55 protein-coding genes (1 of these 55 cut by a window edge) are annotated in these 55666 nt (G+C 72.3%); 21 read left to right on the top strand and 34 right to left on the bottom strand.

Annotation, left to right across the window (positions count from 1 at the left end; all coding sequences use genetic code 11):
* The 4 genes from Psi01_RS38355 to Psi01_RS38340 form a co-directional block, all read right to left on the bottom strand.
* Positions 1 to 811: the 5' portion of an alpha/beta fold hydrolase gene (locus tag Psi01_RS38355; RefSeq protein WP_239128345.1), read on the bottom strand. It extends 200 nt beyond the left edge of the window; 811 of the gene's 1011 nt are visible here — the first part of the coding sequence; it begins with the start codon at positions 809 to 811; its stop codon lies beyond the left edge, outside the window.
* Positions 808 to 1251: a helix-turn-helix domain-containing protein gene (locus Psi01_RS38350; protein WP_204069094.1), complete on the bottom strand. Its 444-nt coding sequence runs from the start codon at positions 1249 to 1251 to the stop codon at positions 808 to 810. The genes Psi01_RS38355 and Psi01_RS38350 overlap by 4 nt, the downstream gene beginning before the upstream one ends.
* Before the next feature lie 72 nt (positions 1252 to 1323).
* Complete coding sequence (locus Psi01_RS38345) at positions 1324 to 1647, bottom strand: DUF952 domain-containing protein (protein ID WP_204069093.1); 324 nt, start codon at positions 1645 to 1647, stop codon at positions 1324 to 1326.
* A 4-nt stretch (positions 1648 to 1651) separates the two neighbouring features.
* Positions 1652 to 2038, bottom strand: coding sequence for a winged helix-turn-helix transcriptional regulator (locus Psi01_RS38340; protein WP_204069092.1), 387 nt, complete (start codon positions 2036 to 2038; stop codon positions 1652 to 1654).
* A gap of 151 nt (positions 2039 to 2189) precedes the next feature.
* Here Psi01_RS38340 and Psi01_RS38335 point away from each other — a divergent pair, with 151 nt between their 5' ends.
* Positions 2190 to 2837 carry an NADPH-dependent F420 reductase gene (locus Psi01_RS38335; RefSeq protein ID WP_204069091.1) on the top strand — a complete coding sequence of 216 codons (648 nt, stop codon included), beginning with the start codon at positions 2190 to 2192 and terminating at the stop codon, positions 2835 to 2837.
* 36 nt (positions 2838 to 2873) lie between these two features.
* On the opposite strand, the gene Psi01_RS38330 is transcribed toward Psi01_RS38335, so the two are convergent.
* The 3 genes from Psi01_RS38330 to Psi01_RS38320 form a co-directional block, all read right to left on the bottom strand.
* The gene (locus Psi01_RS38330) at positions 2874 to 3434 is read right to left on the bottom strand and encodes a GNAT family N-acetyltransferase (RefSeq protein WP_204069090.1); all 561 of its coding nucleotides are present in this window, start codon (positions 3432 to 3434) and stop codon (positions 2874 to 2876) included.
* 177 nt (positions 3435 to 3611) lie between these two features.
* Positions 3612 to 3938, bottom strand: a complete 327-nt coding sequence (locus tag Psi01_RS38325; RefSeq protein ID WP_204069089.1) for a DMT family transporter — start codon at positions 3936 to 3938, stop codon at positions 3612 to 3614.
* Between the two features lie 43 nt (positions 3939 to 3981).
* Positions 3982 to 4677 carry a DJ-1/PfpI family protein gene (locus tag Psi01_RS38320; protein ID WP_204069088.1) on the bottom strand — a complete coding sequence of 232 codons (696 nt, stop codon included), beginning with the start codon at positions 4675 to 4677 and terminating at the stop codon, positions 3982 to 3984.
* Positions 4678 to 4870: 193 nt separating this feature from the next.
* On the opposite strand from Psi01_RS38320, the gene Psi01_RS38315 reads away from it, so the two are divergent.
* Together Psi01_RS38315 and Psi01_RS38310 are read left to right on the top strand one after the other, a co-directional pair.
* Entirely contained in the window at positions 4871 to 5827 is a 957-nt protein-coding gene (locus tag Psi01_RS38315) for a radical SAM protein (RefSeq protein ID WP_204069087.1), read from the top strand.
* Between the two features lie 154 nt (positions 5828 to 5981).
* Positions 5982 to 6743 (top strand): phytanoyl-CoA dioxygenase family protein, encoded by a 762-nt coding sequence (locus tag Psi01_RS38310; RefSeq protein WP_204069086.1) that lies wholly within the window; start codon positions 5982 to 5984, stop codon positions 6741 to 6743.
* A gap of 69 nt (positions 6744 to 6812) precedes the next feature.
* On the opposite strand, the gene Psi01_RS38305 is transcribed toward Psi01_RS38310, so the two are convergent.
* On the bottom strand, positions 6813 to 7691 hold the full coding sequence (locus Psi01_RS38305) for an alpha/beta fold hydrolase (protein ID WP_204069085.1): 879 nt from the start codon (positions 7689 to 7691) through the stop codon (positions 6813 to 6815).
* Between the two features lie 200 nt (positions 7692 to 7891).
* Between Psi01_RS38305 and Psi01_RS38300 the strand changes: the two genes are divergently transcribed.
* Positions 7892 to 10096, top strand: a complete 2205-nt coding sequence (locus tag Psi01_RS38300; RefSeq protein ID WP_239128344.1) for an AfsR/SARP family transcriptional regulator — start codon at positions 7892 to 7894, stop codon at positions 10094 to 10096.
* A 54-nt stretch (positions 10097 to 10150) separates the two neighbouring features.
* On the opposite strand, the gene Psi01_RS38295 is transcribed toward Psi01_RS38300, so the two are convergent.
* On the bottom strand, positions 10151 to 11149 hold the full coding sequence (locus Psi01_RS38295; RefSeq protein WP_204069083.1) for a hypothetical protein: 999 nt from the start codon (positions 11147 to 11149) through the stop codon (positions 10151 to 10153).
* A 371-nt stretch (positions 11150 to 11520) separates the two neighbouring features.
* Here Psi01_RS38295 and Psi01_RS38290 point away from each other — a divergent pair, with 371 nt between their 5' ends.
* Together Psi01_RS38290 and Psi01_RS38285 are read left to right on the top strand one after the other, a co-directional pair.
* On the top strand, positions 11521 to 11775 hold the full coding sequence (locus Psi01_RS38290) for a hypothetical protein (RefSeq protein ID WP_204069082.1): 255 nt from the start codon (positions 11521 to 11523) through the stop codon (positions 11773 to 11775).
* Between the two features lie 185 nt (positions 11776 to 11960).
* On the top strand, positions 11961 to 12842 hold the full coding sequence (locus Psi01_RS38285) for a WD40 repeat domain-containing protein (RefSeq protein ID WP_204069081.1): 882 nt from the start codon (positions 11961 to 11963) through the stop codon (positions 12840 to 12842).
* Positions 12843 to 12880: 38 nt separating this feature from the next.
* Here Psi01_RS38285 and Psi01_RS38280 read toward each other — a convergent pair whose 3' ends face one another.
* Positions 12881 to 13894, bottom strand: a complete 1014-nt coding sequence (locus Psi01_RS38280; protein WP_204069080.1) for a LacI family DNA-binding transcriptional regulator — start codon at positions 13892 to 13894, stop codon at positions 12881 to 12883.
* A 67-nt stretch (positions 13895 to 13961) separates the two neighbouring features.
* On the opposite strand from Psi01_RS38280, the gene Psi01_RS38275 reads away from it, so the two are divergent.
* Positions 13962 to 15203 carry an MFS transporter gene (locus tag Psi01_RS38275; RefSeq protein ID WP_204069079.1) on the top strand — a complete coding sequence of 414 codons (1242 nt, stop codon included), beginning with the start codon at positions 13962 to 13964 and terminating at the stop codon, positions 15201 to 15203.
* A 168-nt stretch (positions 15204 to 15371) separates the two neighbouring features.
* The gene (locus tag Psi01_RS38270; protein WP_204069078.1) at positions 15372 to 18188 is read left to right on the top strand and encodes an AbfB domain-containing protein; all 2817 of its coding nucleotides are present in this window, start codon (positions 15372 to 15374) and stop codon (positions 18186 to 18188) included.
* 41 nt (positions 18189 to 18229) lie between these two features.
* Here the strand turns inward: Psi01_RS38270 and Psi01_RS38265 are convergent, their stop codons facing one another.
* A complete protein-coding gene (locus Psi01_RS38265) occupies positions 18230 to 19216 on the bottom strand; it encodes a helix-turn-helix domain-containing protein (protein ID WP_204069077.1) in 987 nt (328 codons plus the stop codon).
* A 124-nt stretch (positions 19217 to 19340) separates the two neighbouring features.
* Here Psi01_RS38265 and Psi01_RS38260 point away from each other — a divergent pair, with 124 nt between their 5' ends.
* Positions 19341 to 19964: a VOC family protein gene (locus Psi01_RS38260; protein WP_204069076.1), complete on the top strand. Its 624-nt coding sequence runs from the start codon at positions 19341 to 19343 to the stop codon at positions 19962 to 19964.
* A 178-nt stretch (positions 19965 to 20142) separates the two neighbouring features.
* Here Psi01_RS38260 and Psi01_RS38255 read toward each other — a convergent pair whose 3' ends face one another.
* The 5 genes from Psi01_RS38255 to Psi01_RS38240 form a co-directional block, all read right to left on the bottom strand.
* Positions 20143 to 20454 (bottom strand): VOC family protein, encoded by a 312-nt coding sequence (locus tag Psi01_RS38255; protein WP_239128343.1) that lies wholly within the window; start codon positions 20452 to 20454, stop codon positions 20143 to 20145.
* Positions 20455 to 20478: 24 nt separating this feature from the next.
* A complete protein-coding gene (locus Psi01_RS44450) occupies positions 20479 to 20592 on the bottom strand; it encodes a VOC family protein (RefSeq protein WP_307819305.1) in 114 nt (37 codons plus the stop codon).
* Positions 20593 to 20720: 128 nt separating this feature from the next.
* Positions 20721 to 21122, bottom strand: a complete 402-nt coding sequence (gene tsaA / locus Psi01_RS38250; RefSeq protein ID WP_204069075.1) for a tRNA (N6-threonylcarbamoyladenosine(37)-N6)-methyltransferase TrmO — start codon at positions 21120 to 21122, stop codon at positions 20721 to 20723.
* A gap of 47 nt (positions 21123 to 21169) precedes the next feature.
* Positions 21170 to 21619: a DNA-binding protein gene (locus Psi01_RS38245; protein WP_204069074.1), complete on the bottom strand. Its 450-nt coding sequence runs from the start codon at positions 21617 to 21619 to the stop codon at positions 21170 to 21172.
* A gap of 58 nt (positions 21620 to 21677) precedes the next feature.
* Positions 21678 to 22094: a glycoside hydrolase family 2 TIM barrel-domain containing protein gene (locus tag Psi01_RS38240; RefSeq protein ID WP_204069073.1), complete on the bottom strand. Its 417-nt coding sequence runs from the start codon at positions 22092 to 22094 to the stop codon at positions 21678 to 21680.
* A gap of 127 nt (positions 22095 to 22221) precedes the next feature.
* Between Psi01_RS38240 and Psi01_RS38235 the strand changes: the two genes are divergently transcribed.
* The gene (locus Psi01_RS38235; protein WP_204069072.1) at positions 22222 to 23055 is read left to right on the top strand and encodes an SAM-dependent methyltransferase; all 834 of its coding nucleotides are present in this window, start codon (positions 22222 to 22224) and stop codon (positions 23053 to 23055) included.
* 1073 nt (positions 23056 to 24128) lie between these two features.
* On the opposite strand, the gene tyrS is transcribed toward Psi01_RS38235, so the two are convergent.
* Positions 24129 to 25394: a tyrosine--tRNA ligase gene (gene tyrS / locus Psi01_RS38230; RefSeq protein ID WP_204069071.1), complete on the bottom strand. Its 1266-nt coding sequence runs from the start codon at positions 25392 to 25394 to the stop codon at positions 24129 to 24131.
* Between the two features lie 176 nt (positions 25395 to 25570).
* Between tyrS and Psi01_RS38225 the strand changes: the two genes are divergently transcribed.
* The 3 genes from Psi01_RS38225 (at position 25571) to Psi01_RS38215 (ending at position 28156) form a co-directional block, all read left to right on the top strand.
* Positions 25571 to 26158, top strand: coding sequence for a MarR family winged helix-turn-helix transcriptional regulator (locus tag Psi01_RS38225; RefSeq protein ID WP_204069070.1), 588 nt, complete (start codon positions 25571 to 25573; stop codon positions 26156 to 26158).
* A gap of 328 nt (positions 26159 to 26486) precedes the next feature.
* A complete protein-coding gene (locus tag Psi01_RS38220) occupies positions 26487 to 27332 on the top strand; it encodes a phosphotransferase family protein (RefSeq protein ID WP_204069069.1) in 846 nt (281 codons plus the stop codon).
* Positions 27329 to 28156, top strand: a complete 828-nt coding sequence (locus Psi01_RS38215; RefSeq protein WP_239128342.1) for a sulfite exporter TauE/SafE family protein — start codon at positions 27329 to 27331, stop codon at positions 28154 to 28156. The genes Psi01_RS38220 and Psi01_RS38215 overlap by 4 nt, the downstream gene beginning before the upstream one ends.
* Positions 28157 to 28188: 32 nt before the next feature.
* On the opposite strand, the gene Psi01_RS38210 is transcribed toward Psi01_RS38215, so the two are convergent.
* Positions 28189 to 28383, bottom strand: a complete 195-nt coding sequence (locus tag Psi01_RS38210; protein WP_204069068.1) for a hypothetical protein — start codon at positions 28381 to 28383, stop codon at positions 28189 to 28191.
* A gap of 147 nt (positions 28384 to 28530) precedes the next feature.
* On the opposite strand from Psi01_RS38210, the gene Psi01_RS38205 reads away from it, so the two are divergent.
* Positions 28531 to 29601, top strand: coding sequence for an alpha/beta hydrolase family protein (locus Psi01_RS38205; RefSeq protein WP_239128341.1), 1071 nt, complete (start codon positions 28531 to 28533; stop codon positions 29599 to 29601).
* 118 nt (positions 29602 to 29719) lie between these two features.
* Here the strand turns inward: Psi01_RS38205 and Psi01_RS38200 are convergent, their stop codons facing one another.
* Genes Psi01_RS38200 through Psi01_RS38190 form a run of 3 tightly spaced genes read right to left on the bottom strand, consistent with a single transcriptional unit; the run spans position 29720 to position 31437 of the window.
* Positions 29720 to 30520 (bottom strand): VOC family protein, encoded by an 801-nt coding sequence (locus Psi01_RS38200; RefSeq protein WP_204069066.1) that lies wholly within the window; start codon positions 30518 to 30520, stop codon positions 29720 to 29722.
* A gap of 60 nt (positions 30521 to 30580) precedes the next feature.
* The gene (locus tag Psi01_RS38195) at positions 30581 to 30991 is read right to left on the bottom strand and encodes a VOC family protein (protein WP_204069065.1); all 411 of its coding nucleotides are present in this window, start codon (positions 30989 to 30991) and stop codon (positions 30581 to 30583) included.
* A gap of 20 nt (positions 30992 to 31011) precedes the next feature.
* A complete protein-coding gene (locus Psi01_RS38190; protein ID WP_373872541.1) occupies positions 31012 to 31437 on the bottom strand; it encodes a helix-turn-helix transcriptional regulator in 426 nt (141 codons plus the stop codon).
* A 133-nt stretch (positions 31438 to 31570) separates the two neighbouring features.
* Here Psi01_RS38190 and Psi01_RS38185 point away from each other — a divergent pair, with 133 nt between their 5' ends.
* The 4 genes from Psi01_RS38185 to Psi01_RS38170 all read left to right on the top strand — a co-directional run bounded on the left by Psi01_RS38185 (position 31571) and on the right by Psi01_RS38170 (position 35714).
* Complete coding sequence (locus Psi01_RS38185; protein ID WP_204069064.1) at positions 31571 to 31897, top strand: hypothetical protein; 327 nt, start codon at positions 31571 to 31573, stop codon at positions 31895 to 31897.
* A 430-nt stretch (positions 31898 to 32327) separates the two neighbouring features.
* The gene (locus Psi01_RS38180; RefSeq protein WP_204069063.1) at positions 32328 to 32669 is read left to right on the top strand and encodes a TraR/DksA family transcriptional regulator; all 342 of its coding nucleotides are present in this window, start codon (positions 32328 to 32330) and stop codon (positions 32667 to 32669) included.
* A 59-nt stretch (positions 32670 to 32728) separates the two neighbouring features.
* A complete protein-coding gene (locus Psi01_RS38175; RefSeq protein WP_204069062.1) occupies positions 32729 to 34318 on the top strand; it encodes a helix-turn-helix domain-containing protein in 1590 nt (529 codons plus the stop codon).
* 151 nt (positions 34319 to 34469) lie between these two features.
* A complete protein-coding gene (locus tag Psi01_RS38170) occupies positions 34470 to 35714 on the top strand; it encodes an NAD(P)/FAD-dependent oxidoreductase (protein WP_204069061.1) in 1245 nt (414 codons plus the stop codon).
* A gap of 31 nt (positions 35715 to 35745) precedes the next feature.
* On the opposite strand, the gene Psi01_RS38165 is transcribed toward Psi01_RS38170, so the two are convergent.
* From Psi01_RS38165 to Psi01_RS38145, 5 genes are all read right to left on the bottom strand, one after another.
* On the bottom strand, positions 35746 to 36366 hold the full coding sequence (locus Psi01_RS38165; protein ID WP_204069060.1) for a response regulator: 621 nt from the start codon (positions 36364 to 36366) through the stop codon (positions 35746 to 35748).
* Positions 36363 to 37568 carry a sensor histidine kinase gene (locus Psi01_RS38160; RefSeq protein WP_204069059.1) on the bottom strand — a complete coding sequence of 402 codons (1206 nt, stop codon included), beginning with the start codon at positions 37566 to 37568 and terminating at the stop codon, positions 36363 to 36365. Before Psi01_RS38160 ends, Psi01_RS38165 begins: the two co-directional genes overlap by 4 nt.
* A gap of 10 nt (positions 37569 to 37578) precedes the next feature.
* The gene (locus Psi01_RS38155; protein ID WP_204069058.1) at positions 37579 to 39369 is read right to left on the bottom strand and encodes a hypothetical protein; all 1791 of its coding nucleotides are present in this window, start codon (positions 39367 to 39369) and stop codon (positions 37579 to 37581) included.
* Positions 39354 to 40121, bottom strand: a complete 768-nt coding sequence (locus Psi01_RS38150; RefSeq protein WP_204069057.1) for an ABC transporter ATP-binding protein — start codon at positions 40119 to 40121, stop codon at positions 39354 to 39356. The genes Psi01_RS38155 and Psi01_RS38150 overlap by 16 nt, the downstream gene beginning before the upstream one ends.
* Positions 40122 to 40248: 127 nt before the next feature.
* Positions 40249 to 40899: a TetR/AcrR family transcriptional regulator gene (locus tag Psi01_RS38145; RefSeq protein WP_204069056.1), complete on the bottom strand. Its 651-nt coding sequence runs from the start codon at positions 40897 to 40899 to the stop codon at positions 40249 to 40251.
* Between the two features lie 143 nt (positions 40900 to 41042).
* On the opposite strand from Psi01_RS38145, the gene Psi01_RS38140 reads away from it, so the two are divergent.
* Together Psi01_RS38140 and Psi01_RS38135 are read left to right on the top strand one after the other, a co-directional pair.
* On the top strand, positions 41043 to 41417 hold the full coding sequence (locus Psi01_RS38140) for a nitroreductase family deazaflavin-dependent oxidoreductase (RefSeq protein ID WP_204069055.1): 375 nt from the start codon (positions 41043 to 41045) through the stop codon (positions 41415 to 41417).
* Positions 41418 to 41560: 143 nt separating this feature from the next.
* The gene (locus Psi01_RS38135) at positions 41561 to 42127 is read left to right on the top strand and encodes a hypothetical protein (RefSeq protein ID WP_204069054.1); all 567 of its coding nucleotides are present in this window, start codon (positions 41561 to 41563) and stop codon (positions 42125 to 42127) included.
* Between the two features lie 61 nt (positions 42128 to 42188).
* Here the strand turns inward: Psi01_RS38135 and Psi01_RS44300 are convergent, their stop codons facing one another.
* The 4 genes from Psi01_RS44300 to Psi01_RS38120 form a co-directional block, all read right to left on the bottom strand.
* On the bottom strand, positions 42189 to 42320 hold the full coding sequence (locus Psi01_RS44300; protein WP_275424648.1) for a hypothetical protein: 132 nt from the start codon (positions 42318 to 42320) through the stop codon (positions 42189 to 42191).
* Positions 42317 to 43309, bottom strand: a complete 993-nt coding sequence (gene corA / locus Psi01_RS38130) for a magnesium/cobalt transporter CorA (protein ID WP_204069053.1) — start codon at positions 43307 to 43309, stop codon at positions 42317 to 42319. Before corA ends, Psi01_RS44300 begins: the two co-directional genes overlap by 4 nt.
* Positions 43306 to 43656 carry a helix-turn-helix transcriptional regulator gene (locus tag Psi01_RS38125; protein ID WP_204069052.1) on the bottom strand — a complete coding sequence of 117 codons (351 nt, stop codon included), beginning with the start codon at positions 43654 to 43656 and terminating at the stop codon, positions 43306 to 43308. The genes corA and Psi01_RS38125 overlap by 4 nt, the downstream gene beginning before the upstream one ends.
* A gap of 213 nt (positions 43657 to 43869) precedes the next feature.
* The gene (locus tag Psi01_RS38120) at positions 43870 to 44241 is read right to left on the bottom strand and encodes a hypothetical protein (protein WP_204069051.1); all 372 of its coding nucleotides are present in this window, start codon (positions 44239 to 44241) and stop codon (positions 43870 to 43872) included.
* Between the two features lie 353 nt (positions 44242 to 44594).
* On the opposite strand from Psi01_RS38120, the gene Psi01_RS38115 reads away from it, so the two are divergent.
* Positions 44595 to 45404 carry an aminoglycoside 3'-phosphotransferase gene (locus tag Psi01_RS38115; protein ID WP_204069050.1) on the top strand — a complete coding sequence of 270 codons (810 nt, stop codon included), beginning with the start codon at positions 44595 to 44597 and terminating at the stop codon, positions 45402 to 45404.
* Between the two features lie 48 nt (positions 45405 to 45452).
* Here the strand turns inward: Psi01_RS38115 and Psi01_RS38110 are convergent, their stop codons facing one another.
* From Psi01_RS38110 to Psi01_RS38095, 4 genes are all read right to left on the bottom strand, one after another.
* On the bottom strand, positions 45453 to 46385 hold the full coding sequence (locus Psi01_RS38110; RefSeq protein WP_204069049.1) for a squalene cyclase: 933 nt from the start codon (positions 46383 to 46385) through the stop codon (positions 45453 to 45455).
* Between the two features lie 67 nt (positions 46386 to 46452).
* Positions 46453 to 47286, bottom strand: a complete 834-nt coding sequence (locus Psi01_RS44295) for a 4'-phosphopantetheinyl transferase family protein (RefSeq protein WP_204069048.1) — start codon at positions 47284 to 47286, stop codon at positions 46453 to 46455.
* Positions 47287 to 47319: 33 nt separating this feature from the next.
* Entirely contained in the window at positions 47320 to 52812 is a 5493-nt protein-coding gene (locus Psi01_RS38100; protein WP_204069047.1) for an ATP-binding protein, read from the bottom strand.
* 40 nt (positions 52813 to 52852) lie between these two features.
* Positions 52853 to 55666 (bottom strand): SDR family NAD(P)-dependent oxidoreductase (locus tag Psi01_RS38095; RefSeq protein ID WP_204069046.1); only part of this gene is annotated, 2814 nt, incomplete at its 5' end.

The following is a 55666-nucleotide window of genomic DNA, read 5'->3' as shown; positions in this document are numbered from 1 at the left end:
CGTCGCGCCCGCCGACGATCACCAGCATCGGGGCGGTGATGCCCCGCAGGGCCGCGTCTCCGAAGACGGGCAGCTTCTCCCGGCGGGGCCGGAAACTGCGGTGGATCAGCATCACGTACTCGCCGAAGGCCCGCTCCCGGGCGCTTTGCGCGGCATCGGAGCCGGAGACGCCCAGGGCCTTCCTCATCACCAGGCGCCGCCCCCGGCGGCCGAACGGCATCAGCAGCAGCGCCAGCAGTACCACCCCCCATTTCTGGCGGCCGATCCCGGCCGGGCACAGCAGCGCCAGGCGCTCGACGCGGCCGGGACGCCGGACGGCGTAGTCGAGGGCGATCCATCCGCCGAGAGAGACCCCGACGATCGAGGTCTTCTCCAGGCCGAGCCCGGCCAGCACGTCGTCCAGCCACAGGGCGTAGGCCTCTGAGCCGGTCGCCGGGCGGGAGGGCGCGCTCAGTCCCGGCTCCCCGATGATGTCGACGGCGTACAGGCGCAGATGCGGCGACCAGGCCTGCGCCTGCGCCGCCCACATGGCGGTGTTGGCCCCCGAGCCGTGCAGCAGCACCACCGGCGGCGCCTGCTGCGGCCCGCAGGCCAGCACGAACGTCTCGCCTTCGCGGGTGGGCACGAGCAGCTGCTCGCCGGGCACCGGCCACTCCTTCAGCAGCCGGCGGTAGACCTGCTCGACGGCGCGCGCCCCCTGGGGGGAGGTGTAGATGGAGGCGGCACCGGGCCGGGCGCTCCCGGATGAGGTGCCACCGGACGGGGGTCCGTCGGGTGGAATGGCGTCCGGTGGAATGGCGTCGTCTTTCACGGTCCGTCTCCCAGCAGGGCGCTGATGATTTTGAACAGCTCCGCGCCGCCGTCGAGGTCGCCCAGGATGATGATCTTCATGCTGGCCCGTTCCTCGTCGTAGACCGTCTCCACGCGCAGGGGCGGCCTGCCGCTGTCGTGGCGGCCGCCCACGGCGGCGATGAGCGTGTTGCTCAGGCGGGTCATCTCCTGGGTGCTGATCGCGTCGATCTGCACGATGCTGGAGGCCTCGACGTGGCGCCTCCGGCGGGTCGTCTCGCGGGCGGGCGCCGCCACCGGCCGCCCGGCGAAGGCGTCCAGATCCTCGGCGGCGATGCGGTACTGCTTGCCGATGCGCACGGCCTTCAGCCGCCCGTCACGCACGTAGTTGCGCACCGTTTTGACGTGCAGGCCCAGCAGGTTCGCCACCTGCTCGACCGAGTACGGCTGCCGCTCGCTCACGTGAGCCCTTCCGATGACCTCATATTCCCAAACGTACCCTATGAAAGGAAGAATAGGGATTTATAGGGAATCTTAGGGAGCAGGGAGGGCGAAGGGGGTGGCGGAGACGACCGCGGAGACGGGGATGGGCCCGTAGATGTGCGGGAAGGCCTCATCGGCGCCCAGGGGCACCTCCAGGCGCACGTCCAGCCCTTCGGGGTCGACGGTCAGCAGGGTGAGGGGCTCGGTGACGCCGCGGTAGTACCGCCTCACCACACCGGCCAGCTGGACGTGGTCGGCGCAGGCGTGGATGAAACCCTCCTGCTCCAGGGTGCGGCCCAGCGTGGAGACGCGATACTCCCCCGCGGCACGGGCCCGGTCCCAGTCGGCGCTCAGCGCCAGGTGCAAAATCGTCACCGGATCAGTGTGCCCGGCTCCGCTCGGCGAAGCGGTCCTGCGCCTGCAGCACGGCGTCGCCGTAACAGGCGGCCCACTGCCCCATCGCCCGCATCGGGCCCAGCAGCGCGGCCCCGGCCTGGGTCAGCGCGTAGTCCACCCGGGGCGGCGCCTCGGCGTAGGCCCGGCGTTCCACCAGACCGTTGTACTCCAGTCGGCGCAGCGCCTCGTTGAGGACCTTGGGGCCGATCCCGCCGATCCGGGCCAGCAGCTCACGCGGCCGCATCGCGCCGCTCTCGCCGAGGGTGTACACCACCACGCCGTCCCAGCGGTTGGCCAGCACCTCGAAGGCCAGCCGCGCCCGGCAGTCGGAGGTGTAACCGGACTCCGGCGATCCGGGCAACTCGCTCATGCCCCCATCCTGCCCGCTCCGACGCACACCACATGGTGCGCATCGAAACGCCTAACGTCATCGCCCGGCACCACCCGCCGGGTCCTCGCACCCGGCGGGCCACCTCGGAGCACACCGGATCGGCGACGATCCCCAAGACGGGAGAGACCTCATGCGTATCGGCATCCTGGGTACGGGCGCGATGGCCACGGCACTGGGCGGGGCGTGGGCCCGCGCCGGACACCGGGTCCTCGTCGGCGGGCGCGACCGGGACGCGGCCGCCGCGGCGGCGGAGCGCGTCGGCGCCGCCGGGCACGGAAGTCTCGCCGAGGCCGCCGCCCACGGCGAGCTCGTCCTGGCGGCGCTGCCCGCCGCGGCGGCGCCCCGGGTGGCCGGCGGGATCGGCGGCGTCCTGGCCGGGCGCACGCTCATCGACTGCACCAATCCCATCGCGCCGGCCGGCGACGGCCTGATGCTGACCACCGGCGGCACGACCTCGATCGCCCTGCGGATGGCGCAGGCCGCACCGCGGGCCCATGTGGTCAAGGCGTTCAACCTGTGCCACGAGAGCATCTGGACGCTGCCGCGCCCGGTCTTCGAGGACGCCCCGCTGGCGGTGCCGTTCTGCGGCGACGACCCGGCGAGCCTGGAGCGGGTGAGCGAGCTGATCGCCTCGATGGGCTGCACGCCCATGCCGTGCGGGGGACTGTCGCGTGCGGTCTACCTCGAGGCCACGGCGGCGTTCGCGATCGGGGTGTGGTGGTCGGGAGGGCAGCCGCGCTTCGCCTTCCCCGCATCCGAACGGCTCGCGCAGCCGTGAGATCCGGCGGCGTCCCCCGGGGACCTCACGAGCCCGCTACTGGCGGGCCTGCCACTCGCGCCGCAGGATCGCATAGACCAGCTCGTCGGTCCACTCGTCCTTGACCCACTCGTTCTCCACCAGATGGGCCTCGCGGCGCATGCCCAGGCGCTCCAGGACCCGGGCCGAGGCGGTGTTGCGGGCGTCCAGACGGCCGGTGATCCGGTGCAGGTCCAGCCCTTCGAAGCCGAGCCGCAGCAGGGCCCGGCCCATCTCGGTGGCGTACCCCTTGCCGTGGTGGTCGGGGTGGAAGACGTAGCCGATCTCACCGGAGCGGTGCACGCGGCTGTGCCAGAACAGCAGCCCGTCGCCGACGACCTGACCGGTCTCGGCGACCTCCGCGGCCAGCGCCAGGGCCTGGCCCTCCTCCAGCAGCTGCGTCTGCGACAGCTTGGTCTCCAGGGCCTGACGGACCTGACCGCGGTCACGGGGTCCCCAGTACAGATAGCGGGTGACCTCGGGCAGCGACTGGAAGGCGTACATGGCCTCCAGGTCGTCGGGGGTGTAGGGGCGCAGCAGGAGGCGTTCGGTGCGGATCGGGTACTCAGGCTTCAGCACCGGACCAGCCTAGGGCAGGGCGAAGGCGGCGGGCGATGCAATATCTCCGCCCTGATGTCCCCGCATATCCGGCCCGGTACCTCCAGCCCGATGCCCCCGCCCCGATGCCCCCGCCCCGGTCCCCCGGCCGCGGCCGTACGGCGCCGCCGGGATCACCCCCGGCGGCGCCGCATGCGGTCAGTGGGCGCCCCCGGCCAGGTTGAGTACGAGCACCCCGCCGATGATCAGGGCGATGCCCGCGATCTTGGCGAGTGAGATGGCCTCGCCGAGGAACAGCACGCCGATCGCGGCGATGGCGGCGGTTCCGGCCCCGGCCCACACCGCGTAGGCGACGCCGACCTCCATCTGCAGCTTCAGCGCCTGCGACAGCAGGTAGAAGGCGGTGCCGTAGCCGGCCAGCACCACCAGCGACCAGCCCTTGTGGGTGAAGCCCTCGCTGAACTTGAGCGCGGAGGTGGCCAGCACCTCCGCGACGATCGCGCCCGCCAGCATGAACCAGGCCATATATGGACTTCTCTCCCAAACGAACCCGTACGGGCATCCAAGTCTAGGAGGTGAGACGTTCCAGCAGCCGGGGGTGGCCCGCCAGGGCCGTCGTCAGCGTGCTCATCACCAGCGGCGCCAGGGCGGGCCGGTCGACCGACGGCCAGTCGATGGGCCCGTGCGGCGGCTGCGGATCGTACTCGATCATGAGCTGGACACCGCGCGCCATCTCCTCACCCGCCAGCCGCGCCACCAGCGCCAGCGCCATGTCGATGCCGGCCGAGACCCCGGCCGCGGTGACGATCGGGCCGTCCTGCACGACACGCTCACCGACCGGCACCGCCTCCAGCCTCGCCAGCAACTCCAGCGCCGCCCAGTGCGTGGTGGCGCGGCGCCCCCGCAACAGCCCCGCCGCCCCCAGCAGCAGCGAGCCGGTGCACACCGAGCCGATCACCTCCGCCCGCCGCGCGGCGAACCGGATGCGCTCCAGCAGCCGCTCGTCGGCCATCGCCGCGAAGGTCGGCTCCGTCCCGCCGGGCACGATGACCGCGTACGGCGCCTCCATCCCCTCCAGCTCCTCGAAGGTGTGACTGGGCGCCAGACCCAGCGGGGTGTCGGTGGGCACCGCCTCACGGGTCTCGGCGGCCACCACCATCCGCCACGAGGGATCGAAGGCAGCGAAAACCGACATCACCTGCAGCGGGCCGACCAGGTCCAGGGCGGTGATCCCGGGATAGAGCACGAACGCGACGGTTCTCACGGAAATCTCCTCTCGTCGCCCCCACCGTGACCGGGCCCGCCGCAAGGCCGCGAGCCCGCGCCGCGCGCCGGTCCGGATTCTTGGGCCTCCTGTCCCTCCTGCCTGCCCCGGCACCCTCCCACCCGCGACGCGATCACCCCCTTAATCCCGAAACCCTTGCGAGCGGAGTCGAAAGCGTGTTCCACTGATCCGCATGGGATGGGACTCCCCCGCGTTGCTGGCCGCGGCGCCCGACACCCGGCCCCGCATCGAGCGCACCGCGGTGACCCGGGTCCACGGCGCGCTGACCTGCTACGAAGTCAAGGCGCGCACCGCCCTTGAGGCGGTCGCCGACGGCTGGGCGGTCAGCCCCTACCGCGGATGCGCCCACGCCTGCCGCTACTGCTCGGCCCGGCGCGGCCACCGCTACCTGGGCCTGAACACCGGCACCGACTTCGACTCACGGATCGTCGTGCGCACCGACATCGTCCGGCGGCTGCGCACCGAACTGACCCGCAAATGGGACGGCGGCCACATCTCGGTGGGCCTCTCAGGCGACTGCTACCAGCACGCCGAAGAGATCTACAAGCTCATGCCCTCCCTCACCGGCGCGCTGGCCGAGGCCGGGGCCGAGTTCACCGTGCACACCAAGAGCCCGCTCATCCTGCGCGACGCCGACCTGCTGGCCGGCCTGCCCGGAGCGGGCGTGATGGTCTCGGTGGCCTTCGTCGACGACCAGATCCGGCGCGCCGTCGAGCCGGGCGCGCCCAGCGCGCAAAAGCGCCTGGAGTTGGTGGCGGAGCTGAGCGAGCGCGGCGTGCCGTGCGGGGTGGCGATGGCCCCGATCCTGCCGCTGCTGACCGATTCACCCGACCAGCTGACCGCCACCGTGCGCCGCATCGCCGCCGCCGGAGCCCTGAGCCTGTCCCCCCGGGTGCTGCGCCTGCCGCCCGGCGCCCGCGAGTGGTACCTGTCCTGGCTCACCGAACGCCACCCCGGCCTCGTGGCGCGCTACCAGGAGCTGTACGGCAAGGGCCCCGACGCCGACCCCGGCTACGTCACCCGCCTCACCGCCCAGGTGCAGGCCCTGGCCGCCCGCTACGGGCTGCAGACCGGCCGCCCGCCGGCCCAGCCCGCCGAGGCCGCCGCCCGCCAGCTGTTCCTCATCTGAGACCCGGCCCTCCCTTCCTGTTGCCGGTTGTCCTGTTACCTCGCATGGTGTGTACTCGTCGGATCGCCTTTACACTGTAGATTTAAAACGGCCGCCCGCCCGGCGCGAAAAAACGGTTCGACAGGGGCCTGGCCGCCTGCCTAGCGTGCGGGGCATGCAGATGATCGAACGGTTCCTCACCGACGGCTTCGTCAAGATTGAGAACGCCTTCCCCGCGGAGCTGGCCGAGCAGGGCCGTCAGATCCTGTGGCGGCAGATCGGGCTGAGCCCCGACGACCCGGCGGGCTGGACCAAGCCGGTCGTGTGGGCCATGGACCTCAGCGGCAGCCCGGTCTTCGATCAGGCGATCAACTCCCCCGCCCTGCACGAGGCCTTCGACACCCTGGTCGGGCCCGGCCGCTGGGTACCGCGCCACGAGGTCGGCATGTTCCCCATCCGCTTCCCCGTCAACCCGCCCGACGACGACCGCGGCTGGCACATCGACGGCAGCTTCGACCGCGGCGACGGCAGCTACGGCATCAACCTGCGCTCTCAGGGCCGGGCACTGCTGCTGCTGTTGCTGTTCTCCGACGTCGGGCCGGACGACGCCCCCACCCGCATCCGCGTCGGCTCCCACCTGGACGTGCCCGGGGTGCTGCAGCCGTACGGCGAGCAGGGCGCGGAGTTCTTCGAGCTGAGCCCGCTGGTGGAGGCCGCCAGCGCGCACCGCCCCGAGGTGCGCGCCACCGGCCGGGCCGGGGACGTGTTCGTGTGCCACCCGTTCCTGGTGCACGCCGCCCAGGAGCACACCGGCACCCGGCCCCGGTTCATGTCCCAGCCGCCCCTGCTGCCGGCCGGGGCGCTGGAGCTCCAGCGCCCCGACGGCGCCTACTCCCCCGTCGAACGGGCCATCCGGCTCGGCCTGGGCACGGCCTGACCCCGTACAGCACCCGGACCGTTCACCACCCGGGGCCGTTCGGCGCCAGGCCCGCAGCACCGGACCCGCTCAGCGGGCCAGCAGCTCGCGCAGTGCCGCGGCGGTGTCGGCCGGGGCCTCCTCGGCCATGAAGTGGCCGCAGGTGACACCGGTGTGCCGCAGGTCGGGCGCCCAGGCGCGCCACAGCTCCGCGGCGTCGAAACCCAGCACCGCACCCCAGTCCTGCTGCAGGACGGTCACCGGCATCCCCAGCCGGTGACCGGCCTCGCGGTCGGCCCGGTCGTGCTCGACGTCGATGCCCGCCGACGCGCGACAGTCGGCCACGATCGAGGACACCGCCTCCCGGCAGGCCCGCAGATACTCGGCGCGCACGTCGGCCGGGATCGCCTGCGGATCCCGGGTCCAGATGTCCAGGAAGTGGCCGAAGAAGACGTCCGCGCCCAGGCCGATCAGCTGCTCGGGCAGGCCGGGCGGCTGGGCCATCAGATACAGGTGGAAGCCGACCGCGGCCGACAGGCCGTGCATCACCTCCCACATGTCCAGCGTGGGCAGCACGTCCAGGCAGGCCAGGTGGGTGATCGCACCGGGGTGGTCGAGACCGGCGCGGAAGGCGACCAGGGCGCCGCGGTCGTGCCCGGCCAGCGCGAAGCGCTCGTGCCCCAGCGCGCGGGCCAGCGCCACGACGTCGGCGGCCATGGTGCGCTTGGCGTAGGCGGCCGGATCGGCGCCGGAGGGTTTGTCGCTGGCGCCGTAGCCGCGCAGGTCCGGGCAGATCACCGTGTGGTCGGCCGCCAGGTCGGCGGCGACGTGCCGCCACATCAGGTGCGTCTGCGGGAAACCGTGCAGCAGCACGATCGCCGGGCCCGAACCCCCGACGGCCACGTTCAGGGACACGCCGTCGGCGACGGGTACGCGCCGGTAGTCGAAACCGGTGATGACAGGCGCCATGATTCTCGCTCTTCTTCTCGTGAATGATCGCAGGCGATCGTGGATCGGTGGTCGTCGGTGGACGAGCGGGCGGTGCAAGCCTGCCCGGCGCCGATGAGCATCCGATCAGCACGCCGAATCTGCCGTGGTCGAAGATGGTGGCTGCAGGGGTTGTCCGTGACCGCCGCCTTTACGATGTAGATTCACAGGAGGGGTCGAGGGTGCAGGTCCTGTTCGGGGTGCTGGGGCCGGTGACGGCCTGGGACGCCGACGGTGAACCGGTCGCGTTGAAGGGGCCGCGCCACCGCGCGGTGCTGGCCCGGCTGATCGTGGCCCGCGGCCGCGTCGTACCGGTCACCCGCCTGGTCGACGACCTGTGGACCGACCCGCCCCCCGGGGCGCTCGGCGCGGTGCGCACCTTCGTGGCCGCGCTGCGCCGCGCCCTGGAACCACGGCGCCCGCCCCGCACCCCGGCCCGGCTGCTCATCACCGAGGGTCCCGGATACGCACTGCGCGCCGAGCCCGCCGCGGTGGACGCCTGGCGCTTCGAACGGGCGGTGACCACCTGCCCGCAGCCACCCGCCCAGGCGCTGGCGCGGCTGGAGGAGGCGCTGGGATGGTGGCGCGGGCCCGCCTACGCCGAGTTCACCGAGGAGGACTGGGCCCGCGCCGAACGCTCACGCCTGGCCGAGCTGCGGCTGCACGCCGTCGAACTGCGCGCTCAGGCGCACCTGGCGCTGGGCCGTGCCGCCGAGGCGGTCGCCGACCTGGACGCGCACGTGACCGGGCACCCCTGGCGCGAGGAGGCCTGGCGCCTGCTGGCGCTGGCGCTGTACCGCACCGGCCGCCAGGCAGACGCGCTGGCGGTGCTGCGCCGGGCACGCACGCTCCTGGTCGAGCACCTGGGAGTGGACCCGGGACCGGAACTGCGCCGCCTGGAGAGCGACATCCTCCAGCACGCTGAGCACCTGCGCCCCACTGAGCGTCCTCACCCGGCCGGGCACCTCCATCCCGCTGACCGCCCTCACCCGGGTGAACATCCCCATCCGGCCGGGCATCCCGGTTCCGCCGAACGCTCCGGCGGCCGGGCCGGTGAGACGGCGGCTGAGACGGCGGCGGAGCGGGTGTGGGCGCAGGCGGCCGCCGCCTACGACCGCACCGTGGCCTCCGGCGCCCGGGCCCGGCTGGAGTCGACGGTGGGCCTGCTGCGCAACCTGGCGGTGACCGGGGGCGGCGGCCTCGAGGCCGCCCGGCTGCACCGCGTGGCCGCCATCGCCGCGGCCGAGGAGCTGGGCGACGCGGAGCTGACCGCCCGGGTGATCGGCGCCTACGACGTCCCGGCGATCTGGACCCGCTCCGATGACCCGAAGCAGGCGGCGCACGTCGTGGCGGCGGCCGAGCGGGCCCTGGCGGCCCTGCCGCCCGGCGGGAACCTGGCGGCGCGGGCCCGGCTGCTGGCCACGATCGCCCTGGAGTCGCGCGGCACCGGCCATGCGCGCGCCCGCCGGGCCGCCCGGCAGGCAGAGGAGATCGCCCGCGGCCTGGACGACCCCACCCTGCTGGCCTTCGCCCTCAACGGCGCCTACATGCAGGCCTTCGGCCGTACGGGCCTGGCCCCGCACCGCGACGAGATCGGCGCCGAGCTCGTCGAGCTGTCGGCCCGCCACGGCCTGGTCACCTTCGAGGTCCTGGGGCACCTGATCCGGATGCAGGCACGCAGCGCACTTGCCGACTTCGCCGGAGCCGACCGGCACGCCGCCGCCGCCGACCGTCTCGCCGAGCGTCACGAGCTGCCGCTGGCGGGGGTGTTCACCCTCTGGTACCGGGCGCTGCGGCTGGATGCGACCGGCGACGCCCCGCTCATCGAGGTCGAGGCCGCCTACCGGCGGGCCGCGGCCCTGCTGGAGGGCGCCGGCATGCCCGGCCTGGAGCAGGGCCTGCTGCCGCTGACGCTGCTGTGCCTGCGGCAGCGGCGCATCCCGCCCGCGTCACCGCCCTCCATCGGCAAGCCCGCCGATGAGACCACCGACGGGCTCACCGACGGGCTCACCGATGGGCCCGCTGATGAGCTTCGCGGCGAGAACGACGAGATCGGCGAGAGCGGTGACCGGTCATCCGGCGGCTGGGGACCCTACGAGCCCTGGGCCCGTCCCCTGGTGCTGCTGACCGGCGGCCGCCGCGACAGGGCCGCCGCGGCGCTGCGCCGTACTCCCGAACCGCCCGCCGGGCTGCTGATGGAGGCCCTGTGGTGCCTGACCGCGCGGGCGGCCCTCGCCCTCGGGGACCGGCCGGCGATGCGGCGTGCCCGTACCGCGCTCGCCCCCGCCGCCGCGGAACTGGCCGGGGCGGGCAGCGGGCTGCTCACCGTGGGCCCGGTCTGCGACCATCTGGACGCCCTGGACGCCGCCCTCGGCCGATCCCGGTGAAGCGGCGTACGGCCGGCGCTCCCCGCGCCGGCCGTACTCATCACATGGGCCGCGTCACGACCACGGCGCCGTCGGATACCACGGGATGATCTCCCGCCGGGCGAGCATCCGGACGTCCCAGTACAGGAAGGTGAACACCCCGGCCACGATCAGGGACACGGCGGTCAGCGCGGCGATGCGGGAGGGCTTGGCCGTCAGCCACCGCTGCAGCCGGCTGCCTGCGGCGTAGGACAGGATGACGAACAGCACCGCCATGATGACGATGTTGCCCAGCGACTGCAGCACGAAGGCCGCCGCGCCGTACAGCGGGTTGCCGCTCTCGGCGGCGTCCCGGAACATCTGGCGGAACAGCGGGAACGGCCGCCCGATGAGGAAGGCGCCGATCAGCGCGCCCATGAACACCATCGGGGCGTTGGGGAAGCGGCGCGACAGGCGGGCGAACGGGTCGGGCACGAGGCCGAGCGCGGCCAGCCCCATGTAGATCATGATCAGGCCGATCACCCCGTAGACCACCATCGACTGGATGCTGCGCGGCGACAGGGACCCGGGCACGTTCTGCGCGGTGGAGAACTGCGGCATGGCGGTGCCGACGAATCCGACGACCGCACCGTAGATCGCCGAGACCGCCGTCATGCCGACCGCCAGCCAGCCCAGCGGCTTCAGCGTGTGCGCCAGGCGGCCCCACCGGCCGCCGACGCCGCCCAGCATCGGCGCCACCGCGCCGAACGCGGCGACGTTGCAGGCCGTGAACGACCCGGCCAGCCCGCTGACGAACGCGAAAACGATGCCCGCGGCGATGCCGGCGATCGGCGTCTGCTTGGCGTCGTGCCCCAGCAGCGTGTTGGCGACGTTGTCGCCGATGGTCTGGTCGACGAACTCCGCCGACCAGACCACGGTCAGCAGGAAGCCCACCAGGCTGCCGACCAGGATGATCAGCCCGCGCCTGCGTGGGAAGCTGCCGTTGACGAAGACGGAGGTGGCCGCCGCGGCGGGCGGCGCCGCCGGTCGGCCGAGCGTCTCCGGTGGGGCCGCGACGATGTGGTCTTGCGCCATGGGCGTCTCCTCGTGAGAGCACAACGGTTGTCAGAGCACGGCAGGACAGCACGACAGGACGGCACGACAGGACCTCGCGCGATGCGGCGCCGGCACCCGGATCGCAGCGACCCGTCCCGCCTGCGGGGGCTCGCCGGCCCGCGGTCGCCGCGCCTCCCACAGGATCCGGTGGTACGGCGGGCGGTTCTTCTCCCGGATTGCGCGATCTCCGCGCGAGTGCGGTACCGGACGGGCACGAATCCGGGTCCGCGGCCGGGCCGGAAAGGTCCGGGAAAAGTGCCGGAAAAATCGTGGAGCCCGCTGTAACAAACCCCGCCCGCAGCCCCTCTTATCTGACGAACGCACCCGAACAGAACAGAACGGAAACGACAATGAGCGAGTTCGCCTTCACCACCACCGACTACGTCGACTACGACGGTGACGGCGGCACCGACGCCCAGCTGATCGACACCGACGGCGACTACGTGGCCGACGAGGAGCGCTACGACACCGACGGCGACGGCGTCACCGACGTGGTCTACCTCGACCACAACGGCGACGGCCTGGCCGACGAGATCCGCGTCGACCTCAACGGCGACGGCGTCTCCGACTACACCGAGTACCAGGGCCCCTTCCCCACCGCCTGACCCCGCCTCCGGGTGCCGCCCGGCGGCGGGGAGGCCGCCGGGCCGGGCGTCCGCGATCCGGCCAGTCGCGGCCCGGACGGTGGCGGCTCGGGCCGCGCACCGTGGATAATCGTGCCACCTCCGACGATCAAGGGGCGGCGATGCGGCGTGCACGGCGACGGCGGTGGGGGGCTCTCGTTCTCGCGGTGACGCTGTGGGCCGGCCCGGGATCCTCGGTGCACGCCACGGCGGCGAAGGACTTCGTCCGTTACGCCGATGACAGCTGTCCGGGCAAGAACGGCGAGTACTACGTCTGCGCGCCGTGGCGGCTGTCGCTGAGAGGCGGCAAAGTCATCCGCCTGAAGGAGGCCCGGGTGTTCATCGGGCCGGGGAAGAAGATCCGGGCGCCCTTCGCCCTGTCGCCGCACGGCAGCAAGGCCGCCTACTTCCGTCTGAAGGACGGCGCCCTGGTCGTGCGCGACATCACCACCGGCAGGGTCCGCGTCGTACCGGGCATCAGATGGCCCGTCGATCTCCCCTTGCAGATCAGCCTGTCACCGGGCGGCCGCTTCGTCGTCCTGCGGGGCGACTATCTCCAGCCGCGCCGGGTGCTGGACACCGTCACCGGCCGGACGCACCCGCTGCCCGCCGGGCGGACCCCGTGGAGCTTCAGCCCGGACAACGCCCATCTGCTCGCCTCCGACGGCGACGGCAGGAGCGTGGTGTATTCGACCGCCGACTGGAGCGTGGTGCGCAGGGCCCGCACGCCCGCGGGATCGCTCCACACGGACGGTACGACGATCGCCTACATCGACCGCCGGGGCGGTCACCGCATCCGGTTCCTGAACCTGGTCACCGGCCGCCCGGCCGGGGCTCCGCTGAAGATCCCCGCCGACGAGAGCGGGCACTGGCTGCTGTGGGACCGGGCCGGCAACCTCGACCTGCTGACCATGGTGAAATCCCGCTCCGCCGGGGACCACACCACCTTCCGCTGGCGCAGGGCCAGCGACGGTATGCGCGTGCTCGACACCTTCACCAACCGCTCAAGCGACGAGATCGACGTCATCACCGGGCTGCCCGACCTCTGATCACAGCGGTCGGGCCCTTCTCCGGCCACTGATGGTGATCATTCCTGCGCCTGATCACCTCCGGAACCCGGGCCGGACGCGATGGTCCACGGGACCTCCCCCTCATCGGTCCGTCCCGGGTCGAGCGCCAGACGCGCGCAGCGGCAGCCTTGGTCGCGCAGCGGGTTGGTGACGGAGGTGATGCCGAGGCGCCGGCCGGCCGGTGAGGCGTCCCAGCCGAGGTAGGCGGCCCCGGGGTGGCTTTCCCGCAGGGCCTGGTGGGCTCCCAGGGCGAGTTCGTCGCTCATGGCGATGATGAGCGCGTCGGGGGTGAGCCGGGGGGCGAGTTCCCGTGCCGCCGCGGCGCCGTCCGCCCGGGTGTTGCGGGCCACGACGGCGACCGGGGTGTTCTCCCAGCTGAGCCCGGCCTGTTCGACGGCGGCGCGGTAGCCGCGCAGGCGGGCCTCGGTGACGGGGAACGGCGCGCGGGGCGGCAGATTCGCGCCGGTCGTCACCCGGTGCTCGCGGTCGCGGTCCAGGGGGAAGGAGATCACCGCGGGCGTGCGGCCTTCACGCAGCCCGCGGGCGGCGATCGCGCGGGCGGCCCCGTAGTCGTCCTGGGTGACGCACGCGATGCCCTCGCGGGGCGGGCCGCCCTGGATGACGGCGGGGCGGGGGTCGGCGGCCACCGCCGACAGCACCGGGTCGTCGTCGGCGGTGGTCCACAGTACGAAGCCGTCGACCGCCGCCGACAGCACGCGATCGACGTCGGCCCCGTCGCCCCGCGTGGGGATGAAGGTCAGGCACAGGCCCTCCTCGACGCAGACCTCCGCGACCCCGGCCAGGAACTGCGCCGCCTGGGGATCGTCGAAGGCGTAGGCCAGGTGCTCGCTGAAGACCACCCCGAGCTGTTGCGTCCTGCCGGATCTCAGCGCGCGGCCCACGGCGTCGGGACGGTAGCCCAGTTCGCCGGCGGCGCGGTACACGCGGTCGCGGGTGGCGGGCGCGACCCGGCCGGGCCGGTTGAAGGCGTAGGAGGCGGTCATGAGCGACACCTCCGCCCGCGCTGCCACGTCCTTCAGCGTCACACGTCTGCGATTGGTCGGCACGGGACCATCCTAGTTGTGTAACGTTACACATATGTCGACCGTCATCACTCCCCCCGCCGGCATGTTCCGCGCGGCGCCGTTCATCGGCTTCGCAGGCTTCGGTGCCTTCTGGGGCATCTGGGGTGCCAGTCTGCCGTTGCTGCGTGCCCGGGCCGGGGTGAGCGACGCGGAGTTCGGCGTCGCACTGCTCTTCGTCGGCGTCGGAGCCCTGCCCGCCATGCTGCTGACCGGGCGGCTCGTCGACGCGCTCGGGCTGCGCGTCGCCGGAGTGCTGCTCGCGCTGCTGGGCGTCGCGGGCGTCGCGCTCTCGGTCGTGTCGGTGGACTACGCCGCGTTGTGCGCCGGCATCCTGGTGACGGGAGCCGCTTCGGGAGCGGCCGATGTGGCGATCATCACGCTGGCGGCGACCGCCGAGAAACAGACCCGGCGTCCCGTCCTGGCCCGCTCGCAGGCGACGTTCTCCGCCACGGTCGCGGTCTCGAGCCTGGGCGCCGGTGCGCTCACCGCGACGGCGGGCAGCCTGCTGGTGAACTTCGCCGCGGGCGCCGTCATCTCCGCAGCCCTCGGCCTGGTCGTCGTCACCGCGACGCGCTCGGTCCCCGCGCCCGACGACGTCGCACCCGACAGCCCGAAGGCGCCGGGGCGCGCCGGTCGCGTGTCGTGGTGGATCCCCCTGCTCGTGGTCGGCGCGATCGGCATGCTTGCCGCCGCGTCGGAGAACGCCTACCAGTCCTGGAGCGCGGTCCTGCTGACCGAGGAGTTCACCGCCTCACCGGCCCTGGCCGCCCTCGCACCGGCGGCCTTCGCCACGACGGCCGCCCTGACCCGCCTGGCCACCGGCGCGGCCGCGCTGCGCCGCCCGCTCGTCACGCTGGCCGCGGGAAGCGCGCTCGCCACGGCCGCAGGCGTCCTGACGGCGCTCGCGCCCACGCCCCCGCTCGCCCTGGCGGGCGTCATCGCCGCCGCCGCGGGCACCTCGGTCCTCCTGCCCACCCTGCTGTCCCACGGGCTGCGGCCGATTCCGGACGAGTCGCGGGGCCGGGCCACCTCCGTCATCTCCACGGTCGCCTATCTCGGCTTCCTGGCCGGCCCGGCCTACTTCGGTCTGCTCGCCGACGTCTCCGGAGTGCAGGAGGCGTTCCTGGGCATCGCCGCCCTGACCGTCGTACTGCTGACCGCCATCCCGGCCCTGCCCGCGCTCAACCGGCGCGGCCCCGCAGGCGCGAGCAGGACTCCTTCGATCACGGACGATCAGCAATCTGACTCTTTCTGATCGATTTATAACGAATGTGATCGGGACGTGACAGTTCATTTGCGATCTCGTTACAGAATCTGATCAATCTTTGATCACTCCGGTTCTCGGCCGGCCTGCCGGAGGACGGTTCACCGACCCGCCGTCGCCGCCCCGTACGCGTGCTTCCACCCCCCGATGGAGACATCCATGCAGACACGCAACCCGATACGAGCAGGAGTGATCGCCCTCGTATCCCTCCTCGTCTCAGCGTTGTTCGTCGCCCAGCCCGCACACGCGGTCCCGGCGAAGACACCGCCCCTGTCGACGCCCTGGACCGGTCAGGCCCTGAGCGGAACGCCCCTTGCGGAGTATCCCCGGCCGCAGATGACCCGCCCCGACTGGATGAACCTCAACGGCGAATGGCAGCTTCGGCAGTCGGCGACCGACGACGCGCCGCAGTTCGGCGTCACCCTGCCCGAGCGCGTCAACGTCCCCTTCCCCGTCGAGTCGGCGCTGTCGGGCGTCATGCGACCCATCGCCGACAACCGCTACTACCTGTACTACCGCCGGACGTTCACGGTGCCCGCCGGGTGGGCCGGGCGCCGTACGCAGCTGCACTTCGGCGCCGTCGACTGGGAGGCGACGGTGTGGGTCAACGGCCGGTTGATGGGCACGCACCGCGGCGGCTACGACCGCTTCGAGTTCGACATCACCGACGCCCTCAACGGCGGCGCCAACGAGCTGGTCGTCAAGGTCTACGACCCCACCGACTCCGGCCACGCCGGCAGCCATCCGCTCATCGGCAAGCAGACCCGCAATCCGTCGGCCATCTTCTACACCCCCGTGTCCGGCATCTGGCAGACGGTGTGGCTGGAGCCGACCCCCGCCTCATCGATCTACAGCGTGGACACGTATCCCGACCTGGGCGACAACACCCTGCGGGTGCGCGTCTTCACCCGCGGCAACGTCAGCGGCCACTCCGTCCTGGCGGAGGCCGTGAACGGCACGACGGTCGTCGGCAGCGCCACCGGCGGATTCACCGACTTCAGCGTGCCCGTCCCGAACGCCCGGCGCTGGACCCCGGACGACCCGTTCCTGTACAACCTGCGGATCTCGCTGCGCAACGGCTCCGGTCAGACGGTCGACCGGACCACACACTACTTCGGCATGCGCGAGGTCGGCACGCGCATGGTCAACGGGGTGCTGCGCCCGACGCTCAACGGCGAGTTCGTCTACCACCTGGGCACGCTCGACCAGGGTTACTGGCCCGACGGCCTCTACACGGCGCCGACCGACGCGGCGCTCGCCTTCGACCTGCAAAAGCACAAGGAACTCGGCTTCAACATGGTGCGCAAGCACATCAAGGTCGAACCCCAGCGGTGGTACTACCACGCCGACCGGCTCGGCCTGCTCGTGTGGCAGGACGTCCCGTCGATGCAGGCCTTCAGCCGCGACGTCACCTCGGCCCACACCCAGCAGTTCGAGACCGAGGCGAGGGAGATCGTCGACGAGCACCGCAGCTCGCCCGCGGTGGTGGCGTACGTGCCGTTCAACGAGGGCTGGGGCGAGTGGAACCTCGCCGACACCCGCCGCATCATCCAGAACGTCAAGAACCAGGACCCGACCCGGCTGGTCAACGGGCACAGCGGGTTCAACTGCTGCGCGTCGCTGGGCGACCCCGGCAACGGCGACATGATCGACTGGCACGTGTACACGGGTCCGGACGCGCCCGCTCCCTCCTCCACGCGTATCTCGATCCTGGGTGAGTTCGGCGGCCTCGGCCTGCGCACGCCGGGTCACGAGTACAGCCCGCACGGCGGCTTCTTCGCCTACGAGCAGCAGACGAGCGCCGCGCAGCTCAACGACCGCTACACCGGCATGGTCCGCGACCTGCAGGAACTGGTCGTGAAGAAGGGCCTGAGCGGGTCGGTCTACACCGAGATCACCGACCTCGAGGGCGAGTACAACGGCCTGATGACCTACGACCGGCGGGTGCAGAAGGTCGACACGAACCAGGTGCGCGCCGCGCATCGGAACCTCCTGGCCGTCGCCCGCAACCAGAACGCGACACCGCGGCTGCCGGTCGGCCACGTGCGCTCGCTCCGCGTGACGACCCCCGGCTTCACCGACCGGTACCTGCGGCACGCCGGCTCCCTGGCGCGCACGGACGTGATCACCACGGCGAGCCCGGACCTCGCCCGCCAGGACGCCTCGTTCCGTACGGTGCCCGGCCTGGCGGACGCGAGGTGCTATTCGTTCGAGTCGGTCAACTTCCCGGGCCGTTATCTGCGGCACGCGAACTCGGTGGTGCGCACCGACGCCTCCACCGGGGGCTCGTTCGCGGCGGACGCCACCTGGTGCGCGCGCCCGGGCCGCTCCGGCACGGGCGTGTCGCTTGAGTCGCTGAACTTCCCCGGCGCCTTCCTGCGGCACCACGCCGAGAACGTCTACCTGGCCCGGCCGAGCGGCCCCAACCCCTTCGACGGCGGCGCCTCCTTCGACGCCGACGCCACCTGGGAGGCCGGCGGCCCGGCGTTGTGGCGCAGCGGGGTCGTCCTCCCCGTGGACGTGCGCCGGTCGCTGCAGGTGCAGACCTGGGGCTTCACCAGCCGGTACCTGCGCCACGCCGACAGCCTGGCCTCCACCGAGGTCGTCGACGCCGGCAGCGGCGCACTGCTGAAGAACGACGCCACCTGGACCATCCGCCGCGGCCTGGCCGACTCCGGCTGCTACTCCTTCGAGTCGGTCAACTATCCGGGACGGTACCTGCGCCACGCCGACTCACGCGTGCGCATGGACCCCTACGACGCCGGCACGCTGTTCGCCCAGGACGCGACGTGGTGCGCGCGGCCCGGACTGCAGGGGACCGGGGTGACGTTCGAGTCGATCAACTATCCGGGTTCGTACATGCGGCACTACGACGCCGCGGTGTGGTCGGCGAACGGCACCGGCGCCACCTGGAACCGCCCCCAGACGCTGACGGCCGACAGCACCTGGAACCTCGCTCCACCGTGGGCGCCGTGAGCCCGTGACGCCGTGAGGTCGTGAGGAGGCGGGCGGCGCCGTCACCCCGCAGGGTGGTGACGGCGCCGCCCGCCGTCCGGTCCGGGGCGGCTCCGCGAGCGGAAGGTACGGCGGTAGGTGTCCGGGGGCACGCCGACCGTGCGGTTGAAGTGCCGGCGCAGCGTCGTGGCGGTGCCCATGCCGGTGGCCTCCGCGATGGCCTCGACGCTGTCGTCGGTGGTCTCCAGCAGCTCCTGGGCACGGCGGATCCGCTGGGTCAGCAGCCACTGCAGCGGGGTGGTGCCGGTCACCGACCTGAAGTGGCGGCCCAGGTTGCGCGAGCTCATCCGCGCCCGGCGGGCCAGGTCCTCCACGCTCAGCGGACGGTCCAGCCGTTCCATCGCCCAGGGGAACAGCTCGGCGAGCGGGTGGTTGTCCGGGGCGGGCACCGGGGTGGTGACGAACTGGGACTGGCCGCCGTCCCGGTGCGGCGGTACGACCAGGCGGCGGGCGACCGCGTTGGCCACCGAGGAGCCGCGGTCGAGGCGGACCAGGTGCAGGCACAGGTCCATGGCGGCGGCTTTGCCCGCGGAGGTGAGCACGCGGCCGTTGTCGACGTACAGGACGTCCGGGTCCACCTCCACCCGGGGATAGCGGGCGGCCATGTCCCGGGTGTGCGCCCAGTGCGTGGTGGCGCGCCCACCGTCCAGCAGACCGGCGGCGGCCAGCACGAACGCGCCCGTGCACAGGGAGGCCACCCGCGCACCGGCCTCATGGGCCGCGCGCACCGCCTCGACCAGGTCCGCGGGCGGATCCACCTCGACGTCGGCCCAGCCCGGGACGATCACCGTGTGGGCGCGCGCGAGGTGGTCCAGGCCGTGGTCGGGCTCCAGCGTGAAGCGACCCGCCCGCACGGCGCCCGGCCCGCAGACCAGGAGGTCGTACCAGGGATCGGCCACGCCGGCCGGGTGGACCCCGAAGACCTCGTAGGCCAGGGACAGCTCGAAGTGGAGCATCCCGTCGGTGACGGCCAGCGCGACAGCGTGCATGTCCGGAATTTTATGGGTAACGCCGTTCCGGACACTCCGCGCTGCGCCCGCGCGTACCGCACCGGAGGAGATCGGTCAGAAATCGATAAGCGCGGGGCGCCTGGCCGCATCTAGCGTGAGAGTTATGGCTTCCATCGAATTCGTCACTCTTGAGGTCGCCGACCTCGCGGCGGCCGACGGCTTCTACGCCGCCGTCTTCGATTCGGCCAAGTGGTTACGCCTGCAGGCCTCGGCGGCGCCGACGACCGGCTTCCGCGGGTTCACGCTGTCGCTCATCGTCTCCCAGCCCGCCACCGTCAACGGTCTCATCGGTGCCGCGCTCGACGCCGGCGCCACGGCGCTGAAGCCGGCCGCGAAGTCGCTGTGGGGCTACGGCGGTGTCGTACAGGCCCCGGACGGGACGATCTGGACGGTCGCCTCCTCGGCGAAGAAGGACACCGGCCCGGCCACCCGGGAGATCGACGAGGTCGTGCTCCAACTGGGGGCCGAAGACGTGGCCGCGAGCAGACAGTTCTACGTCGAGCGCGGCCTCGCCGTGGCGAAGAGCTACGGCCGCAGGTACGTCGAGTTCGCCACCGCGTCGAGCCCCGTCAAACTGTCGCTCTACAAGCGCCGCTCCCTGGCCAAGGTCGCCGGCATCGCCCCGGACGGCACCGGATCGCACCGGCTCGTCATCGGCGGCGACGGCGGGGCCTTCACCGACCCGGACGGCTTCGTCTGGGAGTCGGCCACGCGACACCCCCGCTGAATGAGTGAATCCTGAAGCGGGGAGCGGTACGGCGGCGCATGCCGGGCGGGTGCCGCCCACCCGGGCTGCGCCGCCCGGCAGACGGGCCCGACCGCTGCGCCGGAGCAGAAGGCGGCCCGGGCAGGCCGACGCCCGGCCCGCCGTCGAACGGCCGCTCCAGCCACCCGGCGAAGCACTGCTAGACCACGTCGAACTCGTTCCCCTCGGGATCCGCCATCGCCACCGCGTAGTGATCGACCCCGGGCTGCGACAACACCCGCACGACCGACGCCCCCGCCCGGACAAGCCGCTCGACCTCGGCGTCCACCCGCGCTTTGCGGGTCTCCAGCGGCACTTCCTCCCGCCTGCCGCCCACCTTCACATCCAGGTGGAACCGGTTCTTGACCACCTTGCCCTCGGGCACCTGCTGAAACCAGATCCTCGGCCCGTGCCCCTCGGGATCGATGATGCTGTCGCTGCAGTCCCCCTCGCCCAGCTCGTCCTCCGGCACTCCGAGACTGCGCCAGTAATCCCGTCAGGTGTCGAATCCACCCGGCGGCGGCTCCACCGTGTAGCGCAGCGCGCCCGCCCAGAACCGGGCCATCCGCTCGGGTGCCGCACAGTCGATGACCGACTGATAAGAGACCATGGCGGTCATCCTGCCGGGCCCGGCCGACAAATAACGGGCCGGCTCGGCTGCCGGGCGGCGCAGCCCGGGTGGGCGGCACCCGCCCGGCATGCGCCGCCGTACCGCTCCCCGCTTCAGGACCCGCTCGTTCAGCGCGTGGCGTCCAGGACCGGTTTCACATCGACGATCGGCGTGCCGTCGACGGCCTCGAGATCGGCCACCCGCACCCGGAGCTTGTCGACCGCGAGCACCCGCACGCGGTGCAGTCCGACGGGGTTGGGCCGGTCGGAGGATCGGGTGCTGAACACCCCGGTCAGCGGGTTCCGCAGATCGTCACGCGGATGTACGGCCAGCACGGACCGGTCGGCCAGGTGCAGCCACGTGAGGACGAACACCTCATCGCCGGGCGTGAGATCACGGATGCCGTCGGCCATCGCGGGATCGAACACCAGCCAGGCCTCGGGGCTCCCCTCCACGCCCTGCTTCGGAGCGCTCGCGGGGTCCGTCAGGGGTGACTCGACGACCCCGATCGGATGGATCTCGTATGTCATGACTCCTCCACGCCGATCGTACGGAACCGCCGATCGTACGGAACCGCCTATGGTCCGGTCACGCGCTCGGCGCCGGTGCGGCCGGTGAGCCGTTCGTAGCGCTGGCGGGCGGCCTGCGGGCTGCCCAGGCCGAGACCGAAGGCGATCTCCTGCCAGGTCATGCCGCGCCCCCGGGCCATTTCCAGCAGGCCGGCCTCCAGTCCGTCGAATTCGGCGCGGACGCGTGGGAACAGGGTGAGCGCGGCCACCAGGTCGGCCCGGTCCACCTGCGGTTCGCCCTCCTGGACGGTGGCCGCGCCCGAGAGCAGGAAGGAGACGAGCCGCACCGCCTCGTGCGGGCCGAGGACGTCCGGATGCGCCTGGCGGTGGCGCTGCTGCGCGGTGGCCGCGTGCCGATCGGCGATCCGGAACAGGGCCTCGACCTCACGCCGAACCCGGCTCTGACCGGGGTCGGGCACGGTGAAGGGATCGTCGGAAGACTGCGGAGTGGAAGCCATGACCCCACAGTGACGCTTCAACCGTTACGTTGTCAACATAATATTTTGAACATCTTGTTTAAAACGGCTTGAACGGCTTGCGGGCGTCGAGTCCCCTCCACCTCGCGCGCAGGGCGTGGGCGGCCGCCTCGGGGCCCCGGTCGCGGGTGAAGACGCGGTGCTTGGCCTCCGGGTAGGCCAGCTGGCACTCCTCCGTCCAGGGGATGTCCCACACCGAGTGCCGCCCGGGCATCGAGTCGGCGCCGTACTCGCTCATGATGATCGGCTTGCCGTGCTTGCCGGCCCAGCGGCGCAGGACACCGGGCGGGTGGGGCCGAGTTCGCGGGTGAGCTCGACGAGAGGCTCGAAGTACTCGCGCGCCGTCCTCGTTGGAGGCGGGCTCGTTGGCGATGCACCACATGAGGACGCTGGGGTGGTTCTTGTCGCCGGCGTCCCGCTCGGCTGACCATGGCCTCTGCGCCTGCCGGAAATGCATTCATACAGTTCAAACGGCATTTCGGTTGGCGGCACCGCAGGAAACCGTGAATATATCGATCTTACGTGACATTCCAGATTATGCTCCAGCTCATCGATGCCGATCTACGGCCCCCCGGGAAGGTGGCATGAGCGACGACGCGCAAGAACTGAGGTGGACGCACCAGGATCCGGACTACCTGCCTCCGGAGATCGACACCAGCAAACCCAGCATCGCCCGGGTGTACGACGCCTTCCTGGGCGGCAAGGACAACTTCGCGGTGGACCGGGCCGTCGCGATCGAGGGCATGAAACATTTCCCCGACGGCGGCGAGGGCGCACGGCAGAATCGCGCGATGCTGTTCCGCGGTGTGAAGTTCCTGGCCGAGCAGGGAATCGACCAGTTCCTCGACATCGGCTCGGGTCTTCCCACGATGGACAACACGCATTCGGTCGCTCAACGGATCAATCCGGATGCGAAGGTCGTCTACGTCGACAACGATCCCATCGTGCTGGCCCATGCCCGGGCGATCCTGAAGACCAACGAGAACACCCGGGTCATCACCGCCGACATGCGCAACCCCGAGTCGATCTTCGGCCACCCGGACGTCAAGGGTTTCCTGGACTTCTCCCGGCCCGTCGGCCTGCTGATGGTGGCCGTGGTCCACCACCTGGGCGACGAGGAGGACCCGGAGGGGCTGGTGAACACCTACAAGGCCAGGCTGGCCCCGGGCAGCTATCTCCAGCTGACCCACTTCTGCTCCTGTGCCCCGGAGGTACGGGACCTGGAGGGAGTCCTGCTGGCGATGCTGGGCACCGGCCGCGCCCGGGACCTTCCCGAGATCGTGGGGTTCTTCGACGGCCTGGAACTGGTCGAGCCGGGAGTGGTGCACCTGCCCGAGTGGAAGCCCGACCAGGAGGTCACCTATCCGCTGACCCTGGGCGGCATCTGCATCGCGGGCGGGATGGGGCGCAAGTCCTGAGTGAGCGTTTCGTCCTGCTTGATCCCGGATTCAAGTGCCGTGCTCTGTGGGAGTGGATTCGCCGGTGAGGCGGCGGCTCATGAGGTCGATCATGGTGATGTGGATCGCGGCTTCGGAGTGGTCGGAGGCGTGCTTCGTGGTCGCGGACCAGGCGGTGGTGGCGGTTTTGATGCTTTGGCTGTCGATGATGCAGGCGCTGGGGGGTCGCGTCCGCGCCGATGGCGCAGGAGGCGGTGGAGCGGACCGGCGAGCTGGATGAAGACGCCGTCGTGTTGCCGGGGGGCGGCCGATGCCCAGGCCGTGGCGGCGGCGCTCGGCGCGCCAGGCGGCCAGGGTGGGTTCGATGAGGGCCCAGCCGGCGCCGGACAGGTCGCTGGGGTGGGTGGGGCGGGCCGGTCGTGGAGGTGGCGTATCGCGATATCGCGATACGGCGGGGGTGCCTAGCGGCGTCGGAGTCAGGCCGGCAGAAGGCAGCGGCTGCGCACCAGCAAAGGGGGGCATAGCGGGGCGTTTGCGAATGAGACAAGACGTATGCCGCGATCCGGCGCCTCAGCTGCCTCGTTCCTCACTCAGGGGCGAGAGATCTCTGCCGTACTGTCTTCGGTGGTCGCCGCCTACCAGGGGAATCACCGCAGACTATGACCTATCGGGATGAAACGCCCTGCGAGGTTGGCAAGGGCCAAATCTTGACCCGCATGTCGGGCCTACGGTGGACATTACTTCGGGTGGAGTTCTGCCTGCCGTCTTCGCGACTATGAGCAATCCCTTGCCGTCGGCATGAGTCGGAAGGCGGCGTTCGGGCCGCCGGGATGGTGGCCGATCCCGAGTTGCTGGAGGAGCCGGCCAGGGCCATCGAGGAGGGAAAAGGGCTCCGCGAAAAGGGCAAACCGCTCAGAGCGGCGGGCAGGATGATGACGCGGCCGGAGCAGGGCGTCGCCGGGTGCGGCGCTACCTGGCCGGACTCCATCTGCGTGGTGCTGTTTTGTGGGCGCGCAGCCTGCGGCCCGTCTGAAGGTCTGAATCCGAACAGGCTGTAGCGGCCCTCCCACCCCAGGAAGGGCCGCTACAGCAGGTCAGCCGACCTCGACCCCGCCGACCGACTTCCTGCCGCGCCGCAGCACCATGAAGCGCCCATGCAGCAGGTCGCCGGCGGCCGGCACGAACGACTCGTCGGAGATCTTGACGTTGTTGAGGTACGCGCCGCCTTCTTTCACCGCTCTGCGGGCGGCGGACTTCGACTCCACCAGGCCGCTGTCGGCCAGCAGGTCCACGAACGACGCGCCGAGCGCGGGAACGACCGCCTTGGGTACCTCGGCGAGCGCCGCCTCCAGCGTGGCAGCCGGCAGTTCCTGCAGGGCGCCCTGGCCGAACAGCGCCTGGGAGGCCGCCACCACCGCGTCGAGCTCCTGCCTGCCGTGCAGCAGTTCGGTGATGTCTTCGGCCAGAGCGCGCTGGGCCTCGCGGGCGAACGGGCGCTCGGCGACGGCCCTTTCCAGTTCCTCGATCTCCTCGCGGCCGCGGAAGGTGAACACCTTCAGGTAGTGGATCACGTCGCGGTCGTCGGCGTTGAGGAAGTACTGGTAGAACGCGTACGGCGAGGTCATCGCGGGGTCGAGCCAGAGTGCGCCGCCCGCCGTCTTGCCGAACTTGGTGCCGTCGGCCTTGGTGATCAACGGCAGGGTGAGCGCGTGGACGTTGCTGCCCTCGGTCCGGCGGACCAGGTCGGCGCCCGCGGTGATGTTGCCCCACTGGTCGCTGCCGCCGATCTGCAACGCGCAGCCGTAGCGGCGGTGCAGTTCCAGGTAGTCGTGGGCCTGCAGGATCTGGTAGCTGAACTCGGTGTAGCTCAGCCCTTCCCCGGCCAGGCGCGTGGAGACGGACTCCCGGGCCAGCATGCGGTTGACCGGGAAATGCTTGCCGATGTCGCGCAGGAAGTCGATGGCCCTCAGCTCGCCGGTCCAGTCGAGGTTGCTGACCAGGCGTGCCGGGTTCGGCCGGGCGTCGAAGTCGAGGAAGCGGCCGACCTGCCCCCGCAGGCGCTCCACCCACTGCGCGACGACGTCGGCGGCATTGAGGGAGCGCTCGGTGCTGCGCCCGCTCGGGTCGCCGATCAGGCCGGTGGCGCCGCCGACCAGGCCGATCGGGAGGTGCCCCGCGAGCTGGAAGCGGCGCAGCGTCAGCAGCGGCACGAAGTGACCGATGTGCAGGGACGGCCCGGTCGGGTCGAAGCCGGAGTACACCGTGATCGGTCCCTCGGCCATGGTCGCGCGCAGGGCGCCGAGGTCGGTGGACTGTGCGATCAGGCCCCGCCAGGCGAGGTCGTCGAGGATATCGGTCACGGTGATCAGGCTTTCCCGGGTCGGATGAGCGTGCTCAGCCGGCTCCGCCGGTTCAGAAGGTGCGTCGCGTGGACACGTGCGTGGCGGGGTCGGGCCGGGCTCGGTGGTCGGACGTCGACTCGAAGTATAGTTTGGGTTCAAACGATTTTTGGTTTCCATGGCGGGAAGAGGACCACGTGTCCGGGCAGAGGTCCATCATCGAGGCGGAGAAGCTGGTCGAGGCGAAGCTCGGCGGCGTGCCGATCCATCACGAGCGCATGGCGGTGGTGGCCAACATCTACCGTGCGGCTACGGCGGTCCGTCAGCATCTGGAGAATGCGGTCCTGCGCGGCGGCGGCCTCACCTGGACCGGGTTCGTAGTGCTCTGGGTGATGTGGATCTGGGGGGAATCGGAGAGCCGTCACGTGGCGGAGGAGGCCGGTATCTCCAAGGGCACGCTGACCGGTGTCATCCGCACGCTGGAATCGCGCGGGCTGGTCAAGCGCACCCGGCATCCCGCTGATGGCAGGCTGCTGCTGCTCAGCCTCACCGGCGAGGGCGAACAATTCATGCGGCAGGTGTTTCCGGACTTCAACGCCGAGGAGACGTTCGTCACCTCGCGGCTCGACGACGACGCCTGCCGGGCCTTGGCCGGCGGGTTGCGTCAGGTCGTCTTGCAGGTCGAGGAGCACGGCGAGGCGCGCCGACTGGCATTACTCGACGGGGCCGGGCCCGTTCCGCGCCGCAGCGGCCGCCGGCGGCGGCCGACTGGAGAAGCAGGCTGATCGCGACAGCGGGTCAGCGACCGGGCGGCGGTGCCCTCGCCGGGGGCAGGACCGAGGCGAGGAGCACGATCCGGCGGTGGGGTGACCGCGCTTGCCTGCGCGGACGCGACATCCGGGCGGTGATTCCGGAGACGCTGGATCAGGCCGCCGAGATGGCCTCCGATGCCGAGCATGACGAGCCGGGAGCCGGCCCACGAATGACCGCCGTTCTCGGCGGTGGGCTGAGATGGTCTTCGCGTAGTGGGTCTGATCCGGCTGTTGGAAGCGAGTCAGATCCACCGCTTGTACCTTGAGAACCCCCGCACCGCCCTGCGCTTACGGTGAACCTATGAACGCCGCCGAGGTTCGAAGTGTTCTCACCCAGTGCCTGCCCGGCTATCAGGCCGATACGGTGACGCTGCTGGAGGAGGGGGAGGACAACCGCGCGTTCGATGTGGACGGCGCGCTGGTCGTGCGTTTCGCCCTTGAGCCGGATCCGGCCGCGATTGACCGCGAGGCACGCCTGCTGAACGCGGTCGCCGCAGTCGTGCCCGTGCCGGTCCCTGTGCCGGCGTTCGTGCTCGCCGAGCGCGGTTGTCTGGCCTATCCGAAACTACCGGGCATCCCGCTGCTGGACCTGCCACAGCGTCTGGAGCACGCCGAATCGCTCGCCGCGCAACTCTCGGGGCTGCTGGCCGTGCTGCACGCGATCCCGCCGGAGTCGATGGCCGGCCTGGCCGCCGTGGACGACCAGCCGATGACGGAGTGGCTCGCCGAGGCGGCCGCGTTCTATCCGGCCGTCGCCGGTCGCCTGCCGGCGCGGTTCCGGCCGCGGGTGGAGGCGTTCCTGGCCGCCGATCCGCCCTCCCGCGGCCACGTCCGGGTGTTCACGCACAACGACCTCGGCGCCGAGCACGTCCTCGTCGACGCTGCCACCTGGGCTGTCACCGGCATCCTCGACTGGACCGACGCGGCACTCACCGACCCCGCCTACGACCACGGACTCCTCCACCGCGACCTAGGGCCGGCCGTCCTTGCCGAGCTGCCTTCGGACGTCCGCGAGCGCGCCGTCTTCTACGCCAGGTGCAGTGTTCTGGAAGAGCTGGCCTATGCGCTCGAGTCCGGCAAGCGGAAGTATGCCGCCAACGCACTGTCTGCGCTGCCGTGGTTGTTCGGCCAGGTGGAAAGCCGGTGACCGGCCGCCAGTCACCGATTCCCGCCGGCGCGGTGCGCTCGGCGCCGTTGACCTTCGCCGCCGGGGCAGCGGTGGGCGTGCTCGGCGGGATGATCGGCCTGGGCGGCGCGGAATTCCGGTTGCCGCTGCTGATCGGAGTGTTCGCCTTCGCCGCGCTGGCGGCCGTCATCGTCAACAAGGCGATGAGCCTGATCGTGGTGCTGGTCGCGCTGCCCGCCCGTCTGGGTGCCGTCTCGCTGGCGGAGCTGGGCGCGCATCGGGGGGTGGCGGTCAACCTGCTGGCCGGCAGTCTGCTCGGCGCCTGGGCCGGGGCGTCCTGGGCGGTGCGGATGCGCAGCGCGACCCTGTACAAGGTGCTGGCGGCGCTGATGGTGCTCATGGCCACCGCGCTGGTGCTCACCCACATCACCGCCCTGGGCGAGCTGGCCCTGCCCGGCCCGGTGCAGGCGGTCGCGGGCGTGGTGGCCGGGTTCGGCATCGGCGCGGTGGCCGCCGTCATGGGCGTGGCCGGCGGCGAGCTGCTGATCCCCACCATCGTGCTGCTGTACGGCCTCGACATCAAAACCGCCGGCAGCCTGTCGCTGCTGGTGTCCCTGCCCACCATGCTGGTGGCTTTTGCCCGCTACAGCCGAGATGGCAGCTTCGCCGTCCTGGGTGCCAACGTGCGCTTTATCGCCATCATGACTGCGGGCTCGGTCACCGGTGCGCTGGCCGGCGGCCTGCTGCTCGGCGTGATCGCCGAGCTGATCCTCATCCCCGTCCTCGCCGTCATCCTGCTGATCTCGGCGGTCAAGCTGGCCCGCCACGCTCCTCCAGGCACCTGAGTACCCGCCCGCCGAATGCCGGCGGAGCGGCCTCACCGACGACAACCGGGCGCCGGGCGTCCAACAACGGCCTTGCGGCCCCGTCCCTCCCGGATGAGCCGGCCGTCGGCGGCCAGCCGCTTGATGCACAGCCGTACCTGCTGGTCGCTCATGTCCAGGGCGCCGGCGTCGATCGTCCCGTCCTGGCGGATCATGCCCTCCACCAGGGTGCGGGTGGGGACCTCCACGGGACCGCCATCGCGATCCTCCACGGAGTCGGTGCGTTGCTGCGGCTTCGTGGCGCGCCGGAGGATCGCCCCCACCTCAGATCTATCTAATATGATACGGTCGTCGTCGAAACGATAGTTTTTTCTATGTGAGCCATGGAGAGCCCAGTGACGCCTGAACCGTCTCCGCCTTCCCGACGCGCAGCCGGACGCCGCCGATGGCTGCGCCGGTTGCTGCCGGCGCTGGTGACCGTCGTGACGCTGCTGCTGGCCGGCGGGGGCTGGGTGGTCTACCAGAACACCTATGCCATCCGGGAGGAGCCGGTGACCATCACCGGCGGCGCGCAGCCGTTGAAGGGGGTGCTCGCCCGGCCGACCGGCGGCCGGGGGCCGTACGGGCTGGTGGTCTTCGTCCACGGGGACGGCCCGGTCGATGCCACCCATGACAGCTTCTACCGCCCGGCCTGGGAGGCGCTGGCCCGGGCGGGCTATGCCTCGCTGTCGTGGAACAAGCCGGGGCTGGCCGGCGCCCCCGGCAACTGGCTGCACCAGAGCATGCAGGACCGGGCGGCGGAGACCATGGCCGCCATCGCCTGGGCCAAGACCCGGCCGGACATCGACCCGGAGCGGATCGGGCTGTGGGGCGCCAGCCAGGCCGGCTGGGTGCTGCCCACGGTCGCCGCACGCATGCCCGAGCTGAAGTTCGTCATCGCCGTCTCCCCGGCGATCAACTGGCTGCGTCAGGGCCGCTACAACCTGCTGGCCGAGCTGCGGCAGCAGGGCGCCACGCAACAGCAGATCCAGGCCGCGCTGGCACGCAGCGACACGACACTGCGCCACCTGCGCCAGGGCTCCACCTTCGAGCAGTACCGGGCCGCGGTCGGCGACGTGGAGGGCATGACGGCAGACCGCTGGCGGTTCGTCCAGGCCAACTACACCGCCGACGCCTCGAAGGATCTGGCCCGGATGCGCACCCCGGTTCTGCTGATGCTGGGCGGGCACGACATCAACGTCGACGTCGCCGAGACCGAGGCCGCCTACCGCAGGCTGCTGGCCCGACCCGGCCAGCTGCAGGTGCGGCACTATCCGGACGCCACCCACTCCCTGGTGCCCAAGGACGTGGAGGACTCGCAGCTCAAGACGCTTTTCCTGGCCGTCACGGCCCCCCGGTCCCTGTTCGCCGAGGACTATCTGGAGGATCTGCGCCGCTACGCGGCGAACCCGGAGACCGGACGGTGATCGGCCGGACAGCGCCGGCCTGCCCCAGCTCACCCACATCGCCATGATCGACCCCCATTAGCCGCCGCCTCACACCGGCCGTCCCGGGCCGGCGCCCACCGGCCCGGGAGACCTCCGATCACGTGCGTGCCGTGATCGCCCAGCGGTGGCCGTCGGGGTCGGTGAAGTGCCCGGTGTAGTCGCCCTGATCGGTTCGCGCCGCCGCGACGGTGACCCGTCCGCCGGCGGAGTCGGCGGTCTTGAGAAGGGTGTCGACATCGTCGCGGGAGGCGGCGATGTGGGTCAGCACGACGGCGGGGAAGCCGTGGCCGTCCTCCTCGACGCCGGCGTCCTTGGCCAGGGCCTTGCGTGGCAGCAGGCCCAGACGGTGGACGCCGCCGGCGACGGTGAAGTCGACGAACTTGTCTCCGTAGTCGTGGTCGGCGCTCATGCCCAGCGCCTCGTAGAAGACCTTGGACGCCTTCGGTCGCGCGACGCCGAGGTAGATCGCGCTCTCGACCGGCTTCACCGGTGTGCGCAGGGGCCCGGTGTCCTTCCCGCCGGCTGCGGCCAGCTTCCACACAGCCCCGTCCGGTGCCCGGTAGACGGCGGTGAACTCGCCGAAGAGCCGTTTCCTCGCCGGCCTGACGACCGTCGCGCCGTTGGCGGTGGCGGCGTCGAGGAGGGCCTCGACCTCGCCGGGCTGGTTGACGACGCAGGACAGGACGCAGCCGCGGAAGCCGGAAGCGGCCGGGTCCGTTCCGGTCTCGGCGGCGAGTGCGTCGATCCGGCGCAGGAGGAGGCGTCCGGTGCCGTGCAGGTCAATCCCGGCGGACTGCTCGTCACCGGTGATCGGGGGTGAGAACGCGGCGGTGTAGAAAGCGTGTGCGGCCTCCACCTGCGGCACGCCGAGGGCGATGGTGTCGAGTGAAAGCGCCATATGGGTGGTTCCTCGTGAGATCAAGCCTGAATACTCTTCCCGGGGTCTTCGCGGGCCCGTTCAGGCGAGCTGGTTGATGCGGATGAGGTTGCCGGCCGGGTCGCGGAAGGCGCAGTCGCGCACTCCGTAGTCCTGGTCGATGGGTTCCTGGACCACGTCGGCGCCGGCGGCCTCCAGGCGCTTGAAGAGGCCGTCGAGATCGTCGGTGGCCAGGGTGATCCCGGCGTAGGTGCCCTTGGCGATCAGCTCCAGGATGGTACGGCGCTCCTCCTCGGTGATGCCGGGGTCGACGGCCGGCGGGTGCAGCACGATGGAGGTCCCGGGCTGCCCGACCGGCCCGACGGTGATCCAGCGCATGTCCTCGTAGCCGACGTCTTTGCGGATCTCGAATCCGAGGATGTCGCGGTAGAAGGCCAGAGCGGCCTCGGGGTCGGTGTGCGGGAGGAAGGCGTAGTGAATGGTGATGTCCATGCCGCTCACGCTAGGCGCGGCTACACCGGGGGCGCTTCTTGATTCCTGACCGGTCTGGTCACCTGTTTGGCCAGGCATGGCGGGATACCCGCCGCCGCCTGCGAGTGGTCGCGACGGTAGACGCTCGGCGGCACGCCGACCAGCTCGGTGAACCTCGTGCTGAAGGTCCCCAGCGAGGATGAGCCCACCGCGAAGCAGACCTCGGTGACGCTGAGGTCGCCGCGGCGCAGCAGCGTCATCGCCCGTTCGATCCGCCGGGTCATCAGATACGAGTACGGCGACTCGCCGTAGATGCGGCGGAACTCCCGGCTCAGGTGCCCGACCGACATGTGCGCCCCACGGGCCAGCGCCTCGACGTTCAACGGCTTGGCGTACTCACGATCGATCCGGTCCCGGACGCGGCGGATGACGGCGATGTCGCGCAACCGTCGTTCCTCCGCACTCATACCGGACACGTGCGCCATCATCCCACGCCCGCGCCGGTGAGGGCCTGACATGCCTTTTCCGGTGCTCTCGGCTATGGTCGGCCTTATGACGGGACCGTGGAGAACACCACGACGGTCCATCACGTCCGCCGGCGTGATGGGCCTGGTCCTGCTGTCTCTGGTGCTGGCCGGCGCTCCGGTCATGGTGGGCGGCGGATCGGCCGCCGCCCAGGGTTCGGCCTCCGGCCCGGTGTGGAGCCTGGGCGGATGGGACATCGACCTGTCCAGCCTGCCGCCGCAGGCGGGCGGCGCCCGCGAGCACCACGTGCTGTCGCTGTGGCCGCCGATGCGCGGCGAACGCCACGGCGAGCTCGCGCATCTGGCGCTGCTGCCGTCGCCGGGCTCGGACGCGGACGTGCTCCGCGATCCGCAGCAGCTGGCGCAGCGCACCGCGGGTTCGCGCAGCCCCCCGCTCGTCTAGCAGACGTCCTCCCGGCCGGGCTCCGCGGCCACGCGCGCCGCGGAGGCTGACAACGCCCGCCGACGTCCGTCTCCGGGACTTTCCCCGGCGCCGGCCGGTGCGCACGGTCGCGCCCGGAGGCGTCCGCCTGCGGTCTCCTCGGCGGGAAGCGGCCGAGCCGCCCTCCTCCGGACCGCCTCCGTTCAGGCCGCCCCGGTCCGGGCCGTCGTCCGCCGCCCTTCCCTTCCGCCGTCGGCTGGGAGCCGGTCACCGCCATGGCCGTCGCCGGGCCGGTCCATGCCCGTCCGCGGCCGGATGCGGCCGTGCCCGCAGCGGCCCACCGCGTCGCGCTGTCCGCGCGCTGACGCGCCACGCCGCGACCGGGTCTCCTCGCGGCCCTCTCCCCTGTCTCTTCCTGACGCCTGTCCTCCACGGAAAGGACCACATGACCATGTCCGATCTCCCCACGACCACCCACCTCAGCAGCGTGCAGCTGCAGTCGCTGCGCCAGGACCTTCAGGAGCAGCAGGAGCAGCGCCGGCGGCAGCTGCACGACCTGCGGGAACAGGAGCAGGACGGCAGCGGCGCCGACGGCACCTGGCAGGAGCTGGTCGTCTCGCTCACCGCCGCCGAGCGCGCCGTCGCCGAACTGTCCCAGGCCTTCGACAGGCTGGCGGCCGGCACCTACGGCCGCTGCACCCACTGCCGGGCGGCCATCCCGTTCGAGCGGCTCAAGGTCCGGCCGCTGGCGCGTACCTGCATCGACTGCCAGCGGCGGCGCGAAGCCGCCTGACCCCGTGAGAGGGAGGGCGGGACCCTCCCGCCCTCCCTCTCGACGACCCGGAGCCGATCATGATCACATTGGATCGCCTGGTGAACGTGCTGGGCGGGTACGGGGTGCGGCTGTACGGCCGCGCCGAGGCGCGCTCGGCGTGGTTGCGCAGCGTGGCGATGCCGGAGTCCGCCGACCGGCACGTCGCCGGTGACGTGCTCCTGGCCGTCGGCGCCTGCTCACTCTCCGAGGCGGCGCGGTGGGCGGCCGCGGCCGGGGCCGTCGCGGTCCTGGTGCGCCCCGCCGGGACCGGCGTCGCCGGGGAAAGCCGCGGCGGCGCGGACCTGGAGCGGACAGACCCGGAACAGGAGGCCGCCGCGATCGGCGACCGGCACGGGGTGGCCGTGCTGCTGGCCGATCCCGCCGTCTCGTGGAGCCAGCTGGCCGGCGTGGTGTACGGGCTGGTGCTCGAGAGCCGCGAGACCGCCTCCGGACGCGGCCCGACCGACCTGTTCGCCCTGGCCGACAACCTGGCCGACGTCATCGGCGGAGCGGTGACCATCGAGGACCGCCACTCGCGGGTGCTGGCCTACTCCCGCTCCCAGCAGGCGGGCGATCCGGCCCGGCTGGAGACCATCCTCGCCCGGCGGGTGCCGGATCGGCTGCGCGAGCTGTTGCGGCGACGGGGGGTGTTCGCCCATCTGGCGGCGACGGACGAACCGGTGTTCGTCCCGGCCGACCCCGCACAGGGCCTGACCGGGCGGATGGCGGTGGCGGTGCGGGCCGGACGCGAACTGCTCGGTTCGGTGTGGGTCAGCTGCGACAGGACGCTGACCGGCGCCCACCGCCGCGCCCTGGCCGACGGCGCGCGCACGGTGGCGCTGCACCTGCTGCGCTCCCGGGCCAGCGCCGACCTGGAGCGGCAGGTGGAGTCCGACCTGGTCATCCGTCTGCTGGAGGGCGGCGCCGACGCCGCGACTGCGATCGGCCGGCTGGGCCTGGCGCCGCAGGCGCTGCGCGTCATCGCGGTCCGCGCGTCCGCTCCCGACGATCGCCACGCCGCGCTGCTGCTGGCCTTCGAGCAGGCCACCGCCGGCTTCGGCTGGTCCAGGCCCGGACGCAGCGCGCTGCTCGGCGACACGCTCTACACCATCCTGCCGGCCGTACGGGCGGATGCGGCCCGGCAGTGGATCACGGCCCTGTGCTCCGAGCTGCCCGCCCGGATGCGCGTCGCAGCCGGGATCGGCGCGCCCGCCGAGGTCGCGGAGCTGCCCGCCGGCCGTCAGGAGGCCGATGAGTGCCTGGCGCTGCACGAGAGCGCCGGGCCCGGAGCCGTCCCGCCCGCCTACGACGAGTCCTGGGACGACATCCTGCTGCGGCGGCTGCGCGCGGCCGCGGGCACCGGCCGGGCCCCGGCCCGCGGGCCGGTGAGCACACTGCTGCGGCACGACACCCGTCACGGCACCCGCTTCGTCGACACGCTGCGGGCCTGGCTGGAGGCTCAGGGCGATCTCACCCTGGCCGCCGAGCGTCTCGGCGTGCATCCCAACACCGTGCGCAACCGGCTGCGCAGGATGGGCGAGCTCACCCCGCTGGACCTGACCGACGCCCGCCGGCGCCTGGCCATGACCATCATGCTGGCCGCCTCCGCGGACGGACTCCGCCGATGACCCGGCGCGGCCTGCCGGCGGTTCCCGGCGACGGCGTTGTGCCGGATCCACAACGGCGGCCCCGCGATTGTCGATCGCCCACAACGTCACCGGTCGCCGCCCGGGACATGCTGGCTGCGACATCGGCATTCACACTCGCTGGAGGTTGGAGATGGTCGGCAACTGGCCGCGATCGGTGATCGTGGTGGGCGCGGGCGTCGTGGGCCTGTCGACCGCGTGGTTCCTGCAGGAGCGCGGCGTGCAGGTCGACGTGATCGACCGCGGCGGCGTGGCGGCCGGTGCGTCCTGGGGCAACGCCGGCTGGATCGCGCCGGGCCTGGCCGTCCCGCTCAACGAGCCGGCCGTCCTGCGTTACGGTCTGCGCTCGCTGCTGAACCCGGCCGCGCCGCTGCACGTGCCCGCGAGCCTCGACCCGGGCCTGTGGAGGTTCCTGGCCCGCTTCGCCGCCAACAGCCACTGGCGCTCCTGGACCCGCGCCGCGCGCGCCAACCTGCCGCTCAACGACGAATGCGTCGAAGCCTACGAGGTGCTCGCCGCCGACGGCGTGTCCGCACCGGTCGTCGCGGCGCCGATCACCGCCGCGTTCCGCACGCCCCGCCGGGCCGAGAGCCTGCTGCGCGAGCTGCGCAGGCTCGCGGAGATCGGCCAGCACGTCGAGCACACCGTGCTGGACGGCGACCGGCTCGCCGAGCACGCCCCGCTCGCCGGCGAGGCGCTGACGGCGGGGGTGCGCATCGACGGCCAGCGCTACGTCGATCCGGGCGCCTTCGTGCACGCCCTGGGCCAGGCCGTCATGCGACGCGGTGCGACGGTGTACGCCGTCGAGGTCGACGAGGTACGAACCGACGACAGGAAGGCGGTCGTCCGCTCGGCCAAGGGCACCGTCCTGTCCGCCGACGCGGTGGTGCTGGCCACCGGCGCGTGGCTGCCCCGCCTGGCCCGGCAGTGGGGCGTTCGCGTTCCCGTGCGGGCGGGCCGCGGCTACTCCTTCACCGTGCCGGTCGATCGTCCCGTCCCCGGCCCGGTCTACCTGCCCGAGGTGCGGGTCGCGTGCACGCCCTACCGGGGCGGGCTGCGGGTGGCGGGCACCATGGAGTTCCGCGACCCGGACGCCCCGCAGGCGCCCGCCCGGCTGGAGGCCGTCATCGCCTCCGCCCGTCCTCTCCTGCGGGGTGTGCGCTGGGAGGAACGCACCGACGCCTGGGTGGGCCCCCGCCCCGTCACCCCGGACGGCCGGCCGCTCATCGGCGCGACGGTGGCCCCCACCGTCTACGTGGCGGGCGGTCACGGCATGTGGGGCCTGGCCCACGGCCCGGTCACCGGCCGGCTGCTGGCCGAGCAGATCACCACCGGCGAGCAGCCGGCCGCCCTGGCCGACTTCGACCCCCTGCGCTGAGGCGGTCCGCACGGCGACGGGGTGCGGCTCGTCAGGTGAGGATGTCGCGGCGGTACGCCTCACCCACGGCGGCGGCCCGGTCGCGTACGCCGAGCTTGTCGTAGATGTGCAGCAGATGGGTCTTGATGCTCGCCTCACTGATGAACAGTTTGGCGGCGGCCTGACGGTTGGAGGCGCCGTCGGCGACGAGCCGCAGCACCTGCAGCTCCCGGTCGGTGAGCGCGGCCCGCACGGGATTGCGGACCTGGCCCACGAGCCGCTCGACCACCCACGGCGCCAGCACGACCTCGCCGGCGGCGGTCGCGCGGACGGCTCGCAGGAGCTCTTCGGGCGGAGTGTCCTTGAGCAGATAGCCGGTGGCCCCCGCCTCGATCGCGGGCAGCACGTCGGCGTCGCCGTCGAAGGTGGTCAGCACGAGCACCCTGATCCCGGGACGGGACTCGCGCAGGGCCGCTATCGCGGCGACGCCGTCCATCACCGGCATCCGCAGGTCCATGAGCACGACGTCGACGTCCAGGGCCGCCGCCCGTTCGAGGCCCTCACGCCCGTTGGACGCCTCGCCCGCCACTTCGATGTCGGGCTCTCCGGCGAAGGCGCCACGCAGGCCGCCGCGCACGATCGGATGGTCGTCGACGATCAGCAACCGGATCATTTCCGGGCCGCCTGCAGGGCCGGGACGCTGGCGCTGACCGCCGTGCCCTCTCCGGGGACGCTCTCTATCTCCAGTATGCCGCCGACTCCCCGCACCCGTTGCCGCATGCTGTTCAATCCGAACCCCCGGCCGTTCCCGCTGCCGATACCGCCTCCATCGTCGCGGATGTCCAGCAGTACGACGTCACCCGCGTACGAGAGCGTCAGCCCCGCCCGGGAGGCGCGGGCGTGCTTGGCGACGTTGGTCAGGGCCTCCTGGGCGACGCGGAACAGGGTGACCTCGATCGCCGGGCTGAGCGGCACGCTCTCACCGGTCACCTCGAAGCGCAGGTCGACCCCCGATCCCTCGGCCCAGCGCCGCGCCATCGCCGACAGCGCCTCCGGCAGGTGGGCCGTCTCCAGTTCGCGCGGCCGCAGGGCCTGCACGGATCGCCTGGCCTCGGACAGGCTGTCGCGGGCCAGCGAGAGAGCCAGATCGACGTGGTCGCTCACGTCCCCGGCCCGCTTGGCGGCCTGCAGTTGCGTGATGATCCCCGTCAGGCCCTGGGCGAGGGTGTCGTGGATCTCTCGGGCCATCCGCTGCCGCTCGTCGAGCACGCCCGCCTCGTGGGCCTGGGTTGTCAGCTGGGCGTGCAGGTCGGCGTTGGCCTTCATCGCCGCCTCCAGGTCGTCCAGGGCCTTGCGGTATCTCCGCTGCCGTTCGTCGATCTTGACTGCCATGATGTGGCCGCCGCCGATGGAGAAGGTCTGGACGATGACGATCGCGGCGTGGAAGAGGACCAGCTGGACGGTCGCCTGGGACCAGTCCAGGACGGTGCCGTACAGGACGAGGGAGGTCGCGGCGACCGCGGCGAAGGTCCATTTGGACGGGGCGAAGAGGAAGGCCAGGAAGAACCCGGAGACCGTGTAGACGGTGAAGACCGGATCGTGGAGCGCGAGGAGCGCGGCGGTGGCGAGCACCCCGGCGAAGTAGCCGGCGTTGACCCCGGGCCTGTTCCGCCACCGTCCGGGCAACAGCGTTCGCGAGACCAGCCAGGCCAGGGCCACGGCCACCAGTCCCAGGGTCACCAGTGAGGTGCCCCCCGGCCGATCCGGGGTCGTGAGGCTGATGATCGTCGAGATGCCCAGACAGAAGTAGGGGACCATCTCGACGGCTCTGTCGAAACGCCGCTCCCAGCGGGACAACGGGAAGGGATCAGCCATAGCGCCGACCTTATGCCCGTTCTGTCTCGGCGGCCTTGTACCGCATGGGGAACAGGATCGCGTAGCCGTACATGAGCAGGCCGACGGAGACCATGAACGTGATCGTCGGCCACTGCCAGGCGTCGGGCATGTAGAGCGCCAGGAACCAGACGCGGTCCTGCACCCCGAACAGTTTGAAGAACATCGGGACGAGGCCCTGCGGGAACAGCGGCAGCCAGGCGAGGCAGTAGCACACGATGATCGCGGTCCTGTGGCCGAGGGGCAGGTCCGGCGCGGACGTCTCCTCCTCGCGGGCCGCAGGCCCGGCGGCGGAGCCGTGTTTCATCAAGGTGAGCAGCTCGGTCCCGCCGGACGTGAGCCGCCGGACGGCGATCCTGCCGAACCCCCAGGCGCACAGCGCCCCGGTCACCACGCCCACGGGCACCCCCGCCCAGGGCTCGATCAGAATCGCGGCGGCCGCCGGAAGCGCCGTCACGGGAACCGCGATCAGCATCAGCCAGGCCAGCCCGGTCTCCCCGCCCTCGTCGGCGCCGCTGTTGAGCGGATTGCTGCCGCGCTTGTGCGGGTCGGTCGCCGGGACCGGCGAGGTGACGGCGATGAGGACCACCAGCCCGGCCGCCCCGCCGAGAACGGCGGGAAACAGGCCGGCCACCCACGGCCAGGCCCAGGTCTCGCCGCTGGCGGCGGCTCCGGCGACCGAGAGCAGGGCGGCGGCCGGTCCGACGGCCAGCAGCCAGGCCAGTTGCCGGCCGCGGACGTCATGGCGTTCCGCGCCGGGCGTCATCAGTGTGAGCCACAGCGCGGTCCCGTCGGTGGCGTAGAGGTTGGCCGACGCGCCCGCGCCCATCATGACCGCGATGAGACCGGTGAACGGCACCATGCCCCACCAGCCGAAGGACACCGGCAGCAGGGTGAACACCACGGCGTAGAAAAAGGCGAAGCTGAGCAGGTGAACCCTGATCAGGTCGCGTGACCAGGTGCGCAGTTCCTTGGCTGCGACGACATGCATGCCCCGGACCACGGGGAACGGCCGCGGCCCGCGGCGGCGTGCCGGGACGCCGCCGCGGGCGGCCGAGGTGACGCGCCGCGAGAGCAGGGCCCCCCACGCCGACACGAGCAGGACGACCGCGAGAGCGGACGCGGCCAGGATGCCGAGCGCCACCGGCGGGGAGGACTCGATCGCGGCGATGCCCCACCCCGAGGGCAGCAGCCGTACCAGCGTCCCGGCCAGCGAAAGGTCGGCCGTGGCGGCGGCGACGGCCAGAGCCCAGCCGTTGCCGCTCAGCGCGAGGATCGTCCCGGTGACGAAGGCGGCGAGCACGGCCGCCGCCCGGGAGCGGACGAGCAGACCGAAGACCGCCACCGTGACGCGGGAGATCAGCACCATCGTGACCAGCGTGATCATCGCCGCCGCCAGGGCGACGAGCACGGCCAGGGGGCCGAAGCGCCAGCCGTACACGACCATCGAGATGAGCGCCACCAGTGTGGTCAGCACCGCGGGACTGGCGAAGGCGCCGGCCAGCAGCGCGGCGGCCATCCGGCGAGGTGTGGCCGGGATCATGGCGAAGTACTCGGGACGCAGCACCTCGCCGCCGCCGGTGAAGATCGGGCCGAAGACCCAGCCCATCAGCCAGACGGCCAGCGCCGCCGGCAGCAGCGACGGCCAGAGCACGGCGACGACGATCGTGCCCACCGCCAGGACCAGGCCGGCCCCCGTACCGAGGACGAACCAGGACGCGCGGTCGCCGCGCAGCGAATTGCGCAGGAGCGCCAGTCTCATCCGGATCAGGACGACAGCCACGACAACCCCTCCACCCCGCCCGCCCTGGCGCCGACCAGCTCGACGAAGGCATCCTCGAGGGACCTGCTCCTGCGCACCTCGTCGAGGCGGCCCTCGGCCACCACCCGGCCGCCGGAGATGACTCCGACGTGGTCGCAGATCCCTTCCACCAGCGCCATCACGTGGCTGGAGATGACCACGGACCCGCCTCCCTCGACGAAGCGCCGCAGGATCGTCCGGATCGTCACGGCGGAGACCGGGTCGATGGCCTCGAACGGCTCGTCGAGGACCAGCAGGCGCGGTGCGTGCAGGAGGGCCACCGCCAGCCCGATCTTCTTGCGCATACCCGTGGAGTACTCGATGACGAGCGTGCGCTCGGCGGTGTCGAGTTCGAGGACCTGCAGGAGCTCCTCCGTCCGCTCCGCGACGGTCTGCGGGGCCATGCCGCGCAGGAGTCCCAGGTAGGTGAGGACCTCCCGCCCGGTCAGACGCTCGGGCATGCCGTGGCCGTCCGGCAGCACCCCGATCAGCGACTTCGCCCGGACGGTGTCCTTCCACACGTCCACTCCGAAGATCTGGGCGCGTCCCGCGTCGGGCCGCAGCAGGCCAACCGCCATCGCCAGGGTCGTGGTCTTGCCCGCGCCGTTCGGGCCGACCAGCCCGTAGAACGACCCGGCGGGGACCGACAGGTGGACCTGCTCGACCGCCGCCCGGTCGCCGAAAACCTTGCGCAGGCCGGTGACCCGGAGCGCAGGCGCCTCATGTGTCGTCATGAGACGAGGATGTTCCGGTCCGGACTCGCGCGGATCACCCGAGCGGCGACCCGCACGGTGGATTCGGCCATCAACCGATCGGTTGATACGGCCCCTCGGAGAGGTGGCCCCGGCCCGGACCGCGGTGCTATCCCCGGCGGGCTTCGAGCGCGTCCAGGATCAGGTCCAGGCCGTAGCCGAACTCGCTCGTGTGGTCGTAGCCCGGTCGCAGGGCGTGGTCGACGATCATCTCCCTGAGGTACGGCAGCTCGTCCGCCGGCAGGTTGTCGAGGAGGCCGCCGGCCACCTCCTTGACGTCGTCCGGCGTCATCACCGGCAGATTCACCTCCTGGATGACGAACCCGTCGACGTAGCTGTCGATGAGCGAGATGGCGTGCGCGGCCATCGGCAGCGTGAACCCCGCCCTGCGCAGGACGCCGAGGACGGCGTCGTGGTGGCGCAGCGTCGCCGGCCCCGGGGTGCGCCGGGAGTCTATGAGGCCCAGGGCCCAGCTGTGCCGCGACAGGACCGCACGCGCGGAGTGGGCGCGCGCACGGATCGCGTCGCGCCAGTCGTCGCACCCGGCGTCGGGGAGCGCGATCGCCGCGAACACCGCGTCGACCACGCCGTCGAGGATCGCGTCCTTGTTCGGCACGTGGTGGTAGAGCGACATCGCCTCCACGCCCAGCTCCTGTGCCACCCGTCGCATCGTGATCGCCTCCACGCCGCCGCGATCCGCGACCCGGATCGCGGCTTCCAGGACGCGATCTCTACTGAGCGGTCGTCGTGGCGGGGGCACGAGTACTCCAGGATCCGGGCATATTGACAACCTTACACCTGTAAGCCAGCCTTACAGGTGTAAGTCCTCCCGGGGCGGGACCGCCGGGAGCCCGACGAACATCCGACCCATGACGCCCCCGAGGGCGGGAGAAGGAGGTCCCGATGCCGATGCCGAAGTGGTGGGGGCACGTGAACAAGCGGGTGTTCAACCCGCTCACGCTCGCGATCGGGAAGTCGCCGGTGCTGATCCACGTCGGTCGCAGCTCCGGCGCGACGTACCGCACGCCGCTCGACGCGCATCCCGTCGACGGCGGCTACCTGTTCATCCCGGTGTACGGACCGGGCGCGGACTGGGTGCGGAACATCCTGGCGGCCGGCAGCGCGCGGCTCCGGGTCGACGGGCGGGAGGTGGAACTCACCGCTCCACGCATCGTCGGGAAGGGCGAGGCGTTCCAGGCCCTTCCCGACGGGGTGGCACGCCCACCGAGGTGGCTGCACCTCACCGAGTTCCTCCGTATGGACCTGGTCGCGGGCTGACGGGAGGCGGACCCGGATCGCACGCCGGGGCAGTCGCCGCAGGACCTCACCGGATCTGCGGCACCCCCGGGAATCCCGTTGCCCCGCCCGGCCGGAGCGCTCACCATGTGCGTACCGACGCAAGGCAGGAGGGAGCGCGGGACGTGCCCAGGTTCGATGCCCTTCCCGCACCCGTCCAGGAGGACTGCATACGCCTCCTGGAGGCCGGGCTGCAGGCCGCGTCCGCCGGATGGACCCGGCGTTCGGGGGTCCCCGTCCTCACGGTCACCCTGTACGGCGCGTCCGAGACGCGGGTGAGGCGGGCGCGATACGCCGACTACGCCTTCGGGGACCCGTGGGACCCCATGGACCCGGTGGAGATGAGCGCGCATCCGCTGCTGGCCGAGGCCCGGGGCGGCGCCCTGGTGTACGGGGACCGCGTCCACCTGCGCCATTCGGGCCGCCGGCTCAGGTCGGCGCTGTCCACGCTGGGTGTGTGGGCTCCGCCCGACCCCGACAGGGCGGTGAAGATCCAGGTGGTGCACAGGGCCGTCGGCCCGGACTCCGCAGACCCAGCGATCTTCAAGTTCCGCATCACGGGCAGCGGACCCGGGCCCGCGCGGCTCCGCTACGCGGAGAGCCCGCGGCAGATTCTCGGGGTGCTGGAGCAGCCCGTGGCGCTGAGGCTGCACCACCGGCCCGGGGACACCGTCAAGCTGACCCCGGCCTGACCACGCTCCCGGCGGCGGCTCAGGCGGCCACCTGGGCGAACGCCCCCCGGCCGCGGCCGGATCACGGCGCGGGGCCGGCGGCCCGGGGGTCGAGCAGGATGAGAACGGTCAGCACGACGATCCAGGCGACGACCGCGGCCAGCAGGAGCCTGCTCCAGGAGAAGCCGCGGGGCGGGGGTTCCGGAGTCTTCACAGCCACCCGCTCCTGCGCAGCATCCGGTAGACGACGATGACGGCGACGACCATGACGCACAGACTGAGGGGATAGCCCAGCAGCCAGTGCAGCTCCGGCATGTAGTCGAAGTTCATGCCGTAGATCCCGGCGATCATGGTGGGGACGGCGATGAGGGCGGCCCATGAGGAGATCTTGCGCATGTCGGCGTTCTGCTGCATGGCCGCGGCGCTCTGCTCACGGCCGACCAGCGCCAGGTGCGCGCTCAGGGCACTGGTCAGCAGCTCGTTGTGCTCGTCGACCGCGGAGTCCACCCGCAGCAGGTGGTCCAGCACGTCGCGGAACTGCTCCCGGGTCACGCCGCCCAGCTCCACCCGGCCCTTGACGATCGCCTCCAGGACCGGCACCAACGGGTCCTGGGCGGCGCGGAACTCCAGCACCTCACGCTTGAGGGAGTAGATGTCCTCGATGACATCGGCGTCCTCGCCGCTGAAGACACGCCGCTCCAGCGCGATGAGGTCGGCCTCGACCTCGTGGGAGATGCGGGAGTAGGTGTCGACGACCTGATCGCAGATCGCGTACAGCACCCCGGCGGGACCGGCGGCCAGCAGGTCGGGGTCGGATTCGACGCGCCGGCGCACCCCGTTCAGCGGGTTGGCCTGGCCGTGACGGACACTGATGACGAAGTCGCCGCCGAGGAACAGGTTGATCTCGCCGACCTCGATGTCGGAGCTCTCCTCCACGTACCGCAGCGGCTTGAGCACCACGAACAGGGTGTCGTCGTAGCGTTCGAGCTTGGGCCGCTGGTGGGCGTGGATGGCGTCCTCAATCGCCAGCGGGTGCAGCCTGACCTCTTCGGTGATCAGGTCGAACTCCTCCCGGGTGGGATCGTGCAGGCCGATCCACAGGAAGCACTCGCCTCTGGCGCGGGCCGCGCCGAAGGCGTCGCCGATGTCGCCGGTGATGGTCTCCCGTACGCCGTTGCAGTAGATCGCCTTGTCCACAATCACTCAGGCATTGTGACGGATCCGGCGAGGGCGTCGTCGCCGGGCAGGTCGCGCTGGGTGAAGATGTCGATGAGCAGCCGGACGGGCAGGTCGGCCTCGGTCGGATAGCGGAAGCCGCGCTCGGGGTTGAGGGTGTAGTGGTTGCGCCGGCCGATCTTGCCGCGGCTCAGATAGCCCTCCTGGTGCAGGTCGGAGACGATGCCCTGCACAGCGCGCTCGGTGATGCCGATCCGGGTGGCGATGTCGCGCAGGCGCACGTACGGATCACGGGCGATCTCCAGCAGCACCCTGGCATGGTGGGTCAGGAACGTCCAGGTGGAGGCGGACTCACCGGAGCCGGGCGGGGTCATAAGACCTCTCTTCGGGCCAGCTGATCCGGCCGAGGGTAGCGACGACTGACCATCTCTACCATAAAACTCTTACCGGAAACATTTTTCCGGTAAGAGGATTCTCGAAAAACGGTGCCGATGGAATGACACCGGCCGGCCCCCATCCGAATGGGAATCCGCATTCCCGATGTCGGCGCGGCTTGCACCGGGCCGGGCACAAGCCGCACCGGCGGCTCAGACCTCGAGTTTCTCCTCGATTCCGCGCAGAGTGTGCCGCGCCATCGCCAGGTTGGCCCGGTTGCGGTCGAGCGCGAGATACAGGAACAGCCCCTTGCCGCCGCGGCCGGCGATCGGCCGGATCACATGGTATTGGCTGGTTAGGGTGATGAGGATGTCCTCGATGGCCTCCTTGAGACCAAGGGCCTCCATGGTGCGGAGCTTGGCCTTGACGACCTCGGTGTTGCCGGCCGCCGCGACCTGGAGGTCCAGGTCCTTGGAGCCGCCGAGCGTGCCCAGCGCCATTCCGCTGTTGTAGTCCACGACCGCCGCGCCGAGAGCGCCGTCGATCGTCATCATCTCCTTGAGGGAGACCTCCATGCTGGTCATTGATTCCTCCGATTCTCGGGTGCGCGACAATTCGGGTGGAGGACGGCCTCGACCAGAAAAGCGTTATCGGCCAGCGTAGGGGTCCGCCGGCCGATGCCATGCGGGCCCGTTGAACCGGATATACGACAAGGGGAAGAATTCAAATACCGGGTAGAAAGATCCGCATCCCGGATGAGTCGTCGCCGCAGGTCATCACGGATATGCGCATTTTCCCTCCGGCGGGACAGGGCGGCCGGTTCTTTCGAGGGGGGATTCCCGAATCGGTTTTCTGGAATCCTTCTTCACCGCTTATGTCATGGAGCCGGAGCTGAACCGGTTGCCGGCGGCGGCCCGCCGTCGGGAAGATCGCTCCTATGAGCCGTCCTCTCGCTCCTGAGCTCCCCGACGGCCCCGTGGCCGTGCCGGATGTCATCGCCGCGCTCGCCGGTGACGACGCCGTCACCCCGGTCTGGTGCAACGAGCTGGGCGGGCTGACCTTCCGGCTGGACGGGACGGGCGGCGTCAGATACGCCAAGTGGGTCGCCGCGGGCACCCCTGAGATCGATCTGGCCGGTGAGGCCGTACGGCTGGCATGGGCGCGGCGGTGGGTTCCCGTGCCCCGGGTCCTGGAGCACGGTGCGGACGCCGAGGGGGCGTGGCTGGTCACCGAGGCGGTTCCCGGGCGTTCGGCGGTGGACCCCCGGTGGAGCGCCGACCCGGTCACCGCGTCGGCCGCGATCGGGCGCGGGCTGCGGCTGCTGCACGACGCTCTGCCGGTCGACCGGTGCCCCTTCGACTGGAGCGTCGAGCGGCGGCTCGCCCGGGCCGACGAGCGCATCGCCGCCGGCGAGGGCCCGGCCGGCTGGTCCCCCGAGCACCGGCACCTGGATCTCGCCGAGGCCCGGGCGCGCCTGGGCGCGCCTCCCGCGATCGACCGCCTGGTCGTCTGCCACGGCGACACCTGCGCCCCCAACACCCTGCTGCACGACGACGGCCGCTTCGCCGCGCACGTCGACCTGGGCTCGCTCGGCGTGGCCGACCGGTGGGCCGACCTGGCGGTCGCGGCGTGGAGCACGGAGTGGAACTACGGCCCCGGCTACGACGGCGTGGTCTACGAGGCCTACGGCGTCGAACCCGATCACGGGCGCATCGCCTACTACCGCCTGCTGTGGGACCTGGCGTAGGGCGCCCGCCGTCTCACCGGCCGGATCGACCGCAGGAACCCCGTGCGGTCAGCCGCCGAACCAGTCGAGGACGCGCAGGGCTCGCAGGGTGTTCCAGCGGCTCGGCTCGCCCACGCCGTCCTCGAAGGCGAAGTGGACGCGGCCCGGATGGACGCGGTCGAGCAGCCAGCGTCCGTCGGGCCGCCGCTTCGAGCCGACGACCTCCACCGCCTCGGTCATCCGGGGATCCGGGGCGGCCCCCGACCGCCTGAAGTAGTCGAGCGCGCGCAGCACGTCGTAGTGCCAGTAGTACGGGAAGGCGAAGTCGAGGAACGCCGCGTCGGCGACCTCGCCGGTGCTCCTGCGACGGAACAGGCCGCGTTCGAGCAGGTACTCCTCCCCGCCGCGGCGCGCCTCGCGCACCGCGGCGGATCCGCCGGTCGCGTGCTCGAACTCGAGCAGCCCCTCCAGCACGTTGATCGTCGTGTCGAACGAGGAGCGCACGGATCCGTTCTCGGCCTCGCAGTTCCACCCGCCGTCGGCGAGCCGCTCGCCCAGGACGCGATCGACGATCGCCGAGACGTCCACCCCGAAGTAGGCGCCGGTCTCGATCGTCCTGCCGTTGATGCACGGTTCGACCTCGCCGTCGAAGTACGGCTGGCCGGCGTGCTCCCATCGCCCGTGCTCGGCGACCGGCGGGATCGCGCGCCGCGCCGCCTTGGAGGCCGGGTCGAGCCCGAGGATCTGCAGGGTCTGCAGGGTGTGCATCGTCGCCGTCCAGGGCTGCCCGGGCTCGCCGCCGGTGTAGGACGCCGGGAAGCAGGCGCCGCCGTCCCACAGCCCGTCGGGCCCCTGGAGCGCCAGCAGACGAGCGCCCCAGCCCTCGTGCTCCACCCGCTCCCGCTCGGCGGCGACCTCGTCGGGCGGGGCGCCCGTGAGATCGCGCAGCACCTGCCAGCGGATGGCTGGATCGGAATCGAACAACCAGTCGACTACGCTCATCGCCGCACCCTAAATCATCGGGGAGCCGTCCGGAAGGCGGGACGGAACACGGCCCCGGCACCGTCCTTCAGCCGAGAGGGCGGGCCGGCCAGGTGTGCGACGGGACGGCCGAGGCCAGGGCCGCGGGCTCCTCCAGCGACAGCGGCGCGGGCACCGGCCGGTCCGCCGCCACCGTCAGCAGGAAGCCGCCGAACCTGCGCCACCACCCGTGCAGCACCCGCCCGCCCGTGGCCGCTCCCCCATCCGCGGCCACCTGCCCGCGCGCGGCCATCCGCCCATCCCCGGCCGCCCGCCCGGTCCCTGCGCCGCTGTCGCTGGAGGAGCCCGCCGCCGCGTCCTCGTCCAGTACGCGCACCGTCAGCGGGCTCCACCCGCCCTCCCGACCGTCGGCCAGGACCACCTCGACCGATCGGGTGTCCCGGCGCAGGCCGGTCCGCAGCACCTTCAGCGCGCTCTCCTTGGCCGACCACAGCAGGTTGGCCAGGAGCGGGTCGGACCCGATGACCCGCCGTTCGGCCGGGGTGAAGTAGTCGGCGACGAAGGCGGCGCTGCGCGGCTCCACCAGCTCCAGATCACAGCCGACGGCGCCGGGCTCCAGGCCGAGCAGGCACACCGCCCACCCGGCCCGGTCGCTCAGTGAGATCCCGACCGGCAGCGGCCGCCCGCCCCGGCAGGCCTCCGGCGCGCCGGAGGGGTGGTGACGGACCTCCAGTTCATGCGGCTCCGCGGGGCCGGTAGGGCCGAGGAGCAACCGCATCGCCTCCTTGGCCGTCCACCGGGCCACCAGGAACTCGGTGCGCCGTTTGGCGAAGCGCATCGAGGCCGCCCGCCCGGCCTCCGCCCGCGACAGCCACCGGTCGCCGGCCGGCAGGTCCGCCTCGCCGCGCGCCAGCCACCTCATCCCCCCGCTCACCTCATCCCCATCGCAGTCCCGTCACCCGGCCATCCCGCGTTCCAGCGCCTGCACGATGTACGGCCGCAGCTCGGCGGCCGGGATGATCCGGTCCACGGAACCGACCTCCAGCGCCCGCCGGATGCTGTGCACCCGGTCGAACTCCGCGGCCACCTCGCGCAGCTTCTCCGCGCGCACCTCCTCGGTGATCTCGTGCAGCCGCGAGCGCGGCCCCGTCTCGCGGGCGGCCGTCACCCTCGGGTCCTGTTCGGTGCGCGCCCTGACCTCCCGTACGAACACCACGGCCGCGGCGGGCGCCCCGCCGATGACCGAGGCGTGGGAGCCCTCGACGGCGGCGATCTCCAGGCGCGGGTTGAGCCGTTTGGAGAACACCACGAACGCGCCCCCGTGATAGCGGGAGACCACCACGAACACGATCGGCCCGTCGAAGTTGACCACGGCCCGGCCGATCTCGGCCCCGTACTCCAGTTGCCGGCGCCGCATCGACTCCGGCGACCCGTCGAAGCCCGACAGGTTGGCCAGCACGACGACCGGCCGGTTGCCGCTGGCGGCGTTGATCGCCCTGGCCACCTTGCGCGACGACTGCGGGAACAGGGTTCCCGCGGTCCAGGCCGGCGGCCCGTCGGCGGGCACGAAGCCGTGCCGGGGCAGCGGCGCGGACTCCAGGCCGATCAGGCACACGGGGATGCCGCCGACGTGGCCGTCCCACACCACGGCGATCTCGGCGTCACGCCAGCGGGCCCAGCGCTCCAGCGGCCCGCAGCCGCGGTCGCAGACCGCGCGCATCACCGACCGGATGTCGAAGGGCTTCTTGCGCTCCGCGTTGTGCCCGGCCGAGAAGACCTCGCCGACGGCGGCGAACTCCGGACCGGGATGCGGCTCGGCGCGCACGTCCCGATCGGCGGGATCGGAGACCGGTCGCCGCCGGGGATAGCGTTCGCCGGGCACGACGTAGGTGTGCTCGTAGTGGCGCAGCAGGATCCGGCACGCCTCGGCGAGCGTGGCGGCGCCGTACTGGGCCTGGCCGTTCGGCCCCATGATCCGCTCGAAGCCGCCGATGCCGGTGTTGTCCTCGGCCGACACGCCGCCGGAGAAGTCCAGCGCCTGCTTGCCGGTGAGCACCATCGCGGCGCCGGCGACCATGACCAGGATGCCGCGCGTGTGCATGAGCATCGTGGCCTCGGCGTTCCAGTACGGCTGCGCGCCCACGTTGACGCCGGTCACCACCACGTTGACCTCGCCCCCCGCCTGGGTGAACTCGACCAGGCGGCGCAGCACGGCGGCGATCCAGTCCATGTTCTCGGTCCCGCTGTCCATCGCGATGCGCGCCCCCGACGACAGGGCGAACCACTCGACCGGCACCCGCATCCGCCCGGCCAGGTCCAGCGCGGCGATGACGCGGCGGCACTCGGGCTCGGCCAGCGAACCGAGGCTGCGGGTGGGGTCGCCCAGGATGGCGACCCTGGTCATGCCCTCGGGCACCTTGGCGGTGTCGTTGGAGATGACGCCGACGACGAGGTTGGCGGTGTTGCGCCCCTCCGGCCGCTCGACCGGCACGAGGGCGCCGTCGCCGTCCAGGTCGTACTCGGTGAAACGACCGGGCGGGAAGTCGCCGGGCGTCCCGTGCGGCGGGGCGAGCATCCTGACGATCTCGTACGGGTAGGGGGCGCCGAAGCGCCGGGCCCGCAGGACCCTGCGCCGGTACTCGGTCAGCGGCCTGATCGGCGCCCGGCCGTACGGCTCCTCGCGCACGGTGATGCGGTCCTCGTCGAGTCCCTCCAGGTGGAGCACCGCCGGACGCGTGCCGCCGTCCGGGCCGGGGATCCGCACCTGCAGCAGCACCTTCTCCAGACCGACGCCGATCGCGAGCGTGACGAAGGGCCGTACCAGGTCGGGCCAGCGCTCGCGGGGCACGTCGAAGGGCGGTCGGACGTACAGGACGATGCGGTTGGACTGGGGCCGCCGCTCCGGCGGCACGGCGGCCAGCGCCTCGCGCATCGCCGCCAGCGCCTGCAGGCCCATCCGCTCCAGCCGGGGCAGCGACACCACGCGGCCCGCGGAGTCGTGTACCGGGGTCAGGTCGCGCACCTCGGCCATGGCGAACAGCCGCACGTCGGCGGGGTTGTCCCTGGCGGTGCCGCGGAACAGGTAGACGTCCTCGGCCGAGCGCAGCCGTTCCAGCTCGAAGTTCGACAGCCGCCACAGCTCCGCGCGCTCGGCGATCATCGGGTGCAGGTTGCGGTAGAGCGGTTCCTCGGTGAAGCCCTCCCCCATCTGGCCGTCCTCCGTCTGCCGGTAGACGAAGTGCTGGGCGCGGTGGTGCTCGGCGCCCGCGCCGTGCTCGCTGGTGACGGTGACGCACAGCCGCTCCACGGGCCGGCCGAGGCTGCGTCCGGTCAGCAGCCGCGCCACCTGCTCCTGCGTCTCGTCGGCGGCGGGCCGCTCCCCCGGCCGCCAGGTCATCAGCTCGACGATCACCCGCCGCGCCGGATCGACGCCCGCCAGGTGCCCGGCGATGACCGCGCACGCCGCGGGCACCTCGCCCAGCGGGGTGTAGGCGACCACCAGGTGATGGACCAGGCCGTCGTGCCCGAAGTCGGCCGTGCCGAGATCACCGTCGGCGCCGACCCGCTCCAGCGGGCGGGTGCGGTAGAAGCGGCGGATGTAGATCTCGGTGACGACGCTCCTGAACGCCGGGCCGGCGCCCCGCCAGCGGGCCAGCAGCGGCCCGCGCATCGGCTGGGGGCACCACACGAGCCGGTCGATCAGGTCGTCGCGGTCGGGTCTGCCGGGATCGGCGGCCAGGTCGTCGAGGTGGGCCTCCATCTCGGCGTAGACGGCGGCCAGCGCCTCGTCGTGCTGGGGCTCGTCGAAGTAGTGGAAGCGCACGTCCCTGGCCAGGTCGGCCACGACGGGATGGCGGGCCTGGGCGGCGGTCGCGAGCCGGTCCATCAGGCCGCGAAGCCCCGGCCCCGCCGCGGGGGCCAGCAGGTGGCGGTGGCGCAGCCGCCGTTCCAGCACGGCCGCGACGGCGGGCACCAGGTCGCCCGCCCGCCGGAAGGCGCGGAACATCCACACCACGGCCTCTTCGAGCCGCGGTGTGCGCTCCAGGTCCGGCATGCCGTAGTGGGCCAGGACCCGCAGGAGCCGGGCGCGGAAGCCCGGCGGCAGGCCCGCCCGCTCGGGGTCGAGCCACTGCAGGTACGACAGCACGTACTCCTGAGCGCTGGCGGCCTCCGGCTCGTCGGGCTCGGGCAGCGGCCGGTAGAGGCCGCAGACCTCGGCGAACAGCTCCAGGAACGCCTCCTCGCAGGCCAGCAGCTCCGCATCGTCCGGCTCCAGGGCGGCCTCGACGGCATGCTGGTCGATCTCCCCCGGGTCCAGGTCGAAGCCCAGCAGGCAGCCGCGCAGCGCCGCGTAGACCGGCCCGCACATCGGCGTCCCGCCCTCGGCCCGGCGCAGGCCGGTGAACGACACGCGCGCCCGCGTCACCGGCCCGGCCGCCGTCGCAGTCTCGCGGATGCGCAGCAGCGGCTGGCCCTCCACGACCTGCGTGTTGACCGCCACGTCCACGCCGGCCACCTCCCCGGCGAACGGGGCGGTCAGCGTCGACTCCATCTTCATGCTCTCCATCACGACCAGCGGGTCCCCCTCGGCGACCCGGTCGCCGGGGGCGGCCCGCACCGCCACGACGAAGGCGGGGGCGGCGGCGCGGACGATGCCGCCGTCGTCCCGGTGCACCCGGTGGGCGGCCCACTCGCCGTCCCGTTCCACCTCCACCAGGTAGGACGGGCCCTGGACGGCCACCTGCACCCGGTAGCGCCCGCCACCGCAGGTCAGCCGCCTCTCGTAACGGCCCAGCCGCTCCACGCGGATCTCCGCCGGCCCGTCGCCGGTCTCCACCCGGTACTCCTGGGGCCCGGTGCGGAACACCGTCAGCTCGTACGGCAGGCCGCGATAGCGCAGCCTGGCCCGGTGTCCCATCCGCTCCGGCACCTCGGGACGGCCCCGGCCCGCGGCGGCGTGGAAGGCGGCGCGCTCGCTCTCGTGATCGGCCTCGTACGCCTCGGCGGCGGCCTGGAGCAGCGCCACGGGGTCGGGCTCGGGCAGGTGCCCGGCCCGGGCCGTCAGCCGGTCCAGCCAGGTGTTGTCCGCGGTGCCGCGCCGTACCTCCTCGGTGGCCAGCAGCGACAGCAGGAACGCGCGGTTGGTCGCGCCGCCCTCGATGACCACGCGGGTGACGGCCAGGGCGCGCCGGAGCCTGGCCAGGGCCTCGGCGCGATCCCTGCCCCAGGCCACCACCTTGGCGATCATGGAGTCGAACTCGGGCGCCACGGTGTCGCCCTCGGAGACGCCCGCGTCCACCCGGACGCCGGGCCCCGCCGGGGGCCGCCAGACCGCGACCCGCCCGGGGGCGGGGGCGAAGCCCTGCTCGGGATCCTCGGCGCACAGTCTGGCCTCGACGGCGTGCCCCCGGACGGACGGGGGCTCCCCGCTCAGGCGGCCGCCCCTGGCGACGTGGAGCTGGAGCTTGACCAGGTCGATGCCCGCGGCCTCCTCGGTGACCGGATGCTCGACCTGCAGCCGGGTGTTGACCTCCATGAACAGGTAGCGGCCGGTGTCGGGGTCCACCAGGAACTCCACGGTGCCGGCGTTGCGGTATCCGGCGGCGCGGGCCAGCCGGACGGCCGCGTCCCGGATCTCCCGTTCGGTGTCCGGCGTCAGCGCGGTCGAGGCGGACTCCTCGATCACCTTCTGGTTGCGGCGCTGGATGCTGCAGTCGCGCACGCCCACCGCCCAGACGGTGCCGTGGGCGTCGGCGATGATCTGCACCTCGACGTGCCGGGCGCGCGGGACGAGCTGTTCGGCGAAGACGGCCGGGTCGCCGAAGGCCGCCTCGGCCTCGGCGCGGGCCGAGTCCAGCGCCGGGCCCAGCTCGTTCGGGCGGCGCACGATCCTGATGCCGCGCCCTCCGCCGCCGGCCGCCGCCTTGATGACGACCGGATAGCCGAGCTGCTCGGCGTGCTTGAGCGCGTCGGCCGTGTCGGTGACGGGACCGCCGCTCCACGGCACCACGGGCACGGCGGCTTTCTCCGCCAGCTGCTTGGCCGCGATCTTGTCGCCGAGCAGGCCGATCGTCGCGCTGCCGGGGCCGACGAAGGTGACGCCCGCCTCCTCGCAGCGCCTGGCGAACGAGGCGTGCTCGGACAGGAAGCCCCAGCCGACCCAGACGGCGTCGGCGCGGGCCCGCAGGACGGCCGCCATGACGCGCTCCTCGTCGAGGTAGGCGGACTTGCGGCGGCCGTCGCGCGGGTCGACGTAGGTGGCCGGGCCCATGGAGACGGCCTCGTCGGCCATCCGGCTGAACCAGGCTCCGGCGTCCAGGTCGGTGTGCAGGACGATGGTGGTCATGCGGGGTGTGACGCCGTCGCGGTTGAGCTCCGCGACGGCGTCGAGCACCCGGTTCGCGGGCTCGCCGCGGTTGACCACGGCGAGCCTTCTGATGTCCGGCATGTCTGCCTTCCCCTTCCTCAGGGACGGTCGGCGGGGACGATCAGCGGGTTCCGCCGCCGGGGGTGCCCAGCGGGGCCAGCGACTCCAGGACGTCCGCGGGCAGCCCGCCGGGGAGCGGGGTGCCGCGGTAGCCCTGGACCTCGACCAGTACGCGGCCGCCGGCGTCGAGGACCGCGCAGTCGTACCGTCCGCCGCCGGCGGGGACCGCCTGCGCCGTCCGGTCGTCCTTGCCGTCGCCGGCGTTCTCGCCCTCCTCGCCCTCCTCGCCATACAGCGTGATCCGGTCCACGTGCGCCGGCAGGGCCAGGTGCCCGCGGTCGGCCGCCTCCGCCAGGGCCGCGGCCTGCAGGCACAGCTCGACCAGTCGCGGCGGGGTGATGGTGGTCAGGCCGGGCGGCTCCAGCGCGGGGGGCAGGTCCGGAGCCATCCGGGCCGCCGCGCCGGTGTCGTGGCCCCAGGCCGAGGCGACCACCCGATATGCCGGGCCGTGGAAGAACAGCCGGTACACCTCGGCGGCGGGCATCACGGCGGCGGGCTCCCGCGGCCCGGCGAGCCGCCGCCGCTGCGGTGCGGACCGCGTCAGCCGTACCGCGCCGGTGAAGTGGACGGTGCGCTGCGGCTCGGCGGAGCCGGGCAGCAGCCGTTCGGCCTCCAGCGCGCACCGGGCCAGCAGGTCGTCCCCGTCCCGGCCGACCACGGCCCGGACGGTCAGCGTGCGCGGCTCGTCGCGGTAGAACTTCACCGGGGCCGGGAAGTCGACGTCCTCCACGGCCGCGACCCGCCACCCCGGGGCGGCCAGCCGGGCCGCCTCGGCGAAGGCCTCCACGCCCATGACGCCGGGCAGTACGGCGACGCCGTCGATGCGGTGGTCGTTCAGGAACGGCTGCCGCGCGGGGTCGAGCGCGATGCGCACGGTCAGGCCCGTGTGCACCCCGTAGGACTCGACCGCGCTCACCATGGGGCCCGCCGCAGAGCCTGTCACGGGACCCGCCGTGGAGCCGGCGCCGGTCCCGGGCCGGGTCTCCGGCCCGGATTCGCCCGTCGCTCCGAGGGCCGGGTCGAGACCGCCGGTCTCGTCCCGTTCCGCCCCGAGCACGCCCAGCGCCCCGGCGACGACGACCTCGCCGCTCTCGCCGGAGGCGGTCAGCTCGCGCCGGATCCAGGGCACGCCGACCCGTGGGGTCAGCATCTCGATCCCGGCCATCTCCATGACCTTGGGGATCGATCCGCGGGTGGCCATGCCGATGCCGCCCCAGGCGGTCCAGTCGATCGCCACGGCCCGGGTGCCCGGCCGGGTGCGGCGCATGCCGGCGGCCATCTTGCACAGCAGGTCGTTGGCCGCGCTGTAGTCGGTCTGCCCGGCGTTGCCGAACCGGCCGGCCACCGAGCTGAACACCACGGCCGCGCCGATCGGCATGTCGCCGGCGGCGTGCAGCACGTTGAACCAGCCGTCGCTCTTGACGTCGAAGACCAGGTCGAACTCCTCGGGCCGCTTGTCGGCCAGAGAGTGGCTGATCTCCAGGCCCGCCGCGTGCAGCAGCACGTCCACGTGCCCGCTGGTCTTGCGCACCTCGTCCATGACGCGGGCGACCGCGTCCGGGTCGGTGAGGTCCACCTGGTGGTAGTACGGCGTGCCGCCCGCCCGCCGGACGGCCTCGACGGCCTCCAGCGCGGCGTGCAGCCGCTCGTAGTGGGCCAGCTGGCGTTCGATGAGCACCGGGGTGGGACGCTCGCCGCACTGCTTGATCTGCACCACCAGATCGGCCTTGAGCCCTTCGCGGTCGGTGACGTAGCGCCGCAGCTCGGGGTCGGCCGGGTCCGGCTCGTGGATCAGGTCGAGCAGGTGGAACACCCCGCCGGAGGCCGCGGCCAGGTCGGCGACGATGGCCGACACGATGCCGCCTGCCGCCCCGGTGACCAGGAAGACGGTGCCGGACCCGAGCGAGAGCCCGCCCGTTTCCGTGCCGCCTGTTCTGGTGTCACCCGCCCTCGTGCCGTCCGTTCCCGTGCCGTCCGTTCCGGTGCCCTCCGTTCCCGCGCCGAACGGGCGCTCGGCCAGGCCGACCGTCCAGCGCAGGCCGTCGGTGTGGCCGACCTCGACGCATCCGGGGTCGCGCAGCGTCTCCTCGATCAGGGCGTCGGCGACGACCGCCGTCTTACGGCCTGCGGGGAAGTCGACCGCCTTCACCAGGGTGCCGGGCAGCTCGCGGGCGTAGGCCTTGGTGAAGCCCGTCACGGCGCCGCCCAGCCGGTTCAGCGCCCCGGTCTCGTCGTAGCCGTGGTATCCGCCGAGCCTGGTCGCGGCGACCAGGAACGGCTCCTGGCCGTACAGGCGGCGGGTGAGGCTGTACAGGTTCTTCACCCGGCGGCGCAGCGCCTCCCGCCAGCCCGCCGCGTCCATCTCCTCCGGCGGCACCTCCTCGTCGAGGGCGGGCAGCCAGTAGACGCCGTGCACCGCGCCCTCGGCCAGCCAGGCGCCGGCGCGCGCGTCCACCTCCTGCGCGCTGCCGGATGGATCGAGGGCCAGCACCTCGCAGCCGAGCTTCGCCAGCCGCCCGGCCAGCGCCTTGCCGACGCCGCCGGCGTCCATCCCGACGACGACCCGCGTCCCGTGGCCCAGCCGCACGCCGGTCGCCTTGCAGCGTTCGGCGGCGGGCCTGAGCACGGGGACCGGTACGCGCCGCGGGTATCGGCCGAGCTCCTCCTCGTCCACCGGCGTCTCCGCCGCGGGCCCGCTCTGCGGCCGCGTCCCGGATCCGGCCCCTTGCCGTGCCGCGGCCCCGGCGGTCTCCGCCGGTTCCGCGGTCCCGCCGATCCCGCCGGTCCCGGCCGGTTCGGCGGCCGGTCGCGCGGC

The sequence above is a fragment of the Paraplanobispora siamensis genome, from assembly GCF_016863175.1.
GTDB classification, from domain to species: domain Bacteria; phylum Actinomycetota; class Actinomycetes; order Streptosporangiales; family Streptosporangiaceae; genus Planobispora; species Planobispora siamensis.
The sequence above is the reverse complement of the archived record's forward strand: the minus strand, read 5'-3'. Positions and strand labels throughout refer to the sequence as shown.

Coding starts and splice junctions, on each gene's coding strand:
- Psi01_RS38340 (WP_204069092.1), bottom strand. CDS start 2,038: ATGAGCGAGTTGCCCGGATCGCCGGAGTCCGGTTACACCTCCGACTGC.
- Psi01_RS38335 (WP_204069091.1), top strand. CDS start 2,190: ATGCGTATCGGCATCCTGGGTACGGGCGCGATGGCCACGGCACTGGGC.
- Psi01_RS38325 (WP_204069089.1), bottom strand. CDS start 3,938: ATGGCCTGGTTCATGCTGGCGGGCGCGATCGTCGCGGAGGTGCTGGCC.
- Psi01_RS38315 (WP_204069087.1), top strand. CDS start 4,871: ATGGGATGGGACTCCCCCGCGTTGCTGGCCGCGGCGCCCGACACCCGG.
- Psi01_RS38310 (WP_204069086.1), top strand. CDS start 5,982: ATGCAGATGATCGAACGGTTCCTCACCGACGGCTTCGTCAAGATTGAG.
- Psi01_RS38305 (WP_204069085.1), bottom strand. CDS start 7,691: ATGGCGCCTGTCATCACCGGTTTCGACTACCGGCGCGTACCCGTCGCC.
- Psi01_RS38295 (WP_204069083.1), bottom strand. CDS start 11,149: ATGGCGCAAGACCACATCGTCGCGGCCCCACCGGAGACGCTCGGCCGA.
- Psi01_RS38290 (WP_204069082.1), top strand. CDS start 11,521: ATGAGCGAGTTCGCCTTCACCACCACCGACTACGTCGACTACGACGGT.
- Psi01_RS38275 (WP_204069079.1), top strand. CDS start 13,962: ATGTCGACCGTCATCACTCCCCCCGCCGGCATGTTCCGCGCGGCGCCG.
- Psi01_RS38270 (WP_204069078.1), top strand. CDS start 15,372: ATGCAGACACGCAACCCGATACGAGCAGGAGTGATCGCCCTCGTATCC.
- Psi01_RS38265 (WP_204069077.1), bottom strand. CDS start 19,216: ATGCACGCTGTCGCGCTGGCCGTCACCGACGGGATGCTCCACTTCGAG.
- Psi01_RS38260 (WP_204069076.1), top strand. CDS start 19,341: ATGGCTTCCATCGAATTCGTCACTCTTGAGGTCGCCGACCTCGCGGCG.
- Psi01_RS44450 (WP_307819305.1), bottom strand. CDS start 20,592: ATGGTCTCTTATCAGTCGGTCATCGACTGTGCGGCACCCGAGCGGATG.
- tsaA (WP_204069075.1), bottom strand. CDS start 21,122: ATGACATACGAGATCCATCCGATCGGGGTCGTCGAGTCACCCCTGACG.
- Psi01_RS38245 (WP_204069074.1), bottom strand. CDS start 21,619: ATGGCTTCCACTCCGCAGTCTTCCGACGATCCCTTCACCGTGCCCGAC.
- Psi01_RS38240 (WP_204069073.1), bottom strand. CDS start 22,094: ATGCATTTCCGGCAGGCGCAGAGGCCATGGTCAGCCGAGCGGGACGCC.
- Psi01_RS38235 (WP_204069072.1), top strand. CDS start 22,222: ATGAGCGACGACGCGCAAGAACTGAGGTGGACGCACCAGGATCCGGAC.
- Psi01_RS38220 (WP_204069069.1), top strand. CDS start 26,487: ATGAACGCCGCCGAGGTTCGAAGTGTTCTCACCCAGTGCCTGCCCGGC.
- Psi01_RS38200 (WP_204069066.1), bottom strand. CDS start 30,520: ATGGCGCTTTCACTCGACACCATCGCCCTCGGCGTGCCGCAGGTGGAG.
- Psi01_RS38195 (WP_204069065.1), bottom strand. CDS start 30,991: ATGGACATCACCATTCACTACGCCTTCCTCCCGCACACCGACCCCGAG.
- Psi01_RS38190 (WP_373872541.1), bottom strand. CDS start 31,437: ATGAGTGCGGAGGAACGACGGTTGCGCGACATCGCCGTCATCCGCCGC.
- Psi01_RS38180 (WP_204069063.1), top strand. CDS start 32,328: ATGTCCGATCTCCCCACGACCACCCACCTCAGCAGCGTGCAGCTGCAG.
- Psi01_RS38175 (WP_204069062.1), top strand. CDS start 32,729: ATGATCACATTGGATCGCCTGGTGAACGTGCTGGGCGGGTACGGGGTG.
- Psi01_RS38170 (WP_204069061.1), top strand. CDS start 34,470: ATGGTCGGCAACTGGCCGCGATCGGTGATCGTGGTGGGCGCGGGCGTC.
- Psi01_RS38165 (WP_204069060.1), bottom strand. CDS start 36,366: ATGATCCGGTTGCTGATCGTCGACGACCATCCGATCGTGCGCGGCGGC.
- Psi01_RS38160 (WP_204069059.1), bottom strand. CDS start 37,568: ATGGCTGATCCCTTCCCGTTGTCCCGCTGGGAGCGGCGTTTCGACAGA.
- Psi01_RS38150 (WP_204069057.1), bottom strand. CDS start 40,121: ATGACGACACATGAGGCGCCTGCGCTCCGGGTCACCGGCCTGCGCAAG.
- Psi01_RS38140 (WP_204069055.1), top strand. CDS start 41,043: ATGCCGATGCCGAAGTGGTGGGGGCACGTGAACAAGCGGGTGTTCAAC.
- Psi01_RS38125 (WP_204069052.1), bottom strand. CDS start 43,656: ATGACCCCGCCCGGCTCCGGTGAGTCCGCCTCCACCTGGACGTTCCTG.
- Psi01_RS38120 (WP_204069051.1), bottom strand. CDS start 44,241: ATGACCAGCATGGAGGTCTCCCTCAAGGAGATGATGACGATCGACGGC.
- Psi01_RS38115 (WP_204069050.1), top strand. CDS start 44,595: ATGAGCCGTCCTCTCGCTCCTGAGCTCCCCGACGGCCCCGTGGCCGTG.
- Psi01_RS38110 (WP_204069049.1), bottom strand. CDS start 46,385: ATGAGCGTAGTCGACTGGTTGTTCGATTCCGATCCAGCCATCCGCTGG.
- Psi01_RS44295 (WP_204069048.1), bottom strand. CDS start 47,286: ATGAGGTGGCTGGCGCGCGGCGAGGCGGACCTGCCGGCCGGCGACCGG.
- Psi01_RS38100 (WP_204069047.1), bottom strand. CDS start 52,812: ATGCCGGACATCAGAAGGCTCGCCGTGGTCAACCGCGGCGAGCCCGCG.